This window comes from Tenacibaculum sp. 1B UA (assembly GCF_033978845.1).
Taxonomy (GTDB): domain Bacteria; phylum Bacteroidota; class Bacteroidia; order Flavobacteriales; family Flavobacteriaceae; genus Polaribacter.
Map to the genome: position 1 here is coordinate 1 of NZ_JAKVUA010000006.1, position 57,671 is coordinate 57,671.

The following is a 57,671-nucleotide window of genomic DNA, read 5'->3' on the forward strand; positions in this document are numbered from 1 at the left end:
TTAACATCTGCTGATGGTCCTTGTACAAATGGCCCTCCTGGTCCTGTAACTGTTACGGTATATGGCGATGTTCCACTACCTACTGTTACATTGATTGTTCCTGTATCTGTACTACAATTTGGTTGTGTTGACGTACTACTTACAGTTGGTGCTGCTATTTGATTGACTGTTACTGTATCTGTATACTCACAATAATTCGCTCCTCCATTTTTATCTCTTACATATACTGTATAGGTTCCTGCTGATACATAAATTGGACTAGAAGTGTGTGAAGTTTGTGTACCTCCTGCGTCTTCTACAACAAATTGATAATTACCGTCTCCTCCGTTTGGTGTAATTACTATTTGACCATCGTTACATGTAGCGCTTACTGCTGTTATTGTTGCTGTTAACTGTGGTAAAATAGTTGCATCTTTTGCTGGAATTGTACATCCTAATCCGTCTCTTACTTCAATACTATAGGTACCGTCTGTTAATCCTGTAAAAGTAAACTCATCTGGAGTTGCCGTTGCTGGTGTTTGCCAAACTCCTCCATCTATCCTAAATTGATAATCATTATTACCCGATGTAACTTCTACTCGAATCTCGCCATTTCCACTTCCATCATAACATAATGTAGGCGTTAAATCAAAATCTACTGTATTTGGTTCTACAACTGGTACACTTACAGGTACACAAGTTGTACTCGCAATATTAATTTGTACGTCGTCTATAAAATTCCCTACTGTCTTATTTCCTCCTGCTGTTGATAATGCATCAAAAGCAATTATTGTGGTTGATTGCCCTACTGGAACAGTATAAGTACCTGTGTATACTTTCCAAGCAGTGTTATTTGTTTCCATGGTTTCAACAACTCCGGCTGTGGCTAAGTCACTTCCTATTTTCACTGTTGCTCTATCTAAACCACTTCTTCCTCTGTGTGCTACAGACCAAGTAATTATATCTCCTGGTTGTGTACAATATTCTTGATATAATGATGATTCTTTATTAGCATTTAATTCGGCAAACGTAGCTCCTTCATGAGCAGTGACACCATTATATCCATTATGCCAAAGCTCTATTAAATTATCAGACGCCGTAGAGTCCCAACCTGGTACATCATCTTCATTATACCATTTATATCTTGTTGCTGTTTCTGCTGGTCTTTCAAAGCTTCCATTTTGGAACAATTTGGCTGTACAGCCACATTCGTTACAATTTCTACTATCTTTAACCATTACAACATAATCAGTTGCTCTTGGTGGCACGTTGTTAAACACGTTACTAGTTTCCCAATTAGCACCTCCATCAATACTGTATTCGTATGGAGGGATTCCTCCTGTAGCAGTAGCTGTAATAGTTCCTGTTGCAATATTACAAGTTACTTCTTGAGTCACTGATGCTGCCAAGGTTAATTCTTCTGGTTGCCCTATTGTAACATTACCTAAATCAAATACACAACTTGCCACTCCTCCATCAGCTTCTCTTATAAACACATTATATGTTCCTGCTGCTAAACCTACAACTCTATAAGGGTTATCGGCTGTCATTGACCAAGTTGCTCCACCATCTGTCGAATATTCAAAACTTCCTCCTATAACGTTATTTGCTGATATTGTGATTGATCCATTATCTGAACCATAACATTCACTATCTGTAGAACCTACAATACTTCCTGAAAATTCATTTCCTGCATTTACCGTAACCGTAATATCTTCTACACAACTACCTCCATAAGTTACTTCAGCTGTATATCCTCCTACTGGTACATTATTAAATACACCCGTAGTATTTGAATTTCCGTTTAAAGTATAAGTATATGTTCCTGCTGGAATAGCTGTTATAGTTACGTTTCCTGTACCATCACAATTATAAACAACTGACTCTGTTAAATTTGGTACTGAAGGTAACCCATTTATAGTTACATCATTTAAATCTATTATACATCCACTTGCGTCTATTGCTCTTGTGTTGTATGTTCCTGCAGGAAGCCCTGTTACTGGATTACTTGCTGCTAAGGTATAAGTTGCAGCTGAATTTAACTTATAATAATATGTATAATTAGGAGTACCTCCTGTTGGTGCTGTATAGGTTATAGTACCAAAGGTAGTTCCTCCAGAGGTGTTACATTCTAAATCAGTTTTTGTAGCACTTCCTCCATTAAGTGGTGCTGGCTCATTTATTACTACATTAGGAATTTCATATAAACACTGATAAGAATTTTTTGATGCCCTTATATAAATAGTATAAGTTCCATCATCTAAGCTATCAAAAGCACCTGTGGTATACCATGTAGTGTTATCTATACTATACTCTACTCCATATCCTAAATTATCTCCATTAACACTAACATTAATAGTTCCGTCTGTTAAACCATTACAAGTTACATCTGTTTCTGAATGAGTGAATACTAATTCAGGTTCTACAGTAACTTCAACTGGGGCTGAAATTGTATAACAGTTATTATCATCAATAACAATAAATCGATATACTCCTTCACTACCAACAGGCACGTTGTAGGTGTATGGATTTGTTGCTGGTATTAAAAAAGCAGTATTCGGAATATCTGATGGGTTTGTATATAAATCTGTTCCCTGACTCGTCCATACAGCAAAATTATAATTATTGCCTGACGATGTGTCTAATGTTCCTCCACTTGCAGTTAATTGAATTATTCCATCTGAACTTCCTGACTCACAAGTTATATCTTTAGTTTTTAATGCAGTAAGTACTAACTCATCTGGTTCATTAATAACAACCATTTCTGTAGCGGTACATTGAGGTGTTGTAACTCTCACTGTATAAGCGCCCCCATCTGTAACATTAAAAGTAAAATCGTTATTAGCTGTTGGTCCTTCTGTTCCTACTACACTTCCACCTTGTAATAATTCATATGTATAATCTCCAGGAACATTATTTACCTGAACTCTTATTTGTGCTGAATCATTAAAACACTGCATAGGTGTTGTAATGACGTCCATATCTATGTCATTTTCCTGAATATTAATAGGAGGAAAAGTATATGTACATGAAGCTGCAGATGCACTACTTACACGGATTGAAAGGTTATAGTTTCCTGCGGCTGTTAGACCTGAAAAAACATTACTATCTTGAAAAGGAGCATTATAACCTCCTGGACCTGTTAAACTGTATTGATAACCTGCCGGTATATTGTTTACAGTAATAGACCCGTTGTTTCCACATAAAATATCTTCTTTAATAAAAGTAGGATTTAAAGTCGCTTTGTACACATTGAAGTAGTAACTTTTAGGACATCTTCCATCATATAAAACATCTAAACGAAATTCTCCTTCATTAGTAAAATCTCTAGAAAATTCTCCGCTTCCTACTTCATTCCATGTACAGGCTGTATTTACATTAGGACACCCTGACTCTGTTACATCAGTACAAGAAGATTCATCTAATTTAAACCATTGTACTGTTGTAGCTGAAGAGGTATCAAACGGTAAACTAATCGTTCTAGATCCACTATCACCACATAAGTAAACTTCCGCTAACTCTTCTCCATTACTTGCACAAGTTAACACTTGATCTGCAAATGGTTGCAATGGATTTGGTTCTGAATTATATCCTACAACATGTATGGTTTCTTCAGCATTTATACACCCTGATGCAGCTGAAGCTATCTTATTAACTGTGTACGTTCCTTCACTAGTTACATCAAAAGATGGTACTGTAGTAGTTCCTAATAAAGTGCCTGAGGCATCTCTCCATTCGTATGATTCAAACCCTGCTCCAGCAGTTAATGTTATACTAGAACCACACATTACTTGTGTCGTTTCAAAAGAACATCCACTTGTATCAACTAAAAAGTTTGAAGTACCTACTATACCAAAATCACAATCGTCTATACCTGCATAACTAGGTTCGTTATCAACTACAACTCCCCCTCTAATTCCTTCGTATCTTGCGAACGCTTGGTTTCTAACCTCAGTAGAACACACATCTCTTAACTGGCTACAGTCTGTTACTACTTGAACATGCATACGAATGTTATAAAGGGCACCTCCCTCTAAAACCATATTATTTGGCACTGAAATCTCTAATTCAGCTCTATTATCATTGGCTGCGCTTGGTGGATCGTATGCTGTTATAGATACTCCTGGAGGTAAGTCTATATCAAAACGTGTCCCATCTGGAGCAACAGATCCATTTGGTGCTGTAGTTGTTAATAAGTCTACATTTTTTGGTAATAAATCTGTAATTACTGTATTTCTGGCATCATCTGTTCCTACATTTTGAAAGCTTATATTGTAAAACAATTCACTCCCTAAACCTACAGGTGTACCTTGTATATCATTTCCACTAGCATCCTCAATTGTTTTTATTAGTTGTACTTTAGGCTCTATAATTTCAACAGCTAAAGCATTTAGAAAAGGCCAATATACATCTCCACTAGTTGTAAATTTTACTTCTGCAGAAGTTTGTCCGTTGGTTATGACACTGTTATTAGGGTTACTTAACTGATATAAATCTGCATCAAAACCTAAGGTGTTTTCACTATCAGGGGTTCGTGATGTTACATATTGATCATACCTAGTAATACTACCATTAAAAAAATTACCACTGGGATTTGTATTAGGAGTATACTGATTTACAAAATTACCAGCTGTATTTTTAATTTGAAATCTATCTCCATATATACTTCTATCTCCTTCTAAGGCTGCGGCTAATAATGTTGCTCTTACTGGTGCTGGATTTGCAGGATTAGGACCAACTGGAACTGTTGTAAATCCAGAATATGATAAATTTACATTATTCCCATTACGTACATCTGCAAAACCATCAAAGACAGCTATATTTTTACTTGACTCTGTTTCATTTTCATAAATTACTACCATTGTCCAACCTCCAGAACCTCCTAGACCACCGGAATAATCTCTTCCTCTTGTTGCTCTAATGTTAGCTGCTACATAAGTACCATTATGCCCTTCAGGGTTTACAGTTGCTAACCCTTGAATATCTGAGGTAATATCTTTATAACATATATAAGCAACACCATTATCATAAATTAGCTCCCTCTTTGTAACATCACTCGCATCTGCTTCTATATCTTGGTAAGCCCCACCAGGTAATTTGAATTTTATTTGATATGGATTATATCTCCTACTTTCTCGTCCCCCCCAAGTTTCGTAAGGATAAACACCAGCCCAATACAATCCTGCATATACTACTCTAGAACAACTTGGTAAGTTTAACTCATCTGAACTTGATGAATCTGTAGAAGAATCCCCGTCAATATCAATATACTGCATATTAACAGTTCCGTTTGAACTAGATCCATCGTAAGGGTCTTCTGGGTCATACCCCCATTGATCAATACTTAAAACATTATTGGCTATAAACGTAATATCTCCTTTAATATTAATACCTCCTGAGCTTCCGTCAGGTTTAACAACTCGCTGATCAAAATAAGGTGTTGATGGAGGTTTTAATGCCTTCTCTTGAGAAAGTTTTTCCATTAATTTTTCATAACCAACTGTCTCATCTAATGTTACTTTTGCCGGTTTTGAATTAGGTTTAGGTTTTTCTTGTGAAAAACCAATAAGGGTCTGTAATACAATTATTAGTAGGGTAATTATTCTCTTCATAATATCAATTGGGGGAATTAATTAATCAAGTTCTTCTGTTATATATTTTATTTTATCTGTATGATTGCCTTACGATCGTAAAAGGTTCCATTTAAATTTGTGTTGTACATTTTAATCGCTTCTGCTCTATCTGTTGTTTTAAAAATGTAGATATGCATGTAGCCTGTTTTTGGGTCTACAAAATAATCTGCATCTATATCATCACCTCGTAATTCATCAACATTACGGTCAGCTAGTGCTTTTTGTGAGTTTACATAAACTCTTAAATAATATCCTGGTTCTACTCCTTCAGCATCCATAGGGTAAACTCTAGCAGGAGGTTGTGTTTTAGGTTCTTCGGAGCTACTTAACGCTCCTCCTAAGGTTATTTTAACCACATACACTGGATCTTTTGTAATCTTGTTAACTTTTATTGTAGAATTGTCTTTTTTATCATCATTTTTCTCAAACAAACGGGTTTTATCATTAAAATCATCTACTTTTTCTTCTGCATCTTCTTCTTTAGCAAACCTATCTATGTACACATAGTATAATTTTTTATTAGGTTCAAATACATATTTTGCTTCAATATCTAATCGTGACCACTTATCTATTAACGCTTCTGCATTTTCTTTACTTCTAAACTGATCAGACACCACATAATACATGGTTCCTCCTCCACCAGAGCGCGTTACCGTACTTTTACGCCACGGTTTATTTGATCTTCTTTTTAATGAAGTATCTTTTGTTTGAGCACTATCCTTAACAATTACTGTATTAGTATTGATAATTGTTTTAGGTGTTGGTTGATTTTTTAGTATTCGTAATACTTCATCTATCTTTTTATTTAAAATATCAATAGAATCTTGTGCTTGCTGAATTTCATCAGATAAATCGTTATGCTCTGGGTTTTTATATATTATTTCTTGTTTTGGTGTTCTTTCTGGAAGGTTAACTTTAATATTTCCTGTTCTCCTCTTAGGTCGTTCCCTTGTAAACCTTTTTTTACCAAAATTATAAATAAGTCCAACTTCATTTGTTGCTGCAAAACTACTTTTTTCGTAACTAAATCCTATCGCTAAATTTTCTGAAAGGTTTATTCCAACACCAGCTGAAATTCCATATATTTTGTCATAACCTGCTTTTACCCAACCTGCTTTAGGTAAATCTACAATGGCATTTGCTCCATAACCAAACTCTCCTTCTCCTGGTTTTCTTGCCATTGCTAACATTCGTATATCTGCACCTTCAAAAAGCCCTGATGCGTAAGTAAATTCATGAGAGTACATTAGATGCCCCGAAAATGTTTTTTCTCCAAAAGAAGTTGCCATCTCACTTTTTTTAAGATTAAAGTCTACTAAATTCTCAAAAAACACTCCTACATCAAACTTTCCTATTGATAAGGTTATAGCTGGCTGAAAATTTACAACAGGTATATCTTGGTAATTGGATATTTGTGGTTCTGGATCTGTTGAATTCACTTTTAATCCATCAGCACTTCTCCTACTATATAAAAAGTTAAATCCAAAAGTTAAATCCATCGTTTCATTTAACTGCAAACGATGCGCATAATTTGCTAAGGCTCCAAAATCTTTAAATACTCCTACTTCTTGTTGATAAACTGCTAAACCTGCTCCCACATTTTCTCGCATTTTTCCCGAGTAGGCTGCTAAATATAGTCTAGGATTGTCTTCAAATTCAACATTACTATTTCTTACGATAGCCGAAATTGAAGTTTTATTTTCTCGTAAAGCAGAAAAGGTAGGCACCGTTAAAAAACGATTAAATTTCATAAAACTACGAGAATTAAAGCTATTATATTGCTGCTCACCACCAGAAAATTGTGCTTGTATCACAAACACATTTAACACTAAAACAATAAATAAAGTAATTTTTTTTATCATCTAAATTTAATCTATTACCGATATAGTTCCTGCTTTTATCAATTTATCGTCTTTAATAATCTTATAGTAAAATATCTTCTGATTGCCAAGACTCTCCATAGGCCAATCATTTTTATAATCGGTTGTTTTTAGAATTTCTTTTCCGCCTGAATTGTACAAAATAACTTCTACATTAGGTTGGTATGCATAAGAGTTTGACAATTTCCAAGTATCATTAGCTCCATCTTGATTTGGCGATACAATATTAGGTACTATTATTTGTCCATCTGGTTCTACAACTTCTACCGTTCTTGTTACTGAACAGGCCCCTACTTTAACAGATACTGTGTAAAACCCCAAAGTAGTTACTGTTAGTTCTTCTGTTGTTGATAACAAGGCTCCTGAGGTATTTTCTCCTTCGTACCATTCATACGATTCTCCTCCTGCCACTGTTATGGTTGCTGAGCTTCCTTCTTCCATTACTACAATCTCAGAAGGAGTAATAGTTACTGCAGAATCATCAAACATCACTACATTTATTGGGTCTAGTTTATTATCACAACCAAAACCTGAATATTTCAACACATATTCTCCTACTTCTGTCACCACCAATGTTTGAGGATCTGTTGGAGTAACATCATCCGTACCATCTTTAATCCATTGATACGTATAACCTGCTACTACATTATTTATTGTATAAGTTATAGAAGACCCAGTACATAGTGAATTTGAAGTTGATGTACTGCTTATTTCAGGCACTTCAGCTAACTTAATATCTAATTCATTAGATATTCCTTCTGTACCGTTAAAACTTGCTTTTAATGTATATACTCCATTGTCTGTAAATGAATTTACTATGTATTCATTTGCTGTTCCTCCTGTTGTTACATTATCTTTATACCATTCAAAACTCAACAAAGCTATTTGATCTGATGTTAAATCATAATCATTTCCATCCTCTGCTTCAGCCATAATCCCAACTATACTTAACTTTGTACTTGTTGTGTTACATTCTTCATAATCAGTTTCTGTTCTTATTATTGGTTCAAATGATGTTACGTTTAATAGTGTAAACTTTTCAGAATCAACTATATCATCACAAGCTGAACCTGTACTCTTTGTTACTCTTGCATAATACACTCCTGCTGTAGCTGCATCTATGCATAGCTGATTCCTTACAGCAGTTCCCATAGTTACATCATCTCTATACCATTCTATAGTAACTTCTGAGGGGTCAGCATCGTGTGTAATACACAATTCTTTTTTTTCTCCAAATAAAATAATTCTCTCTAAAGCTCCAACATTCGTTACTGTAAAACCTGCTGCTGTTTGTTGCTGTAATGTAACATTATTAGACTTAGTAGTACAGGTTCCTGTTTCAATTTCTAAATAATACGTTCCAAACTGCCCTGTTGTTGGTGTTGTATACGTTGAAGAATTAGATGATTGAACTAAACTACCATCTAAGTACCAGTTATAAGTTAAACCAGAACGATTTGTGTTAGCTTCAAAAGTATGTGACTCATCCCCACATATTTCTACAGTTGATGGCCCTTTTATTTGTTTAGCTGTATTATCTAAGATAATTACAGAAGATATTGTTGAAGTTACACTACCACATTTTCCATTATTAATTTTTACCTGATACTTTCCTGACTCAGTAACCTCTAGTTTAGGCTCTGTTGTAGTGATAAATAGCACATCATCTTTATACCACTGATAATCAGCATCCTTATCAGTATTTAGTGTAAGTTCAGCAGACCCGCTATCACAAAGTATAACGTCTTCATAATTATTTAATACTAAATCTGAATCATATTTATACGCTTCAAAAGAATCTGAGTCTGGGCTTGTTTCCTCTGATGAAGATACTGAAGAAGCTCTCAATCTCACTTTATAATTCGCACCATAAGTATTATCTGGTAATCCAAAACTTCTGGTAAAAGTATAAAGATTATTCGCATTGGTAAATGTTAATACGTTTGTTGGGCTCCCCCAATTACCATCTTTATCTGATAATTCAATGGTATAGGTATTACCAGAATCAGGTAGAGTTGTTACTTTAAATGTAACTGTTTGACTCCCATTAAGACAAACAACACCAGACTGAACCTCGGGCTTAAGTAGCGTCTGAGATACAGCACTTGTTGCACAAAACAGAAGTGTCGCTAAAAGTAATAAAATGCTTTTAGTGTAGTTTTTCATTTAAGGGATCCTTTAAGGGGTGTCAAATTTATAGTTTTTCTTAACAAAAACGGCATTAAAATTAACAAAATTTAACGCCGAAATATATAAAATCTATATGTAACCTACAACTAAAGTTTATAAACACTAAAAAACTATTAATAAGACACTATATAACAAACTTTTAAAAAGCAACTTAACAATCTTAAACCTAACTATAAAAAAGTAACCTCATTATATTAAAAATCCACCGTATATTTGTTATCCATTTTTTTGAATCATGACTAAGAAAATCACCATAGCCATTGACGGTTTTTCATCTACAGGAAAGAGTACTATTGCTAAACAATTAGCTAAAGAGCTAAGTTATATTTATGTTGATACTGGTGCCATGTATAGAGCTGTTACTTTGTATGCCATGCAACATAATTATATTTCTGAAAATCATTTTAATTCAGAAGGTTTAGTTGCTGATTTACCTAACATTTCTCTGTCTTTTACTTTTAATGAAAAACTTGGTTTTGCTGAAATGTTTTTAAACGGAATCAATGTTGAAAAAGAAATTAGAAGTATTGAAGTTTCTAAATTGGTAAGCAAAGTTGCTGAAGTTTCTGAAATTAGAAAAAAGTTAGTTCGTGAGCAGCAGGAAATGGGTAAAAACAAAGGTATTGTTATGGATGGTCGTGATATTGGAACCGTGGTTTTTCCTAATGCTGAACTAAAATTATTTATGACTGCTTCTGCGGACAAACGCGCAACCCGCCGATATAAAGAATTGCTAGATCGTGGTGATAAAGTAAACTACGAAGAAATATTACACAATGTACAAGAGCGTGACCGTATAGACTCTACCCGAAAAGATTCTCCTCTAATTATAGCTGATGATGCTATTGAATTTGACAATTCTGATATGGGGCTTAAAGAACAGTTTGAACGTATTATGAGTTTGGTTAATCTTAAAATTCAGTAAGAACAAACTCCAACCATCGTTATATTCCCTAAAGTTCTTCTAGTTTTTTTTTGTTTTTTTTATGTAAAGTTGTAAATTTCTTACATGGAAAATCTTCAAAAAATAATCAATATTACTCAAATACGAAAAGCTGACGAACATACTATTTCTAAAAAAGAAATTACTTCTTTTGCTTTAATGGGACAAGCATCTTTAGCGTTTGTAAAAGCTATTGAACCCTTATTGGATCACTCTTTAAAAATTGCTATTGTTAGTGGTGCTGGTAATAATGGTGGTGACGGATTTGCTATTACCAGAATTTTAAGAAGTAAAAAATATACTGTACAACCTTTTTTAGTTCAATTTAAAGATACACTTAGCCCAGATTGTGATATTAATTTCCAAAAACTTGACGATACTATTAGCATAAAATCAACTAGTGAAGTTCCTGACTTTTCTGAGTACGACGTGATTATTGATGCTATTTTTGGTTTTGGCCTTTCCAGACCAATTACTGGTTTTATAAAACATGTTGTTGAAAGTATTAATAAGGCTAAAAAAACTGTGTATGCTGTTGATGTTCCTTCTGGATTGTATTGCGATAAGTTACCTGATTCCGATACTGTTGTACAAGCAGACCTAGTAGTAAGTTTTCAACGACCAAAGCTTTCTTTCTTTTTTCCTGAAAATGGAAACCATATAAAAAATTGGAAAACAGTCGCTATTGGTTTGGATGAAGATTTTATTCAGCAACAAGAGAACAACTATTACATTCTAAACGAAAAAATTACCGATCTTTTAATATCAAGACCTCGTCAGTCTCACAAAGGAAGTTACGGACATGCATTATTAATTGCTGGTTCCTACGGAAAAATGGGAGCTGCCGTATTATCTTCTAAAGCTTGCTTACGAAGTGGTGCTGGCCTGTTAACTAGTTATATACCTAAGTGCGGGTATCAAATTATACAATCTTCCATTCCAGAAGCAATGTGCCTAACCGATGAGAATGAAGAATTCGTGACCCAACTCCCAGAAATTTCCAAATACGACATTCTCGCGATAGGTCCTGGAATAGGTGTTAACGAAAAAACGACACAACTTGTAAAAAAATTAGTATCGAAAAGTAATAGCCCGTTAGTAATAGATGCCGATGCTATCAATATTATTGCCCAAAACGAAGAATTAAAATCGTTACTTCCTAAAAACTCTGTCTTAACTCCACATATTAAAGAGTTTGATAGATTGGTTGGAAAATCTGACACCTCAACGGAACGTTTACAAAAACAACTTGAGTTTTCTGCTAAATATCAATGCATCGTGGTTTTAAAAAACGCATATACTGTGATTTCTTCTCCTGAAGGAAATTTATACTTCAACACTTCTGGAAACCAAGGAATGGCAACAGGTGGTAGCGGTGATGTACTCACAGGGGTTATAACTGGATTACTTGCACAAAATTACCCTCCGTTACATTCCGCTTTATTAGGTGTATTTTTCCACGGGAAAGCAGGTGATGAAGCCACTTGTAAAAAAGGATACAATGCGTTAATTGCTTCTGATATTATTGATTTTTTACGAATAGAAAAAAGTTAATTTTCTTTAGAAAATGATTGAATTAGTATTGCTAACAACATTACCAATCCACAACCCAAAGCGTTTAACCACAGGTATGGTAACCAATCAATATACCAAACTGCAATAATTAATAGTTGCGTAATAATTGCTGCAATAAATACTGCATTTCCTCTAACAAATTTTATAAAAAAAGCTAATAAAAATATCCCCAACACATTTCCGTAAAAAATAGAACCAATAATATTTACCAACTGAATTAGGTTATCAAATAAATTGGCTACACAGGCAACTGAAATTGCCAAAATACCCCAACCTAGCGTAAACCATTTCGACATTTTCACATAGTGCTCTTCGTTGTGTTCTTTGGTTGAGTTTCGTTTATATAAATCAATCACTGTAGTACCTGCTAAGGCATTTAACTCAGAAGCTGTAGAAGACATGGCTGCAGATAAAATTACTGCTAACAACAAACCTATTAATCCTTTGGGTAAATTATTCAGAATAAAGTGGATAAACACATAATCTTTATCGTTTGTCTCTACCAGTGGGTCTGCTTTTGAAATAATTGTTTTTGCTTCTTCCTTTAGCACCTTATCTTGTTCATTAAACTCTTGAATTTTGGTGACATTTTCAGGAGTTAACCCTTCAAAAATCAATGCTTTTTTTCGTTCTTCGATAAATCGATGTTGCTCATCTAGTTCAACATATTTTTCAATCGTTTCGAGGTTAGAATTTGCTATTGCTTCTCCTGCTTTTGGGTTAAAATTTAACGGTGACGGATTAAACTGATAAAACACAAACACCATCACTCCTACTAACAGAATAAAAAACTGCATCGGTACTTTTAACAGCCCATTAAAAATCAATCCTAATTGACTTTCTCTTAATGATTTCCCTGATAAATAACGCTGTACTTGGCTTTGGTCTGTTCCAAAATACGATAACATTAAAAATGTTCCTCCTAAAATACCTGTCCAAACCGTATAACGGTTATTTAAATCCCAAGAAAAATCGAGTACTTGCATTTTATCAGAAGCTCCTGCAATTTCTAATGCTTTTGTAAATGTAATATCATCAGGTAAGTATTGTAATATCAAATAAAAAGCTACAAACATTCCTGCAAAAATTACTGCCATTTGTTGTTTTTGTGTAACACTCACCGCTTTGGTTCCTCCTGAAACGGTATAAACAATTACCAAAACACCTATAATAATGTTTAGCGTAACTAAATCCCAACCTAAAACTGCTGACAAAATAATAGCGGGTGCAAAAATGGTGATTCCTGCTGCTAATCCGCGTTGAATTAAAAACAGAATTGCAGTTAAGGTTCTCGTTTTTTGATCGAACCTTCCTTCTAAATATTCGTAAGCTGTGTAAACTTTTAATCGGTGGTAAATAGGGATAAATACTAAGCAAATAATTACCATCGCTATTGGTAAACCGAAGTAAAACTGTACAAAGCCCATTCCACTATGAAATGCTTGTCCTGGAGTAGATAAAAAAGTAATGGCACTGGCTTGTGTTGCCATAACAGACAAACCAATCGTCCACCACTTACTTTGGTTTCCTCCTTTTATATAATCTTCAACATTTTTACTCCCTCTGGTTTTCCAAGCTCCGTATAAAACAATAAACAATAACGTTACCGAAAGAACAATCCAATCTATTAGTTGCATGATTTATTTTGTATATATGTTTGTAATTATGTAAAATAATACGATGTATACTAAATTAGCCACCAAGACTAACGTATACTCTTTTTTCCATACATACTTTTTATCCATACTTTATTTTTTTAGTTAATTATTGTTTTGGTTTTTCGTAGAAACTATTGGCTAATGATGCTTCATTTAACAAAGGCATTTTAAACTGAATTGGTTCTTTTGCTGGTTTTGTTGGTTGCCCTTTTTCATCTTTAGCATACCAAGTTATGGATTTTGGTAACAACAAACCGTTAACATTTTCCCAATCGTTGTATCTTATAATTTTGTACGCATCTGCTGGTTCTTTACTAAAAAAGGTTACCGTATACCCTAACCATGCCATTTGTTTTGTTTCTGGATGGTAAAATATAAAATAATTATCATCTGGTGAAGTTCCTACGTTGGCTTTATATGAAATTTTTATTCCTGGGTATGTTATTCCTTCAAAAGTTAAGGATTCTGTTTCTGAATATACAATTCCGTCATCAGCTAACACAAAAGGCATTGCGTAAAAATAAAAATATAGGTTATAATAAAACTCAGGGTTTCCTTTAAACGCTGTTGAGTCTTGTTGTTGTAGCCACACTTCTTTTCCATCAAACCCTAAAGAATACTTTGGAGAATTCACTACTATTTTTCTTGAATGTAAATCTGTAGTATGTTCTTCATTTTTTAATGTGAATGACAATGTTTTCTTTTTTTTCCATTGTGCTATTCCTCCGTGCTTTTCAAGAACTTCTTCTAATGCTTTCGGATATTTTAACGTTGATACCTCTTCTTTTTTAATTGTTTCCTTTTTAACTTCTTTTTTACAGGCTATTGAAAAAAGAGCTATGGTTATTAGTACTAGTATTTTTTTCATCATAATTGGTTTGTTTTAATTGGTCGAAACTGCCACTAAAAATTACAGTAAAAATAAAAAACTCTCTAAAAATACATTCAGAGAGTTTTATGTTAACTATAAAAATTGAATGAATTATTCATCCGTTAGGCTCTCCATAAAAGCTATTAGGTCTTCAATTTCTTTTTCTGACAAATTCAATTTATCTGACGGTAAGGTTTGATTTGGCACTTCATACCCTAATCCTTCTCCTCCACCTTTATTATAAAAATCAATTACTTGCTCTAAAGTTTCATATACCCCATTATGCATATAGGGAGCCGTTTTGGATATATTACGAACGGTAGAAGTTTTGAAAAAGTATTTTCGTTCTTCAGTTTTAAATATATCATAAGCTCCTAAATCATCATCTAACTCAGTTTCTTTCATATTTGGAACTCCAATAGATTCTACTTCTGTTTCCGTAAAATTAGGTGGAACTGTTCCGTTAAACACTGGTGGAAAGTGACATGTTGCGCATTTTGCTTTCCCCATAAAAAGATTAAACCCATTAACTTCAGAAGTTGTTAAATTATTTTCTTTATTGTTGATATTCTTATCAAATTTAGAATTAAAATCACCTAAACTTCTGATGTAGTTCGCTATTGCATTTCTGATATTGAAATCAGTTATTTTTCCATATAAATCAGTAAAAGACTTTGTATATACACTGTCATTTTTTACAGTTTCCGTCAAATATTCTAAGCTGGTATGAAACTCATTTTTGTTTTCCACCACTCCAACAATTTGCCCCTCTAAACTTCCCGCTCTTCCATCATGAAAAAAAGTTTGTTGATAAGCAGCATATAGCAATGTTGGAGTATTTCTTTTTTGCTTCGGAAACGTTGCTAATCCATCAGTAAAAGCCTTGTCTTTAATATGACAAGTAGCACAGCTCATCACTCCATCTTTAGATAAGTTTTTATCATTAAACAACTTTCTTCCTAACGCTATTTTTTCATTAGACATCGCCTTTTCTAACTGATGATAGTCATTAAAAAAATCAACATTAAATGTTTCTTTAGAAAATAATGAAGTGATGTTATTATTGAACGCCATAGTTAATGGAAATTCTACTTTCCAATCTTCTGAGGTTTTTACCAACAGCTCTAATTGTTTATGCGCATAATTTTTAATAAAATTATAACGATTAAACGACTCAAAATTGTCTTTTTGCAATACTTTTTGAGCCATCTGCAATTCGTTTACAAAATCAACATATAAATTATCTTTTGAAAATTCCTTTTTATATACATCTATAATAAACAGTAAAGTTTCATAATTTGTTTTAGCCTCTATTAATGATTGTTCTAATACTGGTGAGTCAAAACCTGTAATTCCTACCAAAGCTATGCGTGTTATTTGATCTCGTAGCAACCATAAAATATGATGTTTTTTTAAATACAGTGTATTATTTTCAGCTATTAATTTAAGTCTATTTGTAGTTGCTTTTACTATGTTATCAACCTCAATAGTATCAACCTTATCCTCATATAATAATTCTTCTATAACTTGAAACCCGAAAGGATTTCTTATTTTAATATCTGTTGCATCTTCTTCTTCTACCTTTAAAATATTCGGAGCATTTAAACTCTTATAATTTTCTTTATCAACAAAGGCCAATATTGGTTCAATTAACTTAAACTCTTTTCTTGCTAATTTGTATTTTTTCAATTTTTCTGAAGCCTCATCAACAGCATTAATTTCTTCTAAATCTGAAATACAGCTGTCAAGATGTTTTGAATAGTATTCCTGAACTTTAGCTACTAAAGCTCGATTATCTAGCTTTGAATAGCTTGTTGCTTTTTCTTGTTTACAACTAATTATAGACACCAGAAAAAGACACATAATAACATGTGCCTTTTTAATTTTTTGAAAATTGTTTTTCATTATCTATCTAATCCTTGAACAATGTATAATTGACTTCCTTCTTTAGAAGTTTCAGCTGCATCATTTGCTAAAGGATCTGTAAAAGCTCCACCATCAGCAGGAATCCATCCGTGGTTTTGAGTAATTAACAAAAAAGTATTACTTACTCCAATAGTTTTAGAAATATCAATCATACCTGTAATCTCCCATGCTTTTTCTTGAAAAGAACGTCCGTAACCTTGAGCAGAAGCTGCAACCTGATCGCACTCTAATACCTTCTTTAACTCTTCTGTTTTTAAATTATATTGATACAAACTTGCAGCGTGGTTCTTTTCACCATCAAAATATCCATTTGGATCTTCTTGAATATACGCGTAGTTTTCTGTTACTACGATATTATCTGGACTATGAAAAGCACTTGCCTTACCATCTAACTTATCACCATCTAATACACATGTAATTTTTGCTGCTCCAGTAGGATCATTTTCATTTAACTCTACTTTATATACACGTCCGTAAATACTTCCTTTCCCCACTAAACCGTCTTTTTTACGACCCGTAACACAAAAATAGATTTCACGGTTATTTTTAGCAGAACCTCTTCTCCAATCAATATCTTCTAAACGAGAGAATCCCATCACTCCTTTTTCTTTAGCTTCAGCATCTAATAAATCGATATTCTTTTCAGTTAACTCAACAAAAGAAGCGTTATAAGTTGCCCCCTCTTTCATATCTACCTCATACGTAATACCTTCACCAGTCACTTTTAATCCGTATAATTTACCACCTTCTAAATCTCCTCTATCACCTACATACATTCCTAATTGACCTGAAGGAACTTCATTATCTGAATGATCATCTCCAATAAATACAACGGTTTTATCTGCGTATGCATCTTTACCAATTGCTACTGCATTTTCTGTTGACCATTGCCCCATAGCTGTTAACATTCTTGGTGAACTTGCTGCTGAAGCATTTTTTGAAGGATCGGTTGCGAAAACTCCTTTAGAAGCTCCTCCCCATTCTCCACCAGATAAATATAATGGGCCAAAGCCATGTTCTGCCTCTGTAATTAATGAACCTGAACACTGTGCTGTACTAGCTGTAGCATTTGCATTTAAAATATATTCACCATGTACAGGCTTAAAAGTTTTATCTAGCTTTATACGAGCAATTGAATAATCTGCCTCAATATTATTAATTAAAGTATAAGTTCCATCTGAATTTCTCATTAATCCAGCACCATCAGCCATAGAACCATACACAAAGTTTGGTGTATCTTCTAACTTGTCTTCAGAAGACAATAAAGGAAAAATGTTTACTCTAGAAAACTCTGATTCTAATTTTAAGAAGTTGGGAGTTTTAGAATGTGCTTTTAATTCTATTGAATCTCCATGGTTAGGTGTACTATCAGAGTCACACGATGTTAAAGCTATTGCGCTACAAACACCTAAGAGCCCTAATTTAAGTAAGTTTTTCATTATTCTGTTAATTTTTGTTTTATACCCGCAAATCAACAACACTTACTTTAAGAAGTTCTTAGTTGTAGTTTAAATCTACCTCATCAAAATGTTACCAACTTTAACTAAACTTAAACAACTTTAAACAACAATTTTCGTAAAATCCTGTAAACACTAGTTATTACCGTTACAATCCTTAACCATCTCTTAACTTACTTAACTCATATTACTTCTTGGTACACCTCTTTTTCTAACAAAAAAAAGAGCACCTTTAAAAGGTACTCTTAGTTTGCATCAAAATTTTACTTTGGTTAGAGTAAAAAATCATTTTGTTTTTCTTTTTCTTCATAGAACTTTCCCTACGACGTGATATAATTCCCCATTTTATATCTTACCTTATTGAAGGCTTAAGTTTTAACCGAGACAAAAATAAGTCGTCTAATTTTCTTTTTGGTAAGTCAGTGACTTACTTTTAGTAAGTCACTGACTTACTTTTTCACCAAAATGAGGTAAAAAAGGCCTCAAAAGCCAAAAATTTTGTTAAAACAGAAATTATTTAAAATTTTATATATTTGCTTTTTATGAAAAAAATGAATTTACATATAACACAAGAGCTTGTAAGCTTAACATGTAGTTTTCGTGGGAATCCTGATGAAGGAATCTTCCGAAACCGGACGTTGTATGTTAATTATAATGAAAACTCAAATATGATTTAATTATAAAAACTAATGATATACAAAGCGTCCAATTAATTTTGGACGCTTTTTTTTATATTTTTTTGAAAATGGATTTTAATTTAAAACATACTAAAAACTCTTAATTGAACTCTAAGCTACTAACGTACAAAACGTTAAAAAACTACTAGTTATCTGGATATTATCCGGACAGCCCTCACTCACCTTAAACATACATCAAGAACCTGATTACCAATTAATTAAACACCCTGAACACTTGTTTTATTATAAAAATTTCGTATATTTGTACCATACTTATTAAGATATGCTTAATTGGTATTATTAACAAATAATAATTTAAAACTATGGTATTAACTAACATAAACAGAAGTATCAGCTTAGCTTATGGAAAAGGAGCTGGTTACACAGCAAAAAAAGACAAGGATGTTTATTGTGGAGCAAAATATTTAATGAGGAATTAGTAATTATTCTACACTTATATATAACACAAAAGCGTCTTTTTAAAAAAGACGCTTTTTTTTATTAAAAACACATTTTCAACAAGTTAAAACTTGTATAATTCGTTTTTTTTCACTATATTAAGGAGACAAAATAAATGCTATGAAAACATTAAAATTGCACATACTAAATGAAAAAGAACGTTTACTCATTCAACAAGAACGCTTACTAAAATTACATTCATTATTTATAATGATGTCACTATTTTAGAATCAAAATCAACTAGCGTTCACCTCAAAATTGCAAACGCTTCCTTTATGACAAAGTAGAATTCCCTGAAGTCTGTTGTACTCAATAGGCCTTAGTAGTAACGCATCTTCATGAATTGATGTTTCAATCAATTTAATTCTACCTACTACCCAAACACTTGGGTTAGATGACTATTGCCTCATTTTTAAAATGAAGTAATACACACGAAAATTTATTTCGATGCTATACGAGCTGCACATGCGGCTAGGAAAACTATTGTCAAAATTTAAAAATTGAAATTATGAGAACTTTAAAATTTACACTACTAATAAGCACGTTATTTTTGTTAACTACAAGTTGTACAGACTTAACAGAAGATATTGTACCAAACAACACTGTTAACCAAACAGAATTAGTTAATTCTATTAATATTGATAACCCTCTTGACCTAACATCTATAGATGGAGATACAGGTGGTAATGATACAGATACAGATGATGGTGGTAAAGGAAATTAACCTTTACCAATTAACTAAGCCTCTAACAAATGTTAAAGGCTTTTTTTTTAGATTTGTTTACTTTATAAAATTAAAATGATAAAAAAAATTATTCTATCTTTTTTGTTAATTATATTCTCAAAAAATTGTTTTGGTTATAACTTAAATACTTTCATTATTCAAAGTGATAGTATTGATATTTGGATTAATAAATCCAAAAATAAAAAGCTAGACATTAATAATAAAAAAAATCTACTTCTTAAATCATATCAACATATTTTAAACAACAACTTAAAAAGACCTCTAGATTTAAGTTCTATAGCTTATGAATATTATAAACTAAAAGATACTTCTTTATTTAAAAAAGTAAATCATAAAGCTATAGAAATCTCTCAGACTCAAAAAGACTATTATGCCTTAGGTGATGCTTATTGGAATTTTGCTACATATTTTGTTAGAAAACAGAATTACCCTAAAGCTTATTATTATTTTAACAAGGGCTATGAAGTTTTTGATAAAGTAAAATATAAATATGAAAGAGGAAAAATGTTATATGGTATGGCTAGAATTAAAGGTAGATACAGAGATTACACAGGTGGTGAAGTACTACTCATTAAAGCTATTAAAATTTTTAAAGATACTAAAAGTAACAAAGAGCTATATAACGCATACAACTTGCTCGGTTTACTACAAGAAGATGTTAAAGAATATGATAAAGCTTTATTTTATCATAATAAATCACTTGAGTACTTTTCTAAATTAGAAAGTAAAGAACAGGTATACTCCGCTAAATATAATAACATAGGTAATGTTTACAGAAAAAAAAATCTTTATAAAAAAGCTATTGAAGCCTATAATAAAGACCTAAAAAAGAGAATAAGACCCCTTCACTATGCTACACTTCTTGACAACAAAGCACACTGCAAACTCTTAATCAGTGACACTCTAAATATTAAAAAAGATATTTACAAAGCATTAGCAATAAGAGATAGTTTAAAAAATAAAGAAGGTATTTTAGCCTCTAAAATCCATATTTCAGATTATTATAAACACACCAAAGACACCACTAAGGCGCTGCAATATGCCAAAGAAGCTAATTTATTAGCTAAAGAATTAAAAAATGGAGGAGATTATTTAACTACTTTACAACAACTTGCCAATTTAGACAAACAAAATTCTAAAAAATACTTAGATCGTTACATAGAGTTTAACGATAGTTTAATTAGTGCTGAACGTAGAATACAAAACAAATTTACGCGTATTGAGTTTGAAACAGATCAATACATTGAAGAAACCGAGCGCTTGAGCCAACAACGTATATGGATTCTAGCAACTAGTTTTGCAGGTCTGTTAGTTCTTAGTTTATTATATTTTTTGCGTGTACAAAAAGTAAGAAATGAAAAATTAAAATTAGAGGCTGAGCAACAAAAAGCTAATGAAGAAGTATATGTATTAACCCTACAACAACAGGCTAAATTAGAAGAAGAGCGTGTTAACGAACGTAACCGTATTTCGGCAGAACTTCATGATGGTGTTTTAGGAAAACTTTTCGGTACTCGAGTAAACCTTGGTTTTTTAGCTATGCAAATGAAACCCGAAACTCTAGAAAAACACCAAGCTTTTTTAGATGAGTTACAAGAGATAGAAAAGGAAATTAGAGATGTTTCTCACAGGTTAAGCGACAATTTTGATAGTTCTAATATTAACTTTACAACTATCTTAACCCAACTTTTAAAAGATAGAAGTACTATTGGTAATTTTACTTATAAGTTTAACTTTGATAAAACCATTCCATGGAACAAAATTAACGAGGTTACTAAAGCTAACGTATACCGCATCATTCAAGAAGCTTTACAAAATATTATAAAGCATGCTAAGGCAAAAAATGTTACCTTAGACGCTTCTTTTAAGAAAGAAGAGCTCATTATTTCGTTAAAAGATGACGGAATTGGTTTTAATGCCGAGAAAAAGAAAAAGGGAATTGGAATAAAAAATATTACAGCAAGGGTACAAAAACTAGGTGGTACTTTGGAATTTATCTCTAAAGAAAACCAAGGAACTACACTTGTTATTATAACCCCTTTTAATACTAAAAATGGAAAGTAAAAAGTATAATGCTTTAATAATTGACGATCATCCTTTAATATCAGAAGCCTACAAAAGTGCTTTCGCTTATATTGAAAGTCAAAATGAAAACATTTCTTTTCATATTCAAATAGCGAACAATTGTGGCGATGCCGATGAAATTATTGAGGCGTGTTCCTCTTCTAACCGATCTATTGAGATTATCTTTTTAGATATTAGCTTACCTCCGTTAGAAGAAAAAGGCATTTTATCTGGTGAAGATTTAGGCTTGATTATAAACGAAAAACTACCTGAGTCTAAAATTATTATCTCCACTACTTTTAACGATAATTATCGAGCACATAGTATTTTAAAAAACATAAACCCTGATGGTTTCTTAGTTAAAAATGACATTACCCCAGTAGAGTTAGTTCATGCTATTGAAGAAGTACTTAACGACCCTCCATACTACAGTAAAACAGTAATGAAAATGTTAAGAAGCCAAGTATCCAATGAATATTTTTTAGATGATTTAGATCGAAAAATTTTGTACGAATTATCTATTGGTAATCGTGTAAATAAACTACCTAACATCCTACCTTTATCATTAGCCGCTATACAAAAAAGAAAACGACAGATGGCTAAAATATTTGAGGTTGATAATTCTGATGATCGCGATTTGATTTTAATAGCAAAAGAAAAAGGATTCTTGTAAGAACCCTTTTCTTTATTTTATAATTTGTTATCAATTATACTCTGTACCACTTCAGGATTTAAGAGTGTAGAAACATCTCCTAAATTATCTAATTCATTATGTGCAATTTTTCGAAGAATACGACGCATAATTTTTCCTGAGCGTGTTTTAGGCAGTCCTGCCGTGAACTGAATTTTATCTAACTTCGCTATCGGACCGATATGCTCCGTAATAATTTGATTTATCTCTTTACGTAAGTTATCTTGATTTCTTACCTCTCCGGTTTCTTTCAAAATCACATAACCATATAAAGCGTTTCCTTTTACTTCGTGTGGAAAACCAACTATAGCACTTTCAGCAACTGCAGGATGCTCATTAACAGCATCTTCTATAGGTGCAGTTCCTAAATTGTGCCCTGAAACAATAATTACATCATCTACCCTACCTGTAATTCGGTAATAGCCTACCTCATCACGAAGTGCTCCATCACCTGTAAAATACATAGCATCAAATGCAGAGAAATATGTTTCTTTATAACGCTGATGATTCCCCCAAATAGTTCTTGCCATAGATGGCCAAGGATATTTTATACATAATCTTCCATCAACCTGATTTCCTTTTACTTCTTTTCCATTTTCGTCCATCAACGCTATTTGAATTCCTGGTAAAGGCAATGTTGCGTAAGTTGGTTTTGTTGGAGTGATATAAGGTAAAGGAGAAATCATGATCCCGCCAGTTTCTGTTTGCCACCAAGTATCTACAATTGGACTTTTCTTTTTTCCTACATTATCATTATACCAGTGCCATGCTTCTTCATTTATAGGCTCTCCTACCGTTCCTAACACTTTTACGGATGAAAGATTATGGCTATCTACAAAATCTAAACTCTCTTTTGCTAATGCTCTAATAGCTGTTGGTGCTGTATAAAATTGATTTATGTTGTGCTTTTCTACAATTTCCCAAAAACGACCGAAATCTGGATAACTAGGCACTCCTTCAAACATTACACTTGTTGCTCCGTTTGCTAGAGGCCCGTACACAATGTAACTATGTCCTGTAATCCAACCAATATCTGCAGTACACCAATACACATCATTTTCTTTATAATTGAATACATTTTTAAACGTGTACGCTGTATTTACCATATAACCCGCTGTGGTATGTAACATCCCTTTTGGACTTCCTGTTGAACCAGAAGTGTATAAAATGAATAATGGATCTTCAGCATCCATAATCTCTGGAACACAATCTTGATAAGCTTCTTCTAATAAAGGTGCTAACCACTTATCTCGTCCTTCTTTTAATTGAATATCTGAATTAATTCTTTTAGCAACTAATACATTTTCTATAGTAGGACAATCTTCTAATGCTTCATCTACAATACTCTTTAAATCAATAGTTTTTGTCCCTCTGTAAGAACCATCTGAAGTAATTACCATTTTTGCTTCGCAATCATTAATTCTTGTGGATAATGCTGTTGATGAAAATCCTGCAAAAACAACTGAGTGTACTGCTCCGATTCGTGCGCAAGCTAAAACCGAAATAGCTAATTCTGGAATCATTGGTAAGTAAATACAAACTCTATCTCCTTTCTTAATTCCGTGGTCTTTTAAAACATTAGCAAACTTACAAACACGTTTGTGTAGTTCTTTATAAGAAATATGTTGAGCATCTTCTTTTGGATTGTTGGGCTCAAATAAAATAGCTGTTTTATCTCCTCTGATATGCAAATGACGGTCGATACAGTTTTCTGTAATATTTAGCTTTGCTCCTTCAAACCATTTGAATTTAGCTTTCTCAAAATCATAGTCTAAAACGGTGTTCCATTTTTTTCTCCAAACAAAGTGTTCTTCTGCTATTTCTTCCCAAAATAATTCTGGATTTCTTACTGATTTTCTATATACTTGAAAATATTCTTCTAATGTTTTTACGTGGTAGTTACTCATTCTTATACTCCTTTTTATTTTAGCTTAAGCTACTAAAATAAATCATTTTTAATTGTTTATCAACTTATTAATTCTTCTTCTTAAAACATATACTAACTTTCATCTTCTTGTTGCAATAAACGTGAATGTATAATAAAACGAACTCCTAAAGGGATTTCTAATGAAAAACTTGCTCCTCTTCCTTCAGTTACATCAATGGTTAAGTGCGTGTGCTTCCAATATTCATATTGATCTTTATTCATATAAAAGGGGACTTCATCTAATACACCTAACAGAATATCACTTTCATCTAAATACATTTCATCTTTAGGAAAAATCATTGGAGACGAACCATCACAACACCCTCCACTTTGATGAAAAATTAATTCGCCATGTTGCTTTTTTAGTTTTTCAACTATTTCTTTTGCCGCATCTGTTATTGCTACTCTTTGCATATTACATATTTTAATTATAAAATACTGAGCTTTAAAAGCTCAGTATTTTCAAACAACTAAAAGAACCCTAATTTGTTTTTATCATATGATATCAACATGTTTTTAGTCTGGCGATAGTGGTCCATCATCATTAAGTGGTTTTCCCTACCAAATCCTGATTTTTTATATCCTCCAAATGGTGCGTGCGCTGGATAAGCATGATAGCAATTTACCCAAACTCTCCCTGCTTTAATTGCTCTAGGAATTTGATATAACTGATGTGCATCTCGTGTCCACACTCCTGCTCCTAATCCGTACATGGTATCATTTGCTATTTCTAGCGCTTCTGCTTCATCTTTAAACTTTGTCACACACACTACAGGCCCAAAAATTTCCTCTTGAAATACACGCATCTTATTGTGTCCTTCTAGAATAGTTGGTTTAATATAAAATCCATTTGCCAACTCTCCTTCTAGTGTATTAGCTTCTCCTCCACATAGCACTTTCGCTCCTTCTTCTTTTCCTATTTTAATATACGCTTGAATTTTTTCATATTGATCATTTGATGCTTGTGCTCCTACCATTGTGTTTACATCATACGGACTTTTTTGTACAATTGCTTCTGTTCTTGCCACCACTCGCTCCATAAACTTATCATAGATGTCTTCTTGTACTAAAATACGTGAAGGACAGGTACAAACTTCTCCTTGATTAAAAGCAAACAACACTGCTCCTTCAATTGCTTTATCTAAAAAAGCATCATCTTCATCCATTACACTGTTAAAAAAGATATTTGGAGACTTACCTCCTAATTCCATCGTAACTGGATTTAAGTTTTTAGAAGCATACTGCATTATTAACTGTCCTGTAGTAGTTTCTCCTGTAAATGCTACTTTATCTATTCTTGGGCTTGATGCCAATGGTTTTCCTGCTTCTGGACCAAAACCATGAACTACATTAATAACTCCTGGAGGAAAAACATCGGCTATTTTTTCCATTAACAATGTTGCTGATGACGGAGTTTGTTCTGCGGGTTTTAATATTACACAGTTACCTGTAGCTAATGCTGGTGGCAACTTCCACGATAACATTAAAAGAGGAAAGTTCCAAGGAATAATTTGCCCCACAACTCCCAAAGGTTCTTTAATGTTCATTGATAAAGTATTTTGATCAAGCTCTGTTGCACTTCCTTCTTCTGCTCTAATGGCTGCAGCAAAATAGCGCCAATGATCTACTGCCAAAGGAACATCAGCATTTAATGTTTCTCGTATTGGTTTTCCATTATCACAGGTTTCTACTAATGCAAACTCTTCTAAATTTGCTTCAATTATATCTGCTACTTTATTTAGCAATAAAGCTCGTTCTGCTGCTGATGTGTTGCCCCAACTTTCCTTTGCTGTATTTGCTGCATCTAAAGCTAATTCTATATCTTCTTTTTGTGATCTTGGATATTTTGCTATGATACTATTATCAACTGGAGATTTGTTTTCAAAATATTCTCCACCCAAGGGAGACACAAACTTTCCATTAATAAAATTTGCATAGCTGTCTTTAAATTTTGGTTTCGTGTAACTCATAAAACTTTGTATTTTTGTTCTTTACTTAAACTAATTTACCCGAAATAACACTTCTACAATCAATTTGTATCAAAAATAAATATTTCGTAATTTTTGTAAAATTAAAATATCATATAGTCAATATATTGAACGTATTTATTAAATTGTAACACATATCTATTATCTCAAAAAAAGGATAAATAGATTTTTGTACTATTGATTATGAACCATTTATTAAGTCGACATAAAGAAAGTAGAAAACTTACTACTTTAATAGAGAACAGAACTACGTATAACGCTGAATATGCTGAGTTAAATATTTTTGAGACTCATAAAAGTGCTGAACAAGTCTCTTTGACTTTTGATTTTCCTGTGATTGCAAGTATGCTCACTGGAAAAAAAGTAATGCATTTAGAAGGTATGGAACCTTTTGATTTTTTCCCTGGTGAATCTGTGGTAATGCCAACTAATAAAGAAATGGTTATAGATTTTCCCTTGGCTGAAAAAGACAATCCCACTCAATGTTTGACTTTAGGTATTGACTCTGATAAGATTGATGAGATAGTAGATAAGTTTAATCACAATGTTACTATAGAGCGCGAAAACAATAATTGGAAATTAAACGAAACTTCTTCTCACCTTGTTCATAATACGGATATTAATCATTTAGTTGGACGTTTGGTACATACGTTTACCGATCAAAACAAATCTAAAGACATTCTTCTTGATTTAATGATTCAAGAACTTATTGTGAGATTATTACAAACTAAGGCTAAAGCTTTTATCTTAAATGATCCTTCTGGCACGCTTACAGATACACGTATAGGAATGGTTATTAAATTTATAAAAAACAATCTTACTAATAAAGATATTACTGTTGAATTGTTAGCTAAGAAAGCTTGTATGAGTACATCTCATTTTCATAAAAAGTTTAAAAACACCTTAGGAATCTCTCCTATTGATTATATAAATTCTGAAAAAATTAAATTTTCTAAAAAACTTATAAAGCAATCTAAAAACCTACGAATCTCTGAAATAGCTTACAAATCTGGTTTTAATAACATTAGCTATTTTAACAGACAGTTTAAAAAAATGGAGATGATTACTCCTCAGCAGTTTAAAAAGTCTTTTATAAAAGAGTAAATCATCAGCTTTTTTCAAAAAACTTTTATAGCTACATTTGTTTGATATGATGATATCTCTTTTTCTAGATATTTTAAGTACTAATTTGTACATAGTCTTACTCTTTTTTATTGTGGCTGTTCTATACTCTTCTGTCGGATTTGGTGGTGGTTCCAGTTACTTGGCTGTTTTAGCACTCACTGGCTTACTTTTTACACAGATAAGAGCTACAGCATTACTTTGTAATGTAATGGTTGTTACAGGTAATGTTTTACTCTACATACAACAAAAACAATATAGCTGGAAAAAGGTTATTCCGCTTACTTTATTTAGTATTCCTATGGCTTTTTTAGGTGGATATTTACGTATAAGTCAAACGTTTTTCTTTATCCTGTTAGGTTTTACGTTACTTTTTGCTGCTATTACTATGTGGATTTCTAATAAAGTAGTTACCAAGAATAACAAAACTACCGATTTGAACTTGATAAAAAACGCCAGTTATGGCGGAGTTATTGGTTTTATCTCTGGAATGGTTGGAATTGGTGGAGGTATTTTCTTAGCTCCATTACTTCATTTAACCAATTGGGACACTCCTAAAAAAATAGCTGCTACAGCAAGCTTTTTTATTTTGGTAAATTCAATATCTGGCTTAATAGGTCAATATACAAATCCTGAGTTTTCTATTGATTGGAATTTAACTTCTATTTTATTAATTACTGTTTTTATTGGCGGTCAAATTGGTAGCAGAATGAGTAACCAATTCTTTAGTTCTACGCAACTAAAAAAAGCAACCGCTATTTTGATTGCCTTTGTAAGTATTCGGATTTTAATTAAGTATTTGTTTTAGCTAATATAACATACATTATTCTTTATAAAAAAAGCAACGTAAATACGTTGCTCTTTCATCCCCTAAATATAGATAACTATCTTCTTAGCCTAACCAAGCATTCATCATCCACAATGTTTTTTCTTGTTCTGCAATAAAGTCACTCATCATTGAGTTTGTTCCTTCATCTTCAGATTTATCAGACAAATCAAGAATTGTACGTTCTATTTTTAATAATTCTGATAGTGAGTCAATAATTAACTTTACCGCTTCAACATCATTTGAAATATTTTTTCCTACTGGTACTCTTGATACACTAGTGTAGTCCTCAAAAGTATGTAAAGGTGTTCCTTGTAATGTTAAAATACGTTCTGCAATTAAGTCTACTTTTTCTTGTGCATCCGTATAAAATTCCTCAAACTTCATATGTAACTCAAAGAAGTTTTTCCCTTTAATATTCCAGTGTAACCCTCTTGCATTTTGGTAATACACTTGAAAATTTGCTAGTAATGTATTTAACTCATTTACTAAGTTTTCGGTTTTTTGTTTATCTAATCCTAAAATTGTAGTTGACATATTGTTTTGATTTTAAGTTTTTTACTTTTTCTACTACAAATTTAAGGTAAGTTTTAACAGTTTTACCATAAAGGTAATCGATTGTTTTAATATCTTTATCAAAAATTATTATTGAAATGACTATTACACAACTAAAATATACACTAGCTGTTGCAGAGTATAAAAACTTTACCGTAGCAGCAGAGCATTGCTTTGTTACTCAACCTACTTTGAGTATGCAAATTCAAAAGTTAGAAGAAGAATTAGATGCTAAAATTTTTAATCGCTCAAAAAAACCAATTGAATTAACTGAAGTTGGTAAACGTATTGTAGAACAAGCTAAAGTTATTGTTGATGAAAGTAATCGTATTATTGACATTGTGCATCAACAAAAAGGGTATGTAGGCGGTGAGTTCAGACTAGGAATTATCCCTACAGTTATGCCTACGCTACTACCTATGTTTTTAAAAACTTTTAGTAAAAATTACCCTAAAGTTCAATTAGTTATTGAAGAACTAACTACTGAAGAGATTGTTAGGAAATTAATGGATGGTTATATTGATGCTGCTATTGCTGCTACTCCACTAGAAAACGAAGCAATTAAAGAACGAGTTTTATACTACGAGCCTTTTGTTGGTTTAGTTCCTAGTGAGCATCGTTTATTTAAACAAAAGAAATTAAAGGTTGATGATTTAGAAGTTGATGATATTTTATTATTAGAAGACGGGCATTGTTTTAAAGACAGTGTAATTAACCTTTGTAGAACTAATAAAAGAAGTTCAACACACCACTTTCAACTAGAAAGTGGAAGTTTTGATACACTTATTAAATTATCTAAAGACGGTTTAGGAATGACGTTACTTCCTTACTTAAATACTTTAGATTTAAACGAACGAGATAAAACTCATCTAAGAGAATTTGAAACTCCTTCTCCTGCACGTGAGGTTAGCTTAATTTATCACAAATCTCAGTTAAAGATGCAATTGATTGAAGCTTTAAAAAGCACTATTGATAGTGTAATTAGAGGCGCTATTGCTTTTAGTGATGTGGAAATTGTAAGTCCACTTCAGAAAAAATAAACCTCATTAAGCTAACATTTTAAAATAACTGACCTAGCTATGGGATGGAAAATATCATGCGTAATTATTAACTCTAACAAAGAAATAGAGAAAGAAAAACTCTTAAATAGTATCGGTTTTCATAATCTAAAAAAAATAGTTCCTAAAACGTTTGAAGAGGTTATGTTACCTCCTGTTAATACCGTTTATATTACAAAATACAAAGGAAATTGGATAATATGTGAACAAGAATTACCCATAAAATCATTTGAAGAAAACACTTCCTATGAGGAAAATACACTATCTGATTTTTTCCCTGATACAGAAATATGTTCTATTGCTCTTCAAAGCACTGTTAATTTTTGGGGATATTCTGTTACTAAAAATAATCAAAAATTAAGGGTTAAAGGAGGAACATCAGAACTAGGCACCTTTATTGATTTCGGTAAACCTCTTAAAGAGGAAGAAAAACTATTATCTAAGTCAAAAATAGATGAAAATGGAAATAGGTTTTATAATTTCGATGATTTTACTGAAGGAGAATTTACTGAAGATCAAGTAGGTGAAAATTTTGTATTTGAGTTATGTACAAGGTATTTTGGAAAGCAATTGGATTCAGATGATGAGTTATTATTTGATACTAATTTCGAAGGATATAGTTTTTCAAAAACATCTACTAACATAAGAAAAGTTTCTTCTCCTCTTGATAACTTAAATAAAAACACTCAACTAAACACGAAATTTCTAAAGTATCTATTATTTATAGTTGTAATAATCATTATACGCCTAATTCTAAAAAACACATAAAAAATCCCGCTAATAGCGGGATTTTTTATTTTTTATCGCCATGCGATTTAGAAACTATATTCTGATAATGGTTTCGGAAAATCTTCGGGGTTTGCTGCCAAATGATAGCGAGGATCATCTACTGCTTCTTCTATAACATCTGCAAAGATTGGACTTGCCTTATATAACAACACCTTACAATCTTCACTTAAATGTTTTAAGGTTACCTTTTTCCCTGCCTTTTGATATTTTTCAACTAATATAAAAATAGCTTCAATAGCTGAATGATCGGAAATACGAGATTCTACAAAATCAATCTCAACATTCTCTGGGTCATTCTTAATATCAAACTTTTCATTAAAAGCTGTAATACTTCCGAAGAATAAAGGTCCCCAAATTTCGTAAACCTTAGTTCCATCTTGTTTAAAACGTTTCCTTGCTCTAATTTTCTTCGCATTCTCCCATGCAAAAACTAATGCTGAGATAATTACCCCAACAAATACAGCAATTGCTAAATCAAAAATTACTGTTACTGCAGATACTATAATTAACACAATTGCATCTGATTTTGGTATTTTGTTCATAATTCTAAAACTAGACCATGCAAATGTATCAATCACCATCATAAACATTACTCCTACTAAAGCTGCAATAGGCACTTGCTCAATATACTTATCAGCAAAAAGGATAAAAACTAATAAGGTAACTGCCATCATAACTCCTGATAAACGTCCTCTACCTCCTGCATTAATATTGATTACAGTTTGACCAATCATACCACAACCACCTGTTCCTCCAAACAATCCACTTAACATATTTCCAGCTCCTTGTGCTACACACTCTTTATTACCATCACCTCTAGAATCAGTTAATTCATCCACTAAATTCATCGTCATCAACGTTTCAATCAACCCAACTGAAGCCGCTAAAAAGGCATACGGTGCTATAAACTTTAAGGTATCTAAGTTGAATGGCAAATTACTCCAAAGCTCTGCTAAATTCATTTTCTTAGAAATTTCATCAAAACCATTTAAACCAGCTCCTCCTCCATCTCTAATAAAATCTCCAACATTTATAGACTCTAATCCACCGAAAATAGATACAAACGTAACAATTAAAATAGCTGTTAACGCTGCTGGTACTTTTGTTGTTAATTTTGGAAGCAACCATATAATTAACATTGTTAGTAACACCAAGCCTATCATAGTATATAGTTTTGTTCCTTGCAAAGTAGACTTTACCACTCCACTATCTTTTACGGAATAGAATCCGTCATTTTCTATATTAAAAACAACCTTTTTTGTATTTGCATCAAAGACTTGCGTATCTGACTTTACAAAAACTTCTTGGTTTGTTTTATTGTTGATAATTGAACTTCCTTTGATTGAAAACAACGCAGCATTTGAAACTAAATCTTGCACTTCGTTATCAGCAATTTTATACACCAATTCTTTCGATTCGGTTTTACGCATATTTTGCCCGAAAACATCCTTCTTATTTTCTTTGAACATCCCCAACTGAGCTATAAATATAACTACCGCTAAACCGTTTACAAACCCCATCATTACTGGATGTGGAATTAATCGAACTAACTTCCCTAACTTAAAAACTCCTGCAAGTACTTGAATGACTCCCATCAACACTACAGCTGCTAATAAATAAAAGTACCCCATATTTTCTACAGGTGTATCAAACAGTAATCCCTTTGCATGTCCTTCTTGTATCATATTTACAAAAATTACAGCCACAGCACCTGCTGCACCAGAAATTAACCCAGGTCTACCACCAAAAACTGCTGAAACAATTCCTACCACAAAAGCTCCAAATAGCGCTACAATAGGACTAATTTGAGCCACAAAAGCAAAAGCTACCACTTCTGGTATCATTGCTAACGATACTGTAATACCTGCTAAAGAATCGTCTTTTATGTTAATCTTCTTACTTTTAATGTATTTCATCATAATTTCTAAGAGTCTTTTGTAAAAGTGCGCAAATGTAAAGATAATTTTATAGACCTAGTTTTAGGTTTCATTAAGTTTAATTTTGTCAGCGTTAATTTTTGCCTTAATTTTGAACGTTGAACTATCAAACCAATTTGGTAGCAACAAATGAGCAGAAAAACACTACTTACTTCAAAAGAAATTGAAATCATTCTGCATCGATTAGCATGTCAGTTAATCGAGAATCACAACGATTTTTCTAACACCGTTTTAATAGGGTTACAACCTAGAGGTTCTTATTTAGCTAATCGGTTAGCTAAGTTATTAAGAGAAGAATATGATATTAAAGACCTAAATTTAGGCTTGTTAGATATTACTTTTTATCGTGATGATTTTCGCAGAAGAGAAGAACCCTTAGAGGCCACTTCTACACAAATTGACTTTTTAATTGAAGATAAAAAGGTCGTAATTATCGATGATGTATTATTTTCAGGAAGAAGCGTTAGAAGTGCCTTAACAGCACTACAATCGTACGGAAGACCTGATAATATTGAGTTATTAGTATTAATAGATCGTCGTTTTAGCCGTCATTTACCAATTCAGCCTAATTATAGAGGAAGACAAGTAGATGCCATCAATGAAGAAAAAGTAGTTGTGAACTGGCAAGAAACTCATAAAGAAGATACAATTTACCTTGAACCCAAGCCCTCAAAGCTTGATTAGTTATGATTAAAAAAACAAACTAAAATGAAGCAGTTAAGTGTTGAACATTTATTAGGAATTAAATACCTTAACAAAAATGACCTTGAGCTTATTTTTGAAACTGCTGCTCATTTTAAAGAAGTCATTAACCGACCTATAAAAAAGGTTCCTTCGCTACGTGATATTACCATCGCTAATTTATTTTTTGAAAATAGTACACGTACAAAACTTTCTTTTGAATTAGCTGAAAAACGTTTATCTGCAGATGTTATTAATTTTTCTGCAGGACAATCTTCAGTAAAAAAAGGAGAAACTTTGATTGATACTGTGAACAATATTTTATCAATGAAAGTTGATATTGTTGTGATGCGTCATTCGAATGTTGGAGCTGGAATTTTCTTATCAAACCATGTAGATGCTAAAATTATTAATGCCGGTGATGGTACACATGAACATCCTACACAAGCATTATTAGATAGTTTTTCTATGCGAGAAGCTTTAAATAGCAACTTAAAAGGAAAGAAAATTGTAATTGTTGGTGATGTCTTACATTCACGTGTAGCTTTGTCAAATATTTTTGCACTACAATTACAAGGAGCCAAAGTAAAAGTTTGTGGACCTAGTACCTTAATTCCTAGATATATTTCTAGTTTAGGTGTTGAAGTAGAAACTAATCTAAAAAAAGCTTTAGATTGGTGTGATGTTGCTAACGTATTACGTGTGCAATACGAACGTATGGATATAAAATATTTTCCATCAACTAGAGAATACACACAGCTTTTTGGTATTAACAAGGAAATTTTAAATAATCTTGGCAAAAAAATTGTCATAATGCACCCTGGGCCTATTAATAGAGGGGTAGAACTAACAAGTGATGTTGCCGACAGTGATCAATCAATTATTCTAAACCAAGTAGAAAATGGAGTTGCTGTTCGTATGGCAGTTATTTATTTGTTAGCACAACAAATAAAAAGATAGTCATGAACATAACTGATAAACCTGCTTACACTATAATTACTTCTGAAAAGAAAACATTTTCTAGTTTCTTAGAAAACTTTGATAATGAATATGTAAACCTTACAGGAAAAAACCTAATTGTTGTAATTTCAGAAGAATTTAATGCCTCTAACAAAAATATTTTATTATTTTTGAAATACGCAGAAGAACATCAAAACAATGGCACATCTTTTGTAGTTGTATCTAAAGATGTTACTATTGATGATTTTCCTGAGACTTTTAACATTGTTCCTACATTAGTAGAGGCAGAAGATGTTATAGAAATGGAAAATATTCAGCGTGATTTAGGTTTTTAACCTTAAGTTTTAATAATTATCCATCCCCTAAACGATAATTTATGGTAAAAAAAATACTTTTTATAACTTTTTTCTTAACTATTTCTGTTGTTTTTTCACAAGAAAAATCAATTAATAAGTTAATAGCATCTCCTAATCCTTTTACAAACAATACTACTATTTACTTTAATGCTAAACATAGTCAAACAGTTATTTTAACTGTTAGAAATGTACTAGGTAAAACCGTTTATAATAAAGAACTTAAAGTGGTTAAGGGTCGTAACTCTTTTCCTTTTCAACGTAATGACTTAAAATCTGGAATGTACATTTATGCAATACAAAGTAATAAAGAGATAATTTCAAAACGCTTTGTAATTAAATAAATGAGTTTACACTTAACTGTTTTAGGTTGTCATTCTGCTACTCCAAGAGCTAATGCCTATCCTACCGCTCAATACTTAGAAATTAACAATCGTCATTTTTTAATTGATTGTGGAGAAGGCACACAACGCCAAATGCGAAAATACAAGGTTGGTTTTTCAAAAATAAACCATATTTTTATTTCTCATTTACATGGTGATCATTTTTTTGGTTTGGTTGGACTTATTGCTACTTTTGGGATTCTAAACAGAGAAAAAGAGTTACATATTTACGGTCCAAAAGGAATTAAAGAAGCAACAACACTTCAGTTAAAAGTTTCAAAATCTTGGACTAAATATCCTATTATTTTTCACGAATTAGAATCAAAAGAAAGTGAGCTTATTTTTGAAGATGATAAGGTTTCTGTAAGAACCATTCCTTTAAATCATAGAGTTTATACTAACGGTTTTTTATTTACTGAAAAACCTAAACTTAGAAAGTTACACATTGAGAATATTCAACAGTATGATGAAATAGAAACCTGTGATTTTCATAACATTAAAGCTGGTAAAGACTTTACACTCTCTACGGGTGAAATAATTTCTAACGAAGAACTTACTATTGATTCACCCAAACCTTTAAGTTTTGCTTTTTGTAGTGATACCAAATACAAGCCAGATATTGTTCCTATAATTAAAAATGTAGACTTACTATACCATGAAGCTACATTTTTAAAAGATAGAGAAGATTTATGTGATAAAACAAAACACTCAACAGCAGAACAAGCTGCCTCTATTGCTAACCAAGGAAACGTAAATAAATTAATTATTGGGCATTACTCTAGCAGATACAAAAACATTAACGATTTTAAAGTAGAAGCTCAAACAGTTTTTAAGAACACTGAATTAGCTGAAGCAGGAAAACGATACAGTACTAATTCTTTTCCTGTGGAGATTTTAAATTAATACTGCTTTGTTGATAAAAGTACCAAAGTACACGCTATTTCACTCTCAATCCCATTTTCTTTTAACAATTTTATAAACTCTGTATTTTCCGTTCCAGGGTTAAATATTACCCTACAAGGCTGTAAGTAAATTATATACTCATAATATAATTTCTGACGTTTAGGGTTTAAATATAAAGTCACAGTATCAATATCTTCAAAAAAAATATTTTCTGTTTCAATAGCTACGTTTGCTACACTTCCTTTTTGTAAACCAATTGCTACAGTTTCTATACCACTATTTCTTAACCTTTTAATAGCTATATTAGAATATCTAGAAGGCTTTAAAGAAGCTCCCAGCACCAAAGTACGTTTTTTCATTTTCTGTTAATAATACGTTAAACTCTCTTAAACTAAGTAACAAAGTTAGGTAATAAAGAGTCTATTAAGCATCAAAACAATTCAAAAACAACAAAAATGAAAAACATATTACTAATACTTTTAGCTGTATTTACTACAAGTATATATGCACAAATGCCTAAAAGTAGCCTACCTAAACCAGGTACTATTACTGGTAAGGTAGTTGATCAAATAACCAAACAACCTCTTCCTTACGTAAATATTATAATCAAAGATGCTGCCAAAAAAATTATTACTGGTGGAATTACTGATGATAATGGACTATTCTCTATAAAAAATATTCCTGAAGGTAACAGCATTGTTGAAGTTCAGTTTATAGGATATAAAACTTTTTCAAAGCCAGTTTCTGTAAGCCGTAAATCAAGTAAAGTTAATTTAGGTACCATTTCTCTAGAGGAAGATAGCACAACTTTAGATGAAGTTGAAATTCGTGCAGAAACTTCTTCTGTAACTCAGAAAGTAGACAGAAAAGTTATTAACGTTGGTAAAGATTTAACCTCAGCAGGAGCTACTGCTTCTGATTTATTAAATAACGTACAATCTGTAAGTGTTGATAGCCAATCAGGTAATATTAGCTTGCGTGGTAACGAAAATGTGCGTGTATTAGTTGATGGGAAACCTACCAATATCCCTGCTTCTGAGTTATTAAAACAAATACCTTCATCATCTATTAAAAGTGTTGAGTTAATTACCAATCCTTCTGCTAAATACAACCCTGAAGGAATGAGTGGTATTATTAATATAATTCTTAATAAAAATGCCAATATGGGCTTTAATGGTTCTATAAATACTGGAGTTGAAGCTGGTCATTATGTTCGTTACAATGCTTCTACAAACATGAATTACAAAACAGGAAAAGTGAACTTTTTTGGTAACTATGGCTTTAGAGGTGGTGATAATTATAATTTTGGATACATTAGTAGACCTGGAGAAAATTATCAAGACTTTATTTTTCAGAATGATGATGAATCACATTTATTTAAAATTGGAGCAGACATTTATTTAGATGATAAAAACACTCTTTCACTTTACACAACTCAAAACTGGTTTAATGTTTTTGCTAAAGGACGTGCTATAATTACAGATAATAATGGTAATTTAATTGAACATTCACCTAATACTCAAAACAATGAAAGTCACAATCAAGCTTATAATGTAAATTATAAACATGATTTTGAAAAAGAAGGACATAACATAGAGTTTGAAGCTAACTATTCAAAAAACAACGCTCCAAACTATTTAAATAACTACTTCTTAGAAGGTACTCAACCTGATTATTTCAATGATATTAATAACGATAGAAAAAGTACATTATTAAATTTAGATTATACAAACCCTATTTCTAAAAATGGTAAACTTGAGTTAGGTTTAGAGTATCGAGTAAATAATACCGACAATGTAAACCTAACAAACCAACAAACTGTATTAGAAGATATTAATGGAAATAAAACATATAGAGATGTAGGAGACTCTTATTTTACTTATGACAGAGATATTTATTCTGCTTATATAAACTATGGTCATAAGTTTGGAAAACTATCTATGCAATTAGGTGCTCGTTTTGAGCAATATAAAATTGAAGGAAATTTTACAGGACTAGACGAAAATGGTGATGTAAAGAAAGATAAAGTTACTGATGATATTTTCAGCGTATACCCTTCTGCTTTTTTCACTTACAATCCTAATGATGCAGATCAATTTCAGTTAAGCTATAGTAAAAGAGTTGATAGACCAGGAATACAGCAAGTAAACCCTATTAGAGAATGGAGTACTCCTTTAATTACTTCTGTAGGTAATCCTGATCTTGTTCCTCAATTTACAAACTCAGTTGAATTTAATTATACCAGAAAGATAAAAGGTGGTTCAATAACATTAGGTAGTTTTTATAGAAACATCACCGATGTAATTAATAGAGCTACTTACATGGATCCTTTAGATGAAACAAACACTAGGCAAATATTAACTTTTGCTAATTTTGACGACACAGATGCTTACGGTTTAGAGTTTTCTGCTAGTTACAAGATTGCAAAATGGTGGAGAGCAAACGCAAGTATGGATTATTATTCTCAAAAACAATTTGGAACTGCTGACTTGAGCAACCCTAACGCTCAAACTATTGAAGTTAAAACAGATATTTTTAATGCTCGTATAAGTAATAGTTTTACAGTCTCTAAAAAGTTACGTTTACAGTTATTTGCAATGTACAGAGGCCCAAGAGAAGACATTCAATGGAATGTAGACCCTATGAAAATGGTCAATATTGGTGCTAACTATAGTATTCTTAAAGGAAAAGGAAATATTAACCTTAGAGTAAATGATATCTTTAACGATATGAGGTTTAAATTTAACTCTGAAAGACCTTTTGTTCAAAATGGACGTTTTAAATGGGAAAGTAGAACTGCTTATATTGGATTTAACTATAGGTTTGGTGGAGGAAAAAACAAAGCTCGCGCCAGAAAACAACGTGACAATAACGAAAAACAAGGAGGCGGAGGTTTCTTATAAAATTGGTTTTTAATTAATTATTAAAAAAAAACGAAGTATTTAACTTCGTTTTTTTTATTTTTAGCAGAATTTCATTCCCTTCAATACATGAAAAAATTGCTAATATTAACTTTATTCTTAGTTACTTATTTTTGTCAAGCTCAAAATTTACAGCTTACAGGAACTATTTTAGACAAAAAAACTAATACACCCCTACCTTTTGTTTCCATTACCTGCAAAAATACTTCAAAAAAAATACTAACAGGTAGTATATCTGATGAAAAAGGGAATTTTAAAATTGAAAAACTTCCAAAAGATAGTTTACTCTTAACTTTTCAGTTTATTGGTTATAAAACTCTAGAAAAAAGAATTAATTTAAAAGAAAGCAGTAAAATAGGAGCGGTTTTACTCGAAGAGAATATCACACAGTTGGATGAAGTTGAAATACAAGGAGAAACTTCAACCATTATTCAAAAAATTGACAGAAAAGTTATTAATGTAGGTAATAACCTAACAGCTACTGGAGCTACCTCTTTAGAAATGCTTGAAAACATTCCTTCAATAGATGTTAATCAACTTTCTGGGACTATAAGTTTACGAGGAAATGAAAATGTTAGAGTTTTAGTAAATGGAAAACCTTCCAACGTAAATACAGCTCAATTATTAAAACAAATACCTTCTAACTCGGTAAAAAGCGTTGAAATAATTACAAATCCATCGGCAAAACACACTCCAGAAGGTATGAGTGGTATCATCAATTTAATTCTTAAAAAAAATACTAAAATTGGTTTTAACGGAAGTTTATCTGTTGGTGCAACTCAAAGTAGAAATCTAAGACCCGAAATTTCTTTAAATACAAACTATAAAATTGGTATCACAAATTTTCACCTAAACTATAATACAAGTTGGGGTGATTATGAAACCTTTAATGATTTAGAAAGAACGGACATTGACTTAACTCAAGATATTGATTTTTTAAATAACTCTGAAAATCATAATATCAAATTTGGAGTAGATATAGATATTACTTCAAGAAGTATATTATCTATATATACGTCTCAGAACTTTGATGAGAATAGTTTAGCTACCAACACTCTTGTTCATGAAAACAATTCTTTAGTTTTTGATAACAAAAGTTTTTCTGATTATGATCAAAAAGACGAGACTTATAACATTGATTATGTTTACAACTTTGATGATAAAGGACAAAATTTAGAAATTGAACTCAATCACTCTATAACAAAAAACCCTGAAGAAACTATTAACGAAGAGTTCATCAATCCTAATTCTAAGGAATATAATTATACAAATAATATAAAAGACACACGAAAACTTTGGTTGCTTAATATCGATTATGTAAAACCTATAAAATCTGGAAAATTAGAAGCTGGAATTGAATTTAGAAAACAAGACTTTTACAATTTAATACTTACTGATAGAGAACACATAAATGATTCGGCTTCTCTTGAACTCGTAGGAAACACAACATTAAATTATGACAAAAGTATTTATTCAGTATATATAAACTTTAATAAGGAGTTCAAAAAAATTTCAATTCAAGCTGGAGTTCGATTAGAACAGTTTAACTTAAATGCTCTTTTTTCTAATACCCAACAAGGAAACACTCCTTTAAAAGACAATATTTTTAGTTGGTATCCTTCAGCATCAATTCTATACAGTTTTACTGAAAAAGACAAGTTACAATTTACTTATAGTAGAAGAGTTGACAGACCCTCTGCATATCAAGTAACTCCTATTCAAGAATGGTTTTCACCATTAACTATATCGAAAGGAAACTTAAACTTACAGCCACAGTTTACTAACTCATTAGAGTTTAACTACATTAAAACAATTACTAAAGGCTATATATCTTTCGGTACATTTTATAGAAGAACAAATGACAAAATTGGTCGATTATTACAACAAGACGACCAAAACTCTGATAGAACTATTAGTTCTTTTACTAATTATGACTTTGCTGATAGTTATGGTATTGAACTTTCAGCTAGCTTTAAACCTGTAAAATGGTGGACACTTAGACCTTCTTTTGAAACTTATATACAAGACTCTCAAGGTCTTTTAAATGGTAACTTTAAAACGGTAAAAAACATCTTAGTAAAAGGACGTGTAAGCAACTCTTTTAAAGCTTCAAAAAAACTTAATTTTCAGTTATCAGGAATTTTTAGAGGTAAAAGTGAAAACATTCAATACACTGTACAACCATATACTATGATTAATGTTGGAGCTAGACTAAAAGTATTAAATGGTAAAGGAAATATTACCTTAAGAGGTACTGACATTTTTAATACTGTAAATCTTGACTATGTATCAAATACCCCGTTTATACAAAAAGGAAAGTATACTATGGAAAACAATTCAGTTCATCTAGGTTTTTCCTATAATTTTGGAAGTGGTAAAAACAAAAGTAAAGGCAGAAAGTATAGAGATAGTAATGAAGCTCAAGGAGGCATGTTTTAATAAAAAATCCGAAGTTAAAACTTCGGATTTTTTTATTTTATATGTAAATAAACTACCAACGAATCACTACCGACCCCCAAGTAAATCCACTGCCAAAAGCAGCCAAGACTACTAAATCTCCATCATTTATTTTTCCTTTCTCCCAAGCTTCTGTCAATGCTATAATAACCGAAGCAGCAGTAGTATTACCATACTTCATAATATTGTTATACACCTTGTCATCAGATAACTGGAACTTCTTTTGAATAAACTGAGCAATACGTAAATTCGCTTGATGCGGAATTAACATGTCAATATCTTCTTTTTGTAATCCATTTGCTTGTAAACCTTCAACAATAGCTTCCGAAAAACGAACTACTGCATGTTTAAACACAAATTGACCATTCATATATGGGTAATATGAAGTATCCTCTGGATCGTTTGCTTCCATTATCTCTGGTACCCAACGCCCAGTAGAAGGTCCCTCTAATACTAATTCTTTAGCATACTTCCCTTCTGAATGTAAATGTGATGATAAGATTCCTTTCCCCTCTTCTTCACTACGTGATAATACCGCAGCACCTGCTCCATCACCAAAAATTACTGTAACACCACGACCACGTGTAGAACGTTCTAAACCTCCTGAGTGGTTTTCAGATCCAATAACTAAAATATTTTTATACATCCCAGTTTTAATAAACTGATCAGCAACTGACATTCCGTAAATAAAACCTGAACACTGATTACGTACATCTAACGCACCAATTGTTGGCATATCAAGTAAGTCTTGAACTTGAACACCACCTCCTGGGAAATATAATTCAGGACTCAATGTAGCAAAAACGATGAAATCAATATCATCTTTGGTTAAACCTGCACGTTCAATGGCTATTTTTGCAGCTTTAGCCCCCATAACTGATGTTGAATCATCAGAAGTTTTTGGGTCAATCCAACGACGTTCCTTGATACCAGTTCTTTCCTGAATCCATTCATCGCTCGTCTCCATAAACTGAGTCAAGTCATCGTTAGTCACTACGTTCTCAGGAACATAATAACCTAATCCTGTAATTTTTGAGTTATACATATATTTTTATGTTGGTTATTTTAATATTAACAAATTAAAAGCCTGTAAAAGTATGAATTTTATATAGTCTGCACAAAAGTGTCAGTTTGTCATAAAAATTTATTTGGTATTTTTTTTGACTACTCTATTCATCAGAAAATAATATCAAATAAAATATAAAATTATGAGTAAAGGAAACATTAATGTATCGGTAGAAAATATATTTCCACTGATTAAAAAATTCTTGTATTCTGATCACGAAATCTTTTTACGTGAGTTAATTTCTAACGGAACTGATGCCACAACTAAATTGAAGCACCTTATCTCAATTGGTGAAGCTAAAACTGAGTTAGGCGATGCTAAAATTGAAATAAGTATCGATAAAGATGCGAAAACCTTAACTATTAAAGACCAAGGTATTGGTATGACAATGGATGAGGTTGAAAAATATATTAACCAAATCGCTTTTTCTGGAGCTGAAGAGTTCTTAGAAAAGTATAAAGATGATAAAAACGAAACAGGTGTTATTGGTCACTTCGGATTAGGTTTCTACTCTGCTTTTATGGTAGCTGATAAAGTAGAAATTTTCACCAAATCATTCAAAGACGAACCAGCTGCTCACTGGACATGTGATGGTTCTCCTGAATATACTTTAGTGGAGCACGACAAGTCTGACAGAGGTACTGAAATCGTATTACATATTGCTGAAGATTCTACTGAATTTTTAGAAGAAGGTAAAATTCGTGGGTTATTAACTAAATACAACCGCTTTAACCAAGTTCCGATTAAATTTGGAACCAAGAAAATTAACGATCCTGACTTTACTCCACAAACTACAAAAGATGAGGATGGTAAAGAAGTTACAGAACCTCACAAACAAATCGAAGTAGATGATATCATCAATAATACTGAACCTGCATGGACTAAAAAACCAGCAGATTTAGAAGATGAAGATTATAAAAACTTCTACCGTGAATTGTATCCAATGCAATTTGAGGAATCTCTATTCCACATTCACTTAAACGTAGATTATCCATTCAACTTAACAGGAATTTTATACTTTCCTAAGTTAACACAGAATTTGGATATGCAAAAAGATAAGATTCAGTTATACCAGAATCAAGTATTTGTTACCGATAATGTAGAAGGAATTGTTCCTGATTTCTTACAGATGCTAAAAGGGGTAATTGATTCTCCTGATATTCCTTTAAATGTTTCTCGTTCATACTTACAAGCTGACGGAGCTGTTAAAAAGATTTCTGGATACATTACTAAAAAAGTAGCCGATAAGCTTTCTTCTTTATTCAAAAACAATCGTGAAGACTTTGAACAAAAGTGGAATGACATCAAAGTTATTATCGAGTACGGAATGTTATCAGAAGAAAAATTCTTCAGTAAAGCTAAGAAGTTTGCCTTATACCCAACTGTTGACGGTAAATTCTTTACGTTTGATGAGTTAGTTGAAAAAACGAAGGATGCTCAAACAGATAAAGACGGAAATCACATCGTTTTATACGCAGCAAACAAAGATGCGCAACATAGTTATATTGAAGATGCTAAAGCAAAAGGATATGAAGTGTTGTTATTAGATTCTCCAATCGTTCCGCATTTAATGCAGAAATTAGAAACAGAATCTGGTGATGCTAAAGTACAGTTTAAACGTGTAGATGCTGACCATGTTGATAATTTAATTAAGAAAGATGACACTGTAATTTCTAAACTTTCTGATGAAGAAAAAGAGAGATTAAAACCAGTTATCGAAGGCGCTGTAAATAACTCTAGCTACACAGTACAGTTAGAAGCTATGAATTCAAGTGCTTCTCCTTTCTTAATCACCGTACCAGAATTTATGCGTCGTATGAAAGAAATGAGCGCTACTGGTGGTGGAATGATGGGAATGGGTAACATGCCAGAAATGTACAACTTAGTAGTGAACACTAATCACGAGTTAGTATCAGAAATCTTAACTGCTAATGAAGACAAGCAAAAACAATTAGTTTCACAAGCTTTTGATTTAGCTAAACTATCTCAAAACCTATTACACGGTGAAGATTTAACTAACTTTATCAAACGTTCATATGAACTAATTAAGTAACAAAATGTTATGCTGAACAACTTGTTTCAGTATCACATATCAATATTCAAAACCTCTTTGTGAAAACAGAGAGGTTTTATTTTTGATATATTTGTTAGCTATAAAAACATAACCATGAAAAAAATCCTCTTAACTGTAGTAGCCACAGCTACTTTCCTAGTTTCTTGTAAGCAAGAAAAAAAGGAAGCAGTAAGCACTCCTACTCCAGAAAATACTGAATTCAATCAGTTATTAAAAGATTACAACGAAGGTAAACTACAATTAAACCCTGTAAGTGCAACTTTTGCAGGTGATAATCGTTTTAACGATCAATTCCCTAATACGTTGTCTGACGAATATCAAGCAAAAAGTAATGAGTTTTTTAAAAACTATAAAGAAAAACTTAACAACTTTAAAGATGCTGACTTAACTGAAAATCAACAAATGAGTAAAGCTGTGTTGGATTGGGATTGTGATATGGCATTGGCACAAGCTAGCTATAAAAACGACTTATTAATGCCTATTAACCAAATGTGGACAATTAACCTTACCATAGGACAATTGGCAAGTGGTAGCAGTGCACAACCGTTTAAAACAGTGGAAGATTATGACAATTGGTTAAGTAGATTAGACAAGTACAACACATGGTTACAATCAGCTAAAAAGCGTATGCAACAAGGTATTAATGAAGGATATGTATTGCCTAAATCATTAATTAAGAAAGTAATTCCACAGTTTGGAGATTTAACAGTCGTAAAAAAATCATCTGAGGGAATTACTGATTTTTCAGAACACTTATTTTATTCTCCTATAAACACTTTACCTGCTGATTTTTCGGATGCTGATAAAACAAGATTAACAGAAGCGTATACCAATATATTGAATGATAAATTAATTCCGTCATTCAAAGCTATGTATGAATTTTTAAAGACTGACTATTTAGCTGCTGGTAGAGAAAGCAGCGGTATTTCTGATATCCCTAACGGAACAGCATACTATCAACATGCTATCAAAAACTATACAACTACCAACATGACTGCTGATGAAATTCATGAATTAGGGCTAAAAGAAGTTGCTCGAATTTTATCAGAAATGGAAAAAGTAAAAGAACAAGTTGGATTTGAAGGAAACTTAAAAGAATTCTTTGATTTTGTTCGTAACAACAAAGAATTAATGCCATATACTGAATCGCAACAAATCATCAATAATTTTAATGCTATTCACGAAAAAATGAAACCACAATTAGAAAAATTATTTGGTAATAAACCAAAAACTCCATTTGTGGTAAAACAAACTGAAAAATTCAGAGAAGCTTCTGCTAGTGCTGAATACAACCCTGGTTCGTTAGATGGTACTCGCCCAGGTGTTTTCTACACGCCAATTCCCGATGCAACTAAATACAACGTATTTTCTGATGAAGCTTTATTTTTACATGAGGCTATTCCGGGACACCATTATCAAATTTCATTAACTCAAGAAAACGAAGAATTACCAGACTTTAGAAAAACCTTATGGTATAGTGCCTATGGTGAAGGTTGGGCATTGTATACCGAAAATTTAGGAAAAGAATTAGGTTTATACACAGACCCATATCAATACTTCGGAATGTTAGGTATGGAAATGCACCGAGCAATTCGTTTAGTTGTTGATACTGGACTACATGCTAAAGGTTGGAGTCGTGAAAAAGCAATTCAATATTCATTAGATAATGAAGCTGAAAGCGAAGCTAGTATTATTTCTGAAATTGAGCGTTATATGGCAAACCCTGGACAAGCGTTATCTTATAAAATAGGGCAATTGAAAATCCGTGAATTACGTGCAAAAGCCAAAAAGGAATTAGGCGATAAATTCGATATTAAAAAATTCCATAATCAGGTTTTAGAGACAGGATGTATTCCTTTAGCGCTATTAGAAAACAAAATTGACAACTGGGTTACTTCTAAAAACTAACCTCACTACTTTAATAAAAAATAAAAATCCGCTTTGATAACTCAAAGCGGATTTTTTTATCAGTTAAATTTTCTAGTAAAATGGTTTTTCAAATAATAGATTTGTACAAATACCATTACGGTAAAAAAGAAGCAAGCACTTAGCATTAAATTTGATACTGTGATATTTTTAAATAAATTTGGCAATTGAATATTCGATAAGTAATCCATTTTTATCTCAGGTATTTGAAGCCAACTTGATGAAGTTCCTTTCGATACAAACAAAATACTAACAGCTAATATACCTGCTAATACAAACCATACTTTTTTTGATATTAATGGTTCTACTTTATAAATAGAAGATTTCTCTTCTTGTACAATAGCATCCATAATATTTGCTGTAAAATCAATAGATGGTGCTGCCTCTCCTATTTCGTTGATATACTTTTTTGTAAAAGCATCCAACTCTTTAATATCTTTATTTTCTCCCATAATGTTTTATCAATTCAGGTTCTACTTTTTTCTCTACTATACTCAGTAAACTCTTTCTAGCTCTATGTAATTTCACTTTAACATTCGCTTCAGAAAAATCGGTTACTTCTACTATTTCCTTCAAACTTAATTCTTCAAAATAAAACATCCATAAAATAGAACGCTCCTCTTCTGGCAGACTTAACAAACACTTATTTATCACTTCTACTCGTTCTTTTCGTTCAATACCCTCTAAAATACTATCAGTAGATTTAATTCTATTAATCGTTATCTCATCAATTGTATCTGTATTATACTTCTCTTTATTCTTTTTTAAACTATCTAAACAAGTTCTGTACGTTATTTTAACAACCAAGTAGAAAATTTTGACTCTCCTTTAAACTTACTTAAATTCTTGTAAGCTTTTATAAAAGTATCTTGTGATATTTCTTCAGCCTCTTCTCTACTCTTTACCATTTTTAACGCCAACGAAAACACCATTACTTTATACTTTTCTACTAAAAAAGCATAAGCATTAGTATCTCCTCTAAGGATTTTATCTATATAAGTTTGATCGTTAATAATAGTCGTTTTATACTATGACTGTACTTAGTTAAAAAAGGTTACAACTATTCATTAAAAAAATTAAAAATATTCTGTAACCTTTTTTTAAATGTAGCTGTCATACTTGTAAACACATTAAAAATAATCATTTTAAACTCAAAAATATGGAAGTAACAATTGTATTTATGTTCTTGTTTGCAGTAATATTCGGAATCTTTTATTTATTCTATTCAACAAGAAATAAGGAACGTTTAGCTTTAATTGAAAAAGGTGTAGATGCCAAAATTTTTATGCAAGGCGAAAAAAAACGTTCTACATTAACAGGTAGGATAATTATCTTAAACTTAGCTTTATTAGCTATGGGAATAGGTGTTGGTGTTTTATTAGGTGCTATTTTAAGTTCTTTATTTGGATATAGTGGTTCTTGGGCAGATAGACCATCAAATGCTATTGATTCAGAAGTTTTCTTTATCTCATCTATTTTTCTTTGTGCAGGTGGGACCTTATTAATCGGTTTTAATCAAACCAAAAAATTAGACAACGAATAAAGTTTGTTTAAATAATAAACTACTTTAATAAATATGTTAAAAGAGAATAAAGCTAATTTTATTCTCTTTTTTGTTTTGTAATTTAGTAAGCTAAATTCCTTAACATGAGAAAATTCACAGTACTATTCTTACTAATTTCTACAACAATATCAGCGCAAACCGACACTAAAATATACGATATTATTAATGCTGTTTCAGCAGATAGAATCAAAACTGATATTACTACTCTAACAAATTTCGGAACACGCCATACACTAAGTGATACAATTTCAAATACTCGTGGAATTGGAGCGGCACGTCGTTGGATTAAATCTGAATTTGATAAAATATCTTCTGATTGCAACAACTGTTTAGAGGTATTTTACCAAAAAGACTTTGTAAAAAAAGGAACCAATAGCAGAATCACCAAAGATGTTTGGGTCGTTAATGTTGTTGCTATTCAAAAAGGAACAAAATATCCTAACAATTACATTGTAATGAGTGGTGATATTGACTCAAGAATTTCCGATCCTAATAATTTTACCGATGATGCGCCTGGAGCTAATGACAATGCTTCTGGTATGGCAGGAACAATTGAAGCTGCTCGTGTTTTAAGTAACTATAACTTTGAAAACAGTATTATTTATGTTGGATTGTCTGGTGAAGAACAAGGTTTGTTTGGAGGAAAAGGATTAGCTAAATATGCTAAAGAAAAAGACTGGAATATTGTAGGTGTTATGAATAACGATATGATTGGAAACATTAAAGGTGTTGATGGAGTTATAGACAACCGTACATTTAGAATCTTTTCTGAACCCGTACCTCCAACCGAAACTGAACGTCAACGAAAAGCACGTCGCTTTTATGGTGGTGAAGTGGACGGAGTTTCACGTCAATTAGCACGTTATATTTATACAACAACTAAAACGTATATGCCAGAAATGAATCCGAAAATGATTTATCGCTTAGACAGATTTGGTCGTGGTGGACATCATAGACCTTTTAACGATGCTGGCTTTGCTGGTATTAGAATTATGGAAGCTCATGAAAACTACACACAGCAACATCAAGATATTAGAACCGAAAATGGTATTGAATATGGTGACCGATTAAAGTTTGTAAATTTCGATTATGCTAAAAAATTAACTGCTGTAAACGCTATTAACTTAGCCAGCATTGCTGCTGCTCCACCTTCACCTAAAAATGTAGGAATTGGCGGTATTGTTGAAGCATCTGCTAAACTTCAATGGGATAAGGTTACTGGTGTTAAAGGATATAAAATTTATTGGAGAGACACCACTTCTCCTACTTGGGATAATTTCAAGTATATAGAAAATACTACTGAGCTTACTTTAAATGGAATTGTCTTAGATAATTACTTCTTTGGAGTAAGTGCTGTTGGTAAAAATGGACACGAAAGTATTGTTTCATTCCCCTCAAAAATTATACGTTAACAAATGGACCACAAACCTCACCTATATTTTAAAACAGACACAGAATGGCGTAAGTGGTTATTAGAAAACCATAACGAAAGTGATGGAGTTCATCTAATTTTATACAAAGTTGACGTAAACATACCCAGTATGCGTTGGGAAGAAGCTGTAAAAGTAGCTTTATGCTTTGGTTGGATAGATAGTACTGTGAAAAGTTTAGGCGATGGTAAAAGGCGGCAATACTTCAGCCCCAGAAAACCTAAAAGTGTTTGGAGTGCTTTAAACAAGAAATATATTAAGGAACTAAATACTTCCAACTTAATCCACCCTGCTGGAAATGCCTCTGTTGAAATTGCTAAAAAGAACGACTCTTGGACAGCTCTTGATGCTGTAGAAAAGTTGATTGTTCCAAAAGATTTGCAAATTTAATTTGATAAAAATCCAACCGCTTTTAACAACTATCAAAACTTTGCTCCTTCTTACCGTAAGAACTACTTGTACTGGATACATCAAGCTAAAAGAGAAGCTACAAGAGTAAAACGAATTAATGAAATTATTCGTTTGTGTGAAGCTAATATTAAATCTAAATAAACTGTTAAACTTTATAATATAATTAACAATAATAGATAATAATATAAAGTAAATTGGTTATCTTATTTATCAACTCAAACAAATTATTATGTTTACAAAACAACTAAAGTTAGTTTGTTTACTTTTTTTAACCATTTCAATAATCGGCATTCAAGACATAAATGCTCAAAAAAGAAAAAAGAAAAAGAACAAAGCTAAAACAGAAGTTTCTTCTAAATCAAAAAAAAAGGAACCAAAAAAAACAATTAAAAGCTTAACAAAAAATAGTAAAAAACTAGACGGTTTATTTACTATTTTCCAAGACTCAGTTACCGGTAATGTTAAGTTACTATTGAAAAAAGAACAATTAAACAAAGATTTTATTTATTTCTCACAAATTGCTGATGGTGTTACAGAGGCTGGTGCTTTTAGAGGCGCTTATAAGGGTTCTAGCATTTTCAATATAAAAAAACACTTTAATAAAATTGAGTTTGTTGCTCCTAATACTTCATTTTATTTCGATAAAAATAATGCTATTTCTAAATCAGCCAAAGCAAATATTAGCGATGCTATTATAGCAAGTACTAAAATTTTAGCCTCTGATGAAAAAAAAGGAGAATATCTTATAGATGCTAATACCTTATTTATTTCTGAAGCTTTTACTCGAATTAAAGCTCCAAACTTTCCTAAAAGTTCACCTTTTGCATTTAAGCTAGGTAGATTTGATAAGGAAAAGTCAAAAATAAATACCATAAAAAACTATCCAGAAAACACCAACCTTAAAACTGAATATGTATACAACAATCCTTCGGTTTTAAACCAAGGGTCAAGAGCTATTAAAGATGGTAGGTATATTTCTATAAAGGTTTTTCATACGTTTATGAACGTTCCTGAGAACAACTATCAAACCAGAATAGATGACCCAAGAGTAGGTTATTTTTTAACAAACACTAACGACATGACCTCTACACAAACTGTGAACTATAGAGATTTTATACATCGTTGGAAACTTGTTAAGAAAAACCCTGAGTTAGCCATTTCAGAACCTGTAAAACCAATTACTTGGTGGATTGAAAACTCAACACCTAAAGAGTTTATTGAAACTATAAAAGAAGGTGTTTTAGCTTGGAATGAAGCTTTTGAAAAAGCTGGATTTAAAAATGCTATGGTTGTAAAAGTTCAACCAGATGATGCTACATGGGATGCTGGTGATGTTCGTTACAACGTTCTACGTTGGACCTCTTCTCCTAATCCTCCTTTTGGTGGTTACGGACCTAGTTTTGTTAACCCTAAAACAGGAGAAATTTTAGGAGCAGATATTATGCTTGAATATGTTCATTTTACCAATCGTGTGAAATACAATAAAATATTTGGTGATATATCAAAAGCTTCTTCTGAAGAAGAGGCACGTGCTATTTTTACCAATGAAAACAACCTTATGTACTGTTCAGCAGGTCATTTAATGCATGAAAACACCATTTTTGGTAAAACAGTTTTAGCAGTTACAGGTGCTTCTGATTTAGAAATGGAAGGTATGAAAAGAGAAGCTATGAAATCATTAATCATGCACGAAGTAGGTCATACACTAGGTTTAAACCATAATATGAAAGCAAGTCAATTGTTTACTCCAGAACAACTAGCTGACCCTGATTTTATAAAAGGAAAATGCTTAACTGGTTCTGTAATGGATTATGCTGCTATTAATTTAACTCTTGATAGAAGTAAACAAGGGCAATATTATGATACTGCTGTAGGGCCTTATGATATTTGGGCTATTCAATACGGTTATACACCTTTTAAAAACAGAGCTGAAATGGATGCTTTATTAGCACAATCAACAAAACCGGAATTAATTTTTGGTAACGATGCTGATGATATGCGTTCTCCTGGTAAGGCAATAGACCCTCGTGTTATGATAGGCGATTTATCAAACGATCAAATCAAATATTCAATTAACCGCATTAAACTGGCTAATAACATAATGAAAGATATTAAACAACGTTTTTCAAAAGAAGGAGAAACCTACGAGGAGCTTAGAAATGCTTATTATATCTTAAACGGTCAAGCTGTTAGAGCTGGTGATGTAATTTCTAGATTTATAGGTGGTGTTTATGTAGACAGATCTGTATCTGGTCAAGAAAATGCTGGCCAACCATATACACCCGTTAGTTTAGCTGATCAAAAAAGAGCTATGAATGCATTAAAAACATATATTTTTGCTCCAAATGCTTTTAATGCTCCCAAAGGTTTATATAACTATTTAGCAAGACAAAGACGTGGATTTAACTTTTTCTCTGGATCAGAAGATCCTAAAATCCATGCTGAAGTTTTAAGCTATCAAAAAAGAGTTTTAAATCATATTTTACACAGAAATACTTTACAAAGAATTTCTGATTCAGAATTATATGGAAATCAATATAAGCTAGCTAGTTTTATGACAGACCTTAATAATGCAATCTTTAAGACTGATATAAACACCAATGTAAACTCTTTCCGTCAAAATTTACAAACTGAATATACCAAAATGCTACTAAAAATGATTAGTAGTAAAAGTAAATATACCAACGCCTCTAAATCTATGGCCTTGTATAATTTAAACAAGATTAAATCATGGGTAAGTAATGGTGTTGGTAATATTGCTACAAAAGCTCATAAAAGTCAATTAAAACTCTTAATTAATAATAATCTTAAAGATATAAAGTAACATTATTTAAGAGCTATAATATAACCTCATCATTAAAAAATGATGGGGTTATTTTTTAACTTTTTTTTATAAAAATTCACAACCACCTTATTTTACAAGAGTTGTAGCTCTTATTTTTTAATCCTTTTCTTTCGTCTCTTAGTTTTTTTTAAAAATGAATGTTTATTTTTGAGTACTATGGCTACTATATTAATTACAGGCGGAACTGGTTTAATTGGAAAAGAGTTAACTAAAAAGTTAACTAGTGAAGGACATGTGGTAAATATTCTTACTAGAACTCCTAAAAAGAACAATGAATTTCGTTGGAATGTTGAAGAAAGTTTTATCGATAAAGATGCTTTTACCAACGTAAATTATATTATTCATTTAGCAGGAGCTGGAATTGCTGATAAACGTTGGACTAATGAAAGAAAGAAAGAATTGATAAATAGTCGTGTAAAAACTGCAAATTTACTGTTCAATAAAATACAAGAATACCAAGTACCTCTTGAGAAATTTATTTCTGCTTCTGGTATAGGATATTATGGAGCTGTTACTTCTAACAAAATATTTACGGAAAAAGATGAGTCTGAAAATGATTTTATTTCTAAAATTTGTGTAAAATGGGAAGAAGCTGCTTATCAATTCGAACAAATAGACATTCCCGTGACCATTTTACGAACTGGTGTAGTGCTTTCAAAAAAAGGTGGAGCTTTACAAAAAATGAACACCCCTTTATTTTTATCTGCTTTAGGTAATGGTAAACAATACATGCCTTGGATTCATATTGATGATTTATGTGAACTGTATGCAAAAACAATAGAAGACAAAGACTTTAATGGTATTTTTAATGCTGTTGCTCCAGAACATCAAACCAATGAAAGTTTTACTAAATTATTAGGAAAGGTAATTAATAAACCTGTGCTTCCTATGAACACTCCTTCTTTTATTTTAAAAACTGCTTTGGGTGAAATGGCTTATATTTTATTACAAGGAAGTAAGGTTTCTTCTGAAAAAACAAGTAATGCTTATAATTTTATTTTTCCAAACTTAAAAACTGCTTTAACCAATATTTATAATGAATAATAAACTTGAAAATCCTGTTTGGCATTCGTTGTGTGAAACACATGAAAAATTTGCTATCAACTACGATGATGTAAAGTTTTACAATCCTACAATTTGCCCATTTGGTGCTTTTACGGATGCCTCAAAAACAACAAAAGCTTTACATGAATATTCGAAACTGACTGATCAATTCTTTTTAGTTTCTGAAAATAAAACTCCTACTTACGACAAAAACAAAATTCTTCTGTACAAAAAGATTGATGGCTGTCAAATGGTTTTAGAGAACATAACAGATTTTGACATTACCGAAGAAATTAAACCGCTAACTGAAGAACATATTGATGAAATTTATAACCTAGTATGGTTAGTAATGCCTGGTTACTATAGAAAAAGAACGTTTGATATGGGAAAGTATTTTGGAATTTTTAAAGATAATATGCTTGTGGCTGTAACTGGGCAACGCATGCAAACTGACAATTTTATTGAAGTTAGTGCTGTAGTTACACATCCTGAGTATACTAGAAAAGGATTAGCTAAACAACTCTCTCAACATGTTACTAAAGAAATTTTAAAAGATGGAAAACATCCTATTTTGCATACTAACAAAGGAAACCCTGCAATTAAGCTTTATGAAAAATTAGGATATCGACTTACACGAGATATGAACTGGTGGTTTTTTCATAAAAGATAAAAGCTCAGAATAAATTCTGAGCTTTTTAATTAAAACATTTTTCTTAACCTTTAATTAACTTTGTTATCACGTTTGTTGTTGCATCTTGTCCTTGAATCTTCATTGTCATATTAATATTTGACTCTAAAGGCATTCCTGAATCTCTTTCTATATCCATAGTACCTGTAATATCTCCATTAGCCACTCCCGTAACCTTTCCTGAAACATCTATTAAAACATTGTTAGAAGATATTGATTTAACTTTATAGGTAAAACTAAAACTCATTGCACCATCACTTTTAGTCTTTGTCCAAGTATCTCCTACCCCAACTGCTTCTTTAGGATAAATCACACTACTTGATTGCTTTGAAAAATCTTTTGCTCCTTGAATATTACTAGGTTCAACTTTTGTTTCTAAGATATTTCCTAAGTTATCTCCTTTTGTGATAATTGTAGCTGATAACATTGGCTGCATTCTAGATTTCATCATCTTACCAGTTTCATCCAACTCTTCATCTTTTTTAGTTGAATCGTAAGACATTGGTACTCCTCCTTGCTTCATATCCATTGCCATCTTGGTGATTTTAGAACTACTTTCATACGTATCATCTGAAACACTGGTTATATTATATTTCATTTGAATATGCATATCATTTGTCATTACTCCAACACCTATTACCTGAGCCATTTTCATGTCCATAGTATACTTTTGTCCTTTTTCATAATTTAAACGAAGTAACACTTTTTCTTGTGCTGTACTAATCATTGTTACACCTAACAAAAGTGCTATTAAAATTTTTTTCATCTTTTTTTTGATTTCTATTAATAGTTTAAAGTAGCTAATATAGCTAAAAATAAAAAAGGCTTAGGTGAACACCTAAGCCTTTTAAAATATTATATCGCTTTTATTAAAAATCTTGATTTACATCCCAAGATTCTAAAATATCTTTTAATGTTTTAATAAACATACCTCCTAGGGCTCCATTTACCACTCTATGATCGTAAGAATGTGAAACAATCATCTTATGACGGATTCCTATAAAATCTCCTTCTGGAGTTTCAATAACAGCAGGTTTTTTAACAATAGCTCCTAAAGCTAAAATTGCCACTTGAGGTTGGTTTATTATTGGCGTACCTGTAATACTCCCAAAACTTCCAACATTAGTTACCGTATAAGTTCCTCCTTGAATTTCATCTGGTTTTAACTTATTAGCACGAGCTCTAGTTGCTAAATCGTTTATTTGCTTAGTCATCCCCACTAAATTCAACATATCAGCATTTTTAATTACTGGTACAATTAAATTCCCATCAGGTAGCGCTGCAGCCATTCCTAAGTTTACATTTCCTCTTTTAATGATTTTATCACCATCAACAGAAATGTTTATCATAGGGTGCCTCTTAATTGTAGAAGCTACAGCTTGCATAAATATTGGTGTAAATGTTAATTTCTCTCCTTCTCTTTGTTGGTAAGCATTTTTAACCTTATTTCTCCAATTAACAATATTAGTTACATCAATTTCGATAAACGACTGTACATGAGCTGATGTTTGAATAGAATCGATCATGTGTTTAGAGATTAATTTCCCCATACGGCTCATTTCTATAATTTCATCTTGACCACTTAATGAAACAGGAGTTGGTGCTGGTGCTGATTGAGGTGCCGATTTCTTTTCTGTTGAAGCTGATGCTGCAACTTTTGGTTGACTTCCTCTACTTTCTAAATATGATAAAATATCATTTTTAGTGACTCTTCCTTCTTTACCCGTTCCTTTTATAGTTTCTAACTCTTCAACCGATATTCCTTCTGTTTGTGCAATACTTTTTACTAATGGTGAGTAAAAACGATCGCTTGATGAAGTATCAATCGTAGTAGCTGCTGTTTCTTTAGCTACTTCAACTGTTTTTTCTACTGCTGCTACAGTTTCTGGTTTAACCTCTTCTTTCTTAGACGCATCAGTTGTTGCTCTTTCCTCTCCTTCTACTTCTATAATTGCAATAGTTTCACCTACTTGCACAACAGTATCTTTTTCGAATAAGATTTCAACTAAAGTTCCTTCAACTTCACTAGGTACTTCGCTATCTACTTTATCTGTAGCTACTTCAACAACGGTATCATCTATATCAATAGTTTCTCCAACTTCTTTTACCCAAGAAGTTATTGTTGCTTCTGCAACACTTTCGCCCATTTTAGGCAACTTCAATTCGTATCTAGCCATAGTGTATAATTTTAAACGCTTGCGAAGTTACTAAAAAGCAACGATTTTTTCATGATTTTATACGTTAAATATTTCTAACTTCTTCTTTATTGATTAAATTATTCTCAATTCAACTATAAAAAACAATAAATAGATTATTGTTATCTCTGTAAACAGAGAATATCGTTACGAATAATTTAATATCTAATTAAACTTTTGTTTGTTAGCTCAAAATTCTATTTTTGAACTCTTTAACCTAATTAAAAATTATTGAACGCAGCTATTACCAAACTTAACTTTTTATTTGACTGGAGACCTTATCAAGCAAAAGTGCTTCAAAATTTTTCAGCTCATATACAGGATGATCATTTTCATATAGTTGCGCCACCTGGTTCTGGAAAAACAATTTTAGGGATAGAAATTATTAAAAAAATAGGTAAAAAAACATTGATTTTAGCTCCTACTTTAACCATTAGAAATCAATGGGAAGATCGTTTACAAAACTTTTTTACTACCGATTGTAATTTCAAACAGATTTCATTTGATATTAAGCAACCTTCTGATATTACCTTTTCTACATATCAATCCCTGCATAGTTTTTATAAGTCTTTTGAAACTAAAGAAGACTATTACAAGTTCTTTAAAAAACATCAAATAGAAGTTTTATTATTAGATGAAGCACATCATTTAAAAAATGCTTGGTGGAAATGTTTGTTTGATTTAAAAGAGCGACACATGCAAACTGTTGTTTCTTTAACTGCTACTCCACCCTACGATAGTGAAAATGCTGAAATTCAAAAATATTTTAAACTGTGTGGAGAAATAGACGATGAAATTGTTGTTCCTGATTTGGTTAAAG

General features: G+C 31.9%; 42 protein-coding genes and 3 pseudogenes. 26 read left to right on the top strand and 19 right to left on the bottom strand.

Annotation, left to right across the window (positions count from 1 at the left end):
• The 3 genes and pseudogenes from MK851_RS06530 to MK851_RS06540 all read right to left on the bottom strand — a co-directional run.
• Nucleotides 1–5,591: pseudogene (locus tag MK851_RS06530) on the bottom strand (hypothetical protein); the annotation flags it as partial.
• Nucleotides 5,592–5,638: 47 nt separating this feature from the next.
• The gene (locus MK851_RS06535) at nt 5,639–7,474 is read right to left on the bottom strand and encodes a PorP/SprF family type IX secretion system membrane protein (protein WP_303506504.1); all 1,836 of its coding nucleotides are present in this window, start codon (nt 7,472–7,474) and stop codon (nt 5,639–5,641) included.
• A gap of 6 nt (nt 7,475–7,480) precedes the next feature.
• The gene (locus tag MK851_RS06540; protein WP_320242524.1) at nt 7,481–9,658 is read right to left on the bottom strand and encodes a gliding motility-associated C-terminal domain-containing protein; all 2,178 of its coding nucleotides are present in this window, start codon (nt 9,656–9,658) and stop codon (nt 7,481–7,483) included.
• Between the two features lie 259 nt (nt 9,659–9,917).
• Between MK851_RS06540 and cmk the strand changes: the two genes are divergently transcribed.
• Both cmk and MK851_RS06550 read left to right on the top strand, forming a co-directional pair.
• Nucleotides 9,918–10,607, top strand: coding sequence for a (d)CMP kinase (gene cmk, locus MK851_RS06545; RefSeq protein WP_320242526.1), 690 nt, complete (start codon nt 9,918–9,920; stop codon nt 10,605–10,607).
• Nucleotides 10,608–10,691: 84 nt separating this feature from the next.
• Nucleotides 10,692–12,179 carry an NAD(P)H-hydrate dehydratase gene (locus MK851_RS06550; protein ID WP_320242528.1) on the top strand — a complete coding sequence of 496 codons (1,488 nt, stop codon included), beginning with the start codon at nt 10,692–10,694 and terminating at the stop codon, nt 12,177–12,179.
• Here MK851_RS06550 and MK851_RS06555 read toward each other — a convergent pair.
• The 4 genes from MK851_RS06555 to MK851_RS06570 all read right to left on the bottom strand — a co-directional run bounded on the left by MK851_RS06555 (nt 12,176) and on the right by MK851_RS06570 (nt 18,094).
• Nucleotides 12,176–13,837 carry a sodium:solute symporter gene (locus tag MK851_RS06555; RefSeq protein ID WP_320242530.1) on the bottom strand — a complete coding sequence of 554 codons (1,662 nt, stop codon included), beginning with the start codon at nt 13,835–13,837 and terminating at the stop codon, nt 12,176–12,178. The two genes, MK851_RS06550 and MK851_RS06555, sit on opposite strands and share 4 nt — an antisense overlap.
• Nucleotides 13,838–13,964: 127 nt before the next feature.
• Nucleotides 13,965–14,729 (bottom strand): DUF6503 family protein, encoded by a 765-nt coding sequence (locus MK851_RS06560; protein ID WP_320242532.1) that lies wholly within the window; start codon nt 14,727–14,729, stop codon nt 13,965–13,967.
• Between the two features lie 111 nt (nt 14,730–14,840).
• Nucleotides 14,841–16,634, bottom strand: coding sequence for a cytochrome-c peroxidase (locus MK851_RS06565; protein ID WP_320242534.1), 1,794 nt, complete (start codon nt 16,632–16,634; stop codon nt 14,841–14,843).
• Nucleotides 16,634–18,094 carry an alkaline phosphatase PhoX gene (locus tag MK851_RS06570; RefSeq protein WP_320242536.1) on the bottom strand — a complete coding sequence of 487 codons (1,461 nt, stop codon included), beginning with the start codon at nt 18,092–18,094 and terminating at the stop codon, nt 16,634–16,636. Before MK851_RS06570 ends, MK851_RS06565 begins: the two co-directional genes overlap by 1 nt.
• A gap of 1,662 nt (nt 18,095–19,756) precedes the next feature.
• Here MK851_RS06570 and MK851_RS06575 point away from each other — a divergent pair.
• The 3 genes from MK851_RS06575 to MK851_RS06585 all read left to right on the top strand — a co-directional run bounded on the left by MK851_RS06575 (nt 19,757) and on the right by MK851_RS06585 (nt 22,730).
• A complete protein-coding gene (locus MK851_RS06575; RefSeq protein WP_320242538.1) occupies nt 19,757–19,972 on the top strand; it encodes a hypothetical protein in 216 nt (71 codons plus the stop codon).
• Nucleotides 19,973–20,047: 75 nt separating this feature from the next.
• Nucleotides 20,048–22,057: an ATP-binding protein gene (locus tag MK851_RS06580; protein WP_320242540.1), complete on the top strand. Its 2,010-nt coding sequence runs from the start codon at nt 20,048–20,050 to the stop codon at nt 22,055–22,057.
• Nucleotides 22,047–22,730 (top strand): response regulator, encoded by a 684-nt coding sequence (locus MK851_RS06585; RefSeq protein ID WP_320242541.1) that lies wholly within the window; start codon nt 22,047–22,049, stop codon nt 22,728–22,730. The genes MK851_RS06580 and MK851_RS06585 overlap by 11 nt, the downstream gene beginning before the upstream one ends.
• A gap of 17 nt (nt 22,731–22,747) precedes the next feature.
• On the opposite strand, the gene acs is transcribed toward MK851_RS06585, so the two are convergent.
• From acs to MK851_RS06600, 3 genes are all read right to left on the bottom strand, one after another.
• A complete protein-coding gene (gene acs / locus MK851_RS06590; protein WP_320242543.1) occupies nt 22,748–24,655 on the bottom strand; it encodes an acetate--CoA ligase in 1,908 nt (635 codons plus the stop codon).
• A 92-nt stretch (nt 24,656–24,747) separates the two neighbouring features.
• Nucleotides 24,748–25,089: a DUF779 domain-containing protein gene (locus MK851_RS06595; RefSeq protein WP_167714001.1), complete on the bottom strand. Its 342-nt coding sequence runs from the start codon at nt 25,087–25,089 to the stop codon at nt 24,748–24,750.
• 56 nt (nt 25,090–25,145) lie between these two features.
• On the bottom strand, nt 25,146–26,645 hold the full coding sequence (locus tag MK851_RS06600) for an aldehyde dehydrogenase family protein (protein ID WP_320242548.1): 1,500 nt from the start codon (nt 26,643–26,645) through the stop codon (nt 25,146–25,148).
• Between the two features lie 201 nt (nt 26,646–26,846).
• Between MK851_RS06600 and MK851_RS06605 the strand changes: the two genes are divergently transcribed.
• Both MK851_RS06605 and MK851_RS06610 read left to right on the top strand, forming a co-directional pair.
• Nucleotides 26,847–27,767: an AraC family transcriptional regulator gene (locus MK851_RS06605; protein WP_320242550.1), complete on the top strand. Its 921-nt coding sequence runs from the start codon at nt 26,847–26,849 to the stop codon at nt 27,765–27,767.
• A 49-nt stretch (nt 27,768–27,816) separates the two neighbouring features.
• Complete coding sequence (locus MK851_RS06610) at nt 27,817–28,593, top strand: sulfite exporter TauE/SafE family protein (protein ID WP_320242706.1); 777 nt, start codon at nt 27,817–27,819, stop codon at nt 28,591–28,593.
• Between the two features lie 84 nt (nt 28,594–28,677).
• On the opposite strand, the gene MK851_RS06615 is transcribed toward MK851_RS06610, so the two are convergent.
• On the bottom strand, nt 28,678–29,148 hold the full coding sequence (locus MK851_RS06615) for a Dps family protein (protein ID WP_303506469.1): 471 nt from the start codon (nt 29,146–29,148) through the stop codon (nt 28,678–28,680).
• 116 nt (nt 29,149–29,264) lie between these two features.
• On the opposite strand from MK851_RS06615, the gene MK851_RS06620 reads away from it, so the two are divergent.
• Together MK851_RS06620 and MK851_RS06625 are read left to right on the top strand one after the other, a co-directional pair.
• Nucleotides 29,265–30,206, top strand: coding sequence for a hydrogen peroxide-inducible genes activator (locus MK851_RS06620; RefSeq protein ID WP_303506467.1), 942 nt, complete (start codon nt 29,265–29,267; stop codon nt 30,204–30,206).
• Nucleotides 30,207–30,245: 39 nt separating this feature from the next.
• Nucleotides 30,246–30,992: a hypothetical protein gene (locus MK851_RS06625; protein ID WP_320242554.1), complete on the top strand. Its 747-nt coding sequence runs from the start codon at nt 30,246–30,248 to the stop codon at nt 30,990–30,992.
• A 47-nt stretch (nt 30,993–31,039) separates the two neighbouring features.
• Here MK851_RS06625 and MK851_RS06630 read toward each other — a convergent pair whose 3' ends face one another.
• Nucleotides 31,040–32,932: a SulP family inorganic anion transporter gene (locus tag MK851_RS06630; RefSeq protein ID WP_320242555.1), complete on the bottom strand. Its 1,893-nt coding sequence runs from the start codon at nt 32,930–32,932 to the stop codon at nt 31,040–31,042.
• Nucleotides 32,933–33,079: 147 nt separating this feature from the next.
• On the opposite strand from MK851_RS06630, the gene pyrR reads away from it, so the two are divergent.
• From pyrR to MK851_RS06655, 5 genes are read left to right on the top strand one after another with little or no spacing between them, the layout of a single operon-like run.
• The gene (pyrR, locus tag MK851_RS06635) at nt 33,080–33,634 is read left to right on the top strand and encodes a bifunctional pyr operon transcriptional regulator/uracil phosphoribosyltransferase PyrR (RefSeq protein ID WP_320242556.1); all 555 of its coding nucleotides are present in this window, start codon (nt 33,080–33,082) and stop codon (nt 33,632–33,634) included.
• Between the two features lie 24 nt (nt 33,635–33,658).
• The gene (locus MK851_RS06640) at nt 33,659–34,591 is read left to right on the top strand and encodes an aspartate carbamoyltransferase catalytic subunit (RefSeq protein ID WP_320242557.1); all 933 of its coding nucleotides are present in this window, start codon (nt 33,659–33,661) and stop codon (nt 34,589–34,591) included.
• Between the two features lie 2 nt (nt 34,592–34,593).
• Nucleotides 34,594–34,926 carry a hypothetical protein gene (locus MK851_RS06645; protein ID WP_320242558.1) on the top strand — a complete coding sequence of 111 codons (333 nt, stop codon included), beginning with the start codon at nt 34,594–34,596 and terminating at the stop codon, nt 34,924–34,926.
• A gap of 41 nt (nt 34,927–34,967) precedes the next feature.
• Nucleotides 34,968–35,288 carry a T9SS type A sorting domain-containing protein gene (locus tag MK851_RS06650; RefSeq protein ID WP_303506455.1) on the top strand — a complete coding sequence of 107 codons (321 nt, stop codon included), beginning with the start codon at nt 34,968–34,970 and terminating at the stop codon, nt 35,286–35,288.
• Nucleotides 35,289–36,230 (top strand): ribonuclease Z, encoded by a 942-nt coding sequence (locus MK851_RS06655; RefSeq protein WP_320242561.1) that lies wholly within the window; start codon nt 35,289–35,291, stop codon nt 36,228–36,230.
• On the opposite strand, the gene MK851_RS06660 is transcribed toward MK851_RS06655, so the two are convergent.
• Nucleotides 36,227–36,589: a CoA-binding protein gene (locus tag MK851_RS06660; RefSeq protein WP_303506451.1), complete on the bottom strand. Its 363-nt coding sequence runs from the start codon at nt 36,587–36,589 to the stop codon at nt 36,227–36,229. The genes MK851_RS06655 and MK851_RS06660 overlap by 4 nt on opposite strands.
• Before the next feature lie 96 nt (nt 36,590–36,685).
• On the opposite strand from MK851_RS06660, the gene MK851_RS06665 reads away from it, so the two are divergent.
• Entirely contained in the window at nt 36,686–39,133 is a 2,448-nt protein-coding gene (locus MK851_RS06665; RefSeq protein ID WP_303506449.1) for a TonB-dependent receptor domain-containing protein, read from the top strand.
• Nucleotides 39,134–39,220: 87 nt separating this feature from the next.
• Nucleotides 39,221–41,590, top strand: a complete 2,370-nt coding sequence (locus tag MK851_RS06670) for a TonB-dependent receptor domain-containing protein (protein ID WP_320242565.1) — start codon at nt 39,221–39,223, stop codon at nt 41,588–41,590.
• A gap of 52 nt (nt 41,591–41,642) precedes the next feature.
• Here MK851_RS06670 and MK851_RS06675 read toward each other — a convergent pair whose 3' ends face one another.
• Nucleotides 41,643–42,653 carry a beta-ketoacyl-ACP synthase III gene (locus tag MK851_RS06675; RefSeq protein ID WP_320242567.1) on the bottom strand — a complete coding sequence of 337 codons (1,011 nt, stop codon included), beginning with the start codon at nt 42,651–42,653 and terminating at the stop codon, nt 41,643–41,645.
• A 163-nt stretch (nt 42,654–42,816) separates the two neighbouring features.
• Here MK851_RS06675 and htpG point away from each other — a divergent pair, with 163 nt between their 5' ends.
• Nucleotides 42,817–44,727: a molecular chaperone HtpG gene (gene htpG, locus MK851_RS06680; protein WP_320242569.1), complete on the top strand. Its 1,911-nt coding sequence runs from the start codon at nt 42,817–42,819 to the stop codon at nt 44,725–44,727.
• Between the two features lie 114 nt (nt 44,728–44,841).
• Nucleotides 44,842–46,656 carry a DUF885 domain-containing protein gene (locus MK851_RS06685; RefSeq protein WP_320242571.1) on the top strand — a complete coding sequence of 605 codons (1,815 nt, stop codon included), beginning with the start codon at nt 44,842–44,844 and terminating at the stop codon, nt 46,654–46,656.
• 59 nt (nt 46,657–46,715) lie between these two features.
• On the opposite strand, the gene MK851_RS06690 is transcribed toward MK851_RS06685, so the two are convergent.
• Genes MK851_RS06690 through MK851_RS06700 form a run of 3 tightly spaced genes read right to left on the bottom strand, consistent with a single transcriptional unit; the run spans nt 46,716 to nt 47,582 of the window.
• Nucleotides 46,716–47,126 carry a hypothetical protein gene (locus tag MK851_RS06690; RefSeq protein WP_303506439.1) on the bottom strand — a complete coding sequence of 137 codons (411 nt, stop codon included), beginning with the start codon at nt 47,124–47,126 and terminating at the stop codon, nt 46,716–46,718.
• The gene (locus tag MK851_RS06695) at nt 47,113–47,481 is read right to left on the bottom strand and encodes an RNA polymerase sigma factor (RefSeq protein ID WP_303506436.1); all 369 of its coding nucleotides are present in this window, start codon (nt 47,479–47,481) and stop codon (nt 47,113–47,115) included. The genes MK851_RS06690 and MK851_RS06695 overlap by 14 nt, the downstream gene beginning before the upstream one ends.
• Nucleotides 47,466–47,582, bottom strand: a complete 117-nt coding sequence (locus tag MK851_RS06700) for an RNA polymerase sigma factor (RefSeq protein WP_303506434.1) — start codon at nt 47,580–47,582, stop codon at nt 47,466–47,468. Before MK851_RS06700 ends, MK851_RS06695 begins: the two co-directional genes overlap by 16 nt.
• Nucleotides 47,583–47,833: 251 nt before the next feature.
• Here MK851_RS06700 and MK851_RS06705 point away from each other — a divergent pair, with 251 nt between their 5' ends.
• The 7 genes and pseudogenes from MK851_RS06705 to MK851_RS06735 all read left to right on the top strand — a co-directional run bounded on the left by MK851_RS06705 (nt 47,834) and on the right by MK851_RS06735 (nt 54,638).
• Entirely contained in the window at nt 47,834–48,217 is a 384-nt protein-coding gene (locus MK851_RS06705) for a DUF6249 domain-containing protein (protein ID WP_303506432.1), read from the top strand.
• Between the two features lie 104 nt (nt 48,218–48,321).
• Nucleotides 48,322–49,650, top strand: coding sequence for a M28 family metallopeptidase (locus MK851_RS06710; protein WP_320242575.1), 1,329 nt, complete (start codon nt 48,322–48,324; stop codon nt 49,648–49,650).
• Nucleotides 49,651–49,653: 3 nt separating this feature from the next.
• A complete protein-coding gene (locus tag MK851_RS06715; RefSeq protein ID WP_320242577.1) occupies nt 49,654–50,058 on the top strand; it encodes a hypothetical protein in 405 nt (134 codons plus the stop codon).
• Nucleotides 50,059–50,070: 12 nt separating this feature from the next.
• Nucleotides 50,071–50,220 (top strand): annotated as a pseudogene (locus tag MK851_RS06720) (YdeI/OmpD-associated family protein); the annotation flags it as partial.
• 88 nt (nt 50,221–50,308) lie between these two features.
• Entirely contained in the window at nt 50,309–52,903 is a 2,595-nt protein-coding gene (locus tag MK851_RS06725) for a zinc-dependent metalloprotease (RefSeq protein ID WP_320242579.1), read from the top strand.
• A 177-nt stretch (nt 52,904–53,080) separates the two neighbouring features.
• Nucleotides 53,081–53,968: a TIGR01777 family oxidoreductase gene (locus tag MK851_RS06730; RefSeq protein WP_320242581.1), complete on the top strand. Its 888-nt coding sequence runs from the start codon at nt 53,081–53,083 to the stop codon at nt 53,966–53,968.
• On the top strand, nt 53,961–54,638 hold the full coding sequence (locus MK851_RS06735) for a GNAT family N-acetyltransferase (RefSeq protein ID WP_320242583.1): 678 nt from the start codon (nt 53,961–53,963) through the stop codon (nt 54,636–54,638). The genes MK851_RS06730 and MK851_RS06735 overlap by 8 nt, the downstream gene beginning before the upstream one ends.
• A 43-nt stretch (nt 54,639–54,681) precedes the next feature.
• On the opposite strand, the gene MK851_RS06740 is transcribed toward MK851_RS06735, so the two are convergent.
• Both MK851_RS06740 and MK851_RS06745 read right to left on the bottom strand, forming a co-directional pair.
• Nucleotides 54,682–55,422 (bottom strand): DUF6263 family protein, encoded by a 741-nt coding sequence (locus MK851_RS06740; RefSeq protein WP_320242585.1) that lies wholly within the window; start codon nt 55,420–55,422, stop codon nt 54,682–54,684.
• Between the two features lie 103 nt (nt 55,423–55,525).
• Nucleotides 55,526–56,833, bottom strand: a complete 1,308-nt coding sequence (locus tag MK851_RS06745) for a dihydrolipoamide acetyltransferase family protein (protein WP_320242587.1) — start codon at nt 56,831–56,833, stop codon at nt 55,526–55,528.
• Nucleotides 56,834–57,082: 249 nt separating this feature from the next.
• Here MK851_RS06745 and MK851_RS15665 point away from each other — a divergent pair.
• A pseudogene (locus MK851_RS15665) lies at nt 57,083–57,577 on the top strand (DEAD/DEAH box helicase family protein); the annotation flags it as partial.
• Between the last annotated feature and the right edge of the window lie 94 nt (nt 57,578–57,671).

Excerpts from the sequence above, each read along its gene's own strand:
- MK851_RS06535 (WP_303506504.1), bottom strand. The coding sequence starts at position 7,474 with ATGATAAAAAAAATTACTTTATTTATTGTTTTAGTGTTAAATGTGTTT.
- MK851_RS06540 (WP_320242524.1), bottom strand. The coding sequence starts at position 9,658 with ATGAAAAACTACACTAAAAGCATTTTATTACTTTTAGCGACACTTCTG.
- cmk (WP_320242526.1), top strand. The coding sequence starts at position 9,918 with ATGACTAAGAAAATCACCATAGCCATTGACGGTTTTTCATCTACAGGA.
- MK851_RS06550 (WP_320242528.1), top strand. The coding sequence starts at position 10,692 with ATGGAAAATCTTCAAAAAATAATCAATATTACTCAAATACGAAAAGCT.
- MK851_RS06555 (WP_320242530.1), bottom strand. The coding sequence starts at position 13,837 with ATGCAACTAATAGATTGGATTGTTCTTTCGGTAACGTTATTGTTTATT.
- MK851_RS06560 (WP_320242532.1), bottom strand. The coding sequence starts at position 14,729 with ATGATGAAAAAAATACTAGTACTAATAACCATAGCTCTTTTTTCAATA.
- MK851_RS06565 (WP_320242534.1), bottom strand. The coding sequence starts at position 16,634 with ATGAAAAACAATTTTCAAAAAATTAAAAAGGCACATGTTATTATGTGT.
- MK851_RS06570 (WP_320242536.1), bottom strand. The coding sequence starts at position 18,094 with ATGAAAAACTTACTTAAATTAGGGCTCTTAGGTGTTTGTAGCGCAATA.
- MK851_RS06575 (WP_320242538.1), top strand. The coding sequence starts at position 19,757 with ATGAGAACTTTAAAATTTACACTACTAATAAGCACGTTATTTTTGTTA.
- MK851_RS06580 (WP_320242540.1), top strand. The coding sequence starts at position 20,048 with ATGATAAAAAAAATTATTCTATCTTTTTTGTTAATTATATTCTCAAAA.
- MK851_RS06585 (WP_320242541.1), top strand. The coding sequence starts at position 22,047 with ATGGAAAGTAAAAAGTATAATGCTTTAATAATTGACGATCATCCTTTA.
- acs (WP_320242543.1), bottom strand. The coding sequence starts at position 24,655 with ATGAGTAACTACCACGTAAAAACATTAGAAGAATATTTTCAAGTATAT.
- MK851_RS06595 (WP_167714001.1), bottom strand. The coding sequence starts at position 25,089 with ATGCAAAGAGTAGCAATAACAGATGCGGCAAAAGAAATAGTTGAAAAA.
- MK851_RS06600 (WP_320242548.1), bottom strand. The coding sequence starts at position 26,645 with ATGAGTTACACGAAACCAAAATTTAAAGACAGCTATGCAAATTTTATT.
- MK851_RS06605 (WP_320242550.1), top strand. The coding sequence starts at position 26,847 with ATGAACCATTTATTAAGTCGACATAAAGAAAGTAGAAAACTTACTACT.
- MK851_RS06610 (WP_320242706.1), top strand. The coding sequence starts at position 27,817 with ATGATATCTCTTTTTCTAGATATTTTAAGTACTAATTTGTACATAGTC.
- MK851_RS06615 (WP_303506469.1), bottom strand. The coding sequence starts at position 29,148 with ATGTCAACTACAATTTTAGGATTAGATAAACAAAAAACCGAAAACTTA.
- MK851_RS06620 (WP_303506467.1), top strand. The coding sequence starts at position 29,265 with ATGACTATTACACAACTAAAATATACACTAGCTGTTGCAGAGTATAAA.
- MK851_RS06625 (WP_320242554.1), top strand. The coding sequence starts at position 30,246 with ATGGGATGGAAAATATCATGCGTAATTATTAACTCTAACAAAGAAATA.
- MK851_RS06630 (WP_320242555.1), bottom strand. The coding sequence starts at position 32,932 with ATGATGAAATACATTAAAAGTAAGAAGATTAACATAAAAGACGATTCT.
- pyrR (WP_320242556.1), top strand. The coding sequence starts at position 33,080 with ATGAGCAGAAAAACACTACTTACTTCAAAAGAAATTGAAATCATTCTG.
- MK851_RS06640 (WP_320242557.1), top strand. The coding sequence starts at position 33,659 with ATGAAGCAGTTAAGTGTTGAACATTTATTAGGAATTAAATACCTTAAC.
- MK851_RS06645 (WP_320242558.1), top strand. The coding sequence starts at position 34,594 with ATGAACATAACTGATAAACCTGCTTACACTATAATTACTTCTGAAAAG.
- MK851_RS06650 (WP_303506455.1), top strand. The coding sequence starts at position 34,968 with ATGGTAAAAAAAATACTTTTTATAACTTTTTTCTTAACTATTTCTGTT.
- MK851_RS06655 (WP_320242561.1), top strand. The coding sequence starts at position 35,289 with ATGAGTTTACACTTAACTGTTTTAGGTTGTCATTCTGCTACTCCAAGA.
- MK851_RS06660 (WP_303506451.1), bottom strand. The coding sequence starts at position 36,589 with ATGAAAAAACGTACTTTGGTGCTGGGAGCTTCTTTAAAGCCTTCTAGA.
- MK851_RS06665 (WP_303506449.1), top strand. The coding sequence starts at position 36,686 with ATGAAAAACATATTACTAATACTTTTAGCTGTATTTACTACAAGTATA.
- MK851_RS06670 (WP_320242565.1), top strand. The coding sequence starts at position 39,221 with ATGAAAAAATTGCTAATATTAACTTTATTCTTAGTTACTTATTTTTGT.
- MK851_RS06675 (WP_320242567.1), bottom strand. The coding sequence starts at position 42,653 with ATGTATAACTCAAAAATTACAGGATTAGGTTATTATGTTCCTGAGAAC.
- htpG (WP_320242569.1), top strand. The coding sequence starts at position 42,817 with ATGAGTAAAGGAAACATTAATGTATCGGTAGAAAATATATTTCCACTG.
- MK851_RS06685 (WP_320242571.1), top strand. The coding sequence starts at position 44,842 with ATGAAAAAAATCCTCTTAACTGTAGTAGCCACAGCTACTTTCCTAGTT.
- MK851_RS06690 (WP_303506439.1), bottom strand. The coding sequence starts at position 47,126 with ATGGGAGAAAATAAAGATATTAAAGAGTTGGATGCTTTTACAAAAAAG.
- MK851_RS06700 (WP_303506434.1), bottom strand. The coding sequence starts at position 47,582 with ATGGTAAAGAGTAGAGAAGAGGCTGAAGAAATATCACAAGATACTTTT.
- MK851_RS06705 (WP_303506432.1), top strand. The coding sequence starts at position 47,834 with ATGGAAGTAACAATTGTATTTATGTTCTTGTTTGCAGTAATATTCGGA.
- MK851_RS06710 (WP_320242575.1), top strand. The coding sequence starts at position 48,322 with ATGAGAAAATTCACAGTACTATTCTTACTAATTTCTACAACAATATCA.
- MK851_RS06715 (WP_320242577.1), top strand. The coding sequence starts at position 49,654 with ATGGACCACAAACCTCACCTATATTTTAAAACAGACACAGAATGGCGT.
- MK851_RS06725 (WP_320242579.1), top strand. The coding sequence starts at position 50,309 with ATGTTTACAAAACAACTAAAGTTAGTTTGTTTACTTTTTTTAACCATT.
- MK851_RS06730 (WP_320242581.1), top strand. The coding sequence starts at position 53,081 with ATGGCTACTATATTAATTACAGGCGGAACTGGTTTAATTGGAAAAGAG.
- MK851_RS06735 (WP_320242583.1), top strand. The coding sequence starts at position 53,961 with ATGAATAATAAACTTGAAAATCCTGTTTGGCATTCGTTGTGTGAAACA.
- MK851_RS06740 (WP_320242585.1), bottom strand. The coding sequence starts at position 55,422 with ATGAAAAAAATTTTAATAGCACTTTTGTTAGGTGTAACAATGATTAGT.
- MK851_RS06745 (WP_320242587.1), bottom strand. The coding sequence starts at position 56,833 with ATGGCTAGATACGAATTGAAGTTGCCTAAAATGGGCGAAAGTGTTGCA.